Source organism: Pseudomonas sp. GL-B-19 (assembly GCF_019956415.1).
Classification (GTDB): domain Bacteria; phylum Pseudomonadota; class Gammaproteobacteria; order Pseudomonadales; family Pseudomonadaceae; genus Aquipseudomonas.
The window spans coordinates 1-57,671 of the sequence record NZ_JAHBDK010000013.1 but is presented as its reverse complement, the minus strand read 5'-3'; the positions used below and the strand labels follow the sequence as shown (position 1 = coordinate 57,671).

Genomic DNA, 57,671 nt, shown 5'->3' with positions numbered 1-57,671 from the left:
GTCACAGAGCTTTTTGATTTCGGGCATGCTGTGGGAAACCAGCACCACCTTGGATTTCTGCAGGCGTGCTTCAAACACCTCAGCGCACTTGCGCTTGAACTGGGCATCACCCACCGACATCACTTCGTCGATCAGGTAGTAGTCGAAGTCGAAGGCCATGCTCAGGCCAAAGGCCAGGCGCGAGCGCATGCCGGAGGAGTAGGTCTTGACCGGTTCGTCGATCCAGCTGCCGATTTCGGCAAAGTCTTCGACATAGCTGACCTTCTGACGCATGGCATCGCCGACCGCGCCGTAGACCCGGCTGACGAACTTGATGTTTTCCCGGCCGGTCATGCTGCCCTGGAAACCGCCGGACAAGCCCACGGGCCAGGAAACACTTTTATCGGTGACGATGGTGCCGGAGTCCGGCACGTCGGCGCCGCCCAGCAGGCGCATCAAGGTCGACTTGCCTGCGCCGTTGCGGCCGATCAGGCCGATGTTCTTGCCGGCGGGGATCTTCAGTGACAGATCACGAAACACGTGGCGACGACCCTTGGGGGTCAGGTACGACTTGGTGAGATTTCTGAGCTCGAACACGGGAAGCCTGCGGTTAGCCGTTCTTGGTGGAGATCAAATGCAGTCGACGAACCCGATAAGTGCCCAGGGAGACGAACAGCAAGACCAGGGTGAAGGCGATCACGTAGTGCACCGAAACGCCGTCGACTGGAACGTAGTGCGGGAAGATTTCGGCGCGAATCAATTCCAGCAGGTGCAGGAAAGGATTGAGCAGCAGCAGCGGCAGCATGGCGTGCGGCAGGTAGGCGGCGGGGATGAGTACGCCGGATATAAAATACAGCGGGAAAAACAACATCCGCAGAAACAGCGTGCTGCTGGGCATGGCATGGGCGATCAGCGACAACAGCATGCCCAGGCCAAAAGAAAACAATACGCCCAACAGAATGGTCAGCATCCACTCGATGGGCGATTTGATCGACATGTCGAAACCATACCAAGCGAAACCGAACACCAGAATGGCGTACACAGTCGCTGAAATGCTGAATTCCACCAGCACTCGGGCAATAAAAGTGTCGAGTGGCTTGATTTGTTTATAAGCAAATAGCGAGCGGTTTTCCTTGGGACTGTTCATCAGACGCAAGGCGGTGTTGCGGAACAGCAGGAAGGGTGCGAGACCGACTAGTACAAAAACGGGGTAGTCGATGCCGGCCACAGTGCGGCCACGAAGCAGGCCGAACAGCAAACTTAGAATCAACAGGTGACAAATTGGCTCGATCAGCGTCCAGATTGCACCCATACGTCGCTGGCCAAAACGCGAACGCGCTTCACGCAACACCAACGCAAAAATGACGGATTTTTTGATTTGGAGGGGAGAGCGGGGCTTGAGCATGATTTACCGCGCAGCACAACGGCGCGGTAAACGCGTTGCTTCAATTCATTTTTAGAGGACTTATCTGTCGCTGTAGGACAAATCGCTTCCATTCGTGGGGCGGGAGGTTAAACGCTGTGGCTGACAGGAGTCAAGCTGCGTAGTTCCCTACCGATGATCGGCTGATTTTGCCAACGTTGAGGGCATTTTGAAGGTTTTTACCGCTGAGTCAGGCCCTGCGGAGGTGTGCTCCCGTCCTGAATCAGGCGGCCAGCATCGGGTAGGTAAACAGTCCGAAGTGCAACAAATTAATTCCGAAGTGGGTGGCGATGGCCGCCGCCAATCCGCCGTAGCGATAGGCCAGTCCATAACCGGCACCGGCCAGGCTTGCCAGCAATACCCATTCCCAGCCCGCACCCCAATGGGCTAGCCCGAACAGGAGCGCCGCGATCAACAAGGCGAGGTGTTCGCCATAGGCCAGGTGTTGGAAACGCCGGCTCAGGCCTCCTTGCAGGTAGCCGCGAAACAGGGCCTCTTCTACTAATGTCACCAGCAGCAGGTTGTTGTTTATCCACAGCCATGCCTGTTCCGGCCATTTCGGTGACCACTCGACGATCCCCAGCAGCCAGGCTCCACCCAGCGTGGCGAGTGCTATCAGGCTGATGGCCAGCGCGCTGGACTTTAATGTCTGTGTCAACGAGTGGGGGGCGACGATCCACGGGCAGACGAGTAGCAACCAGAAGCCTATCAGTGGTTTGTCCAGGTTGAGGTTCATCGAGAACGGCACGGCGTCCTCGGTAAAGCGCTCGTTGTCGATCATCCTCGCGTTGTAAAACCCTGGCCACCAGTGGAGTGCCAAAGCGAGTGCCAGGAGGATGAACAGGATATGACCGACATAGCGGCCGTAGCGGTAGTGATGTTGTCGGGCGGCAAAACCGGCGAGCAGCAGCAGGATGATCGCAATGCTCGCCTGTGCCGTTAGTTGTCCGTAGGTGAGTGCCAGGACATAGCCGGCAGAGAGGAGGGTCAGGTACGGCCAGGGCAGTACGAGCATGGGGTCATCCTTATTGACTGGCGAGACTACCTTTTGCGGGGCATTTAGGCAGAAATGGCCGTGGATCAGCAATAAAGGAACTGACTTTTTTCCATAACATGCGGTGTGTAGAACTGAACTTGTGAATATTTTTTACAGGTGCCTGACATTCACTTGAATGGCGCTCTGCCGGATTTTCCTGAACCTGGGGATGCGCATGATGAATTGGCCTGTTGTTGGTGTGACGTTGTTGATACTGGCGGCGCTTACGGTTGTTGTGACTTCGATCAATGGTTGGGTTGGGCATTTCAGGATTGTAGGGGATACGGAGTGCTAGTCTCGGTTCTCCGAGCCATTTTGTGGACCATACAAAACCCGTAGGAGCCGGCTTGCCGGCGAAGGCGTCCTCATTGCCGCGGCACGTCGCACGGCCGCCTTCGCTGGCAAGCCAGCGCCTACAAAATCGGTACTCACCTTGATGTTGTGGACCACACAATCCCCGTAGGAGCCGGCTTGCCGGCGAAGGCGTCTTCATTGGCGCGGCACGTCGCACGACCGCCTTCGCTGGCAAGCCAGCTCCTACAAAAATCCGTACTCACCTTGATGTTGTGGACCACACATACCCCGTAGGAGCCGGCTTGCCGGCGAAGGCGTCCTCATTACCGCCGCACGTCGCACGGCCGCCTTCGCTGGCAAGCCAGCTCCTACAAAAATCCGTATTCACCTTGATGTTGTGGACCACACATACCCCGTAGGAGCCGGCTTGCCGGCGAAGGCGTCTTCATTACCGCCGCACGTCGCACGGTCGCCTTCGCTGGCAAGCCAGCTCCTACAAAAATCCGTACTCACCTTGATGTTGTGGACCACACATACCCCGTAGGAGCCGGCTTGCCGGCGAAGGCGTCTTTATTGGCGCCGCACGTCGCACGGCCGCCTTCGCTGGCAAGCCAGCGCCGACAAAAATCCGTACTCACTTTGATTTTGTGGACCACACAAAACCCGTAGGAGCCGGCTTGCCGGCGAAGGCGTCTTCATTACCGCCGCACGTCGCACGACCGCCTTCGCTGGCAAGCCAGCTCCTACAAAAATTCGTATTCACCTTGATGTTGTGGACCACACAAACCCCGTAGGAGCCGGCTTGCCGGCGAAGGCGTCGTCATTACCGCGGCACGTCGCACGGCCGCCTTCGCTGGCAAGCCAGCTCCTACAAAAATCCGTACTCACCTTGATGTTGTGGACCACACAAACCCCGTAGGAGCCGGCTTGCCGGCGAAGGCGTCTTCATTGGCGCGGCACGTCGCACGACCGCCTTCGCTGGCAAGCCAGCTCCTACAAAAATCCGTACTCACCTTGATGTTGTGGACCACACATACCCCGTAGGAGCCGGCTTGCCGGCGAAGGCGTCCTCATTACCGCCGCACGTCGCACGGCCGCCTTCGCTGGCAAGCCAGCTCCTACAAAATCGCCGTACACGCCATCATTTTTCGGACGCCACCAACCCCGTGCACACCCTGATTTTGTGGACGACACAAAACCCGTAGGAGCCGGCTTGCCGGCGAAGGCGTCTTCATTGCCGCCGCACGTCGCACGACCGCCTTCGCTGGCAAGCCAGCTCCTACAAGTTTGCGGTCCTTCAGGACGCGATTAGCTGTCGCAACACGTAATGCAGGATCCCGCCTGACTTGAAGTACTCCACTTCATTGAGCGTGTCGATCCGGCACAGCACTTCAATCTTTTCCTTGCTGCCATCTTCACGGGTGATCGCCAGCGTCAGGTTCATCCTCGGTGTCAGCTCTACGCCGGTCAATCCGAGGATCTCCAGCGTTTCCTTGCCGGTCAGGTTCAGGCTTTTGCGGTTCTGATCCAGTTTGAACTGCAGCGGCAGCACGCCCATGCCGACCAGGTTGGAACGGTGGATGCGTTCGAAGCTTTCGGCGATGACCGCTTTCACGCCCAGCAGATTGGTGCCCTTGGCCGCCCAGTCGCGGCTTGAGCCGGTGCCGTATTCCTGGCCGGCAATCACCACCAGCGGCGTGCCCGAGGCTTGATATCGCATAGCCGCGTCATAGATCGACATTTTCTCCATGGTGGGAATATAGAAGGTGTTGCCGCCTTCCTCGCCGCCGAGCATTTCGTTACGGATACGGATGTTGGCAAAGGTGCCGCGCATCATCACTTCATGGTTGCCGCGACGCGAGCCGTAGGAGTTGAAGTCGCGCGGTTCCACGCCTTTGTCGCGCAAGTACTGGCCGGCGGGGCTGTCGGCCTTGATATTGCCGGCGGGGGAGATGTGGTCGGTGGTCACCGAGTCGCCCAGCAGCGCAAGCACTCTGGCCCCGACGACGTCCTTGACCACGGGCGGTGGGCCGCCGATATCATCGAAGAACGGCGGGTGCTGGATGTAGGTCGAATCATCCTGCCACACGTAGGTCGCCGCTTGCGGTACCTGGATGGCTTGCCATTGCTCGTCGCCGGCAAACACTTCGGCGTATTCCTTGTGGAACATGGCGGTGTTGACCTGATTCACCGAGTCGGCAATTTCTTTGCTGCTCGGCCAGATGTCGCGCAAGTACACCGGGTTGCCATCCTTGTCGTTGCCCAGCGGTTCACTGCTGATGTCGATACGCACCGTGCCGGCCAGCGCGTAGGCGACAACCAAGGGCGGGGAGGCCAGCCAGTTGGTTTTTACCAGCGGATGCACGCGGCCTTCAAAGTTGCGGTTGCCGGACAACACCGAGGCCACAGCGAGATCGGCTTTCTGGATGGCTTTTTCGATCGGTTCAGCTAAAGGTCCGGAGTTACCGATGCAGGTGGTGCAACCGTAGCCGACCAAGGCAAAGCCGAGTTCATCGAGGTACTGAGTCAGGCCGGCCGCCTTGTAATAGTCGGTGACCACTTTCGAGCCGGGCGCCAGGGACGTCTTGACCCACGGTTTGCGTTTCAGGCCTTTCTCCACAGCCTTTTTCGCCACCAGACCTGCCGCCATCATCACGCTCGGGTTGGAGGTGTTGGTGCAGGACGTGATCGCGGCAATCACCACCGCGCCGTTTTTCAGGCGATAGGTCTGACCGCCATGTTCGTAGTCCGCTTCACCGGCCAGATCAGCATTGCCCACGGCGACGCCGCCACCGCCCTCACTTTCCAGGCGGCCTTCTTCCTTGCTGGTGGGTTTGAATTGCAGACCCAGAAAGTCGCTGAACGCCTGCGCGACATTCGGCAACGACACCCGATCTTGTGGGCGCTTGGGTCCGGCAAGGCTGGCTTCGACGCTGGCCATGTCCAGCGCCAGGCTGTCAGTGAACACCGGTTCCTTGCCCGGCAACCGCCACAAGCCCTGGGCTTTGGTATAGGCCTCGACCAGTTTGACCACTTCGACCGGGCGGCCGGACAGGCGCAAATACTCCAGCGTCACGTCGTCCACCGGGAAGAAGCCGCAGGTGGCGCCGTATTCCGGGGCCATGTTGGCGATGGTCGCGCGGTCGGCCAGCGGCAGGTCGGCGAGGCCGTCGCCGTAGAACTCGACGAATTTGCCGACCACGCCTTTCTTGCGCAGCATCTGCGTGACGGTCAGCACCAGGTCGGTGGCGGTGATGCCTTCCTTGAGTTTGCCGGTGAGTTTGAAACCGATCACTTCGGGGATCAGCATCGACACCGGTTGGCCGAGCATCGCCGCTTCCGCTTCGATCCCGCCGACACCCCAGCCGAGGACGCCGAGGCCGTTGATCATGGTGGTGTGGGAATCAGTGCCGACCAGGGTGTCGGGGAAGGCATAGGTGCGGCCGTCCTCGTCCTTGGTCCAGACCGTGCGACCCAGGTATTCGAGGTTGACCTGATGGCAAATCCCGGTGCCCGGCGGCACAACGCTGAAGTTGTGAAAGGCGCTCTGGCCCCAGCGCAAGAACGCGTAACGCTCACCGTTGCGTTGCATTTCGATGTCGACGTTCTGTTCGAAGGCGGTTGAACTGGCAAACTTGTCGACCATCACCGAATGGTCGATCACCAAATCCACCGGTGACAGCGGATTGATGCGCTGCGGGTCGCCGCCGGCCTTGGCCATGGCGGCGCGCATGGCAGCCAGGTCGACCACGGCGGGAACGCCGGTAAAGTCCTGCATTAATACGCGAGCGGGACGGTACTGAATTTCCCGGTCGGAGCGACGCTCCTTGAGCCACGCGGCAATCGCTTTGAGGTCGGCGCCGGTGACGGTTTTTTCGTCCTCCCAGCGCAGCAGGTTTTCCAGCAGCACTTTCAACGACATGGGCAATGGGTCGAGATCACCGAGGCTCTTGGCCGCCTCGGGCAGACTGAAATAGTGGTACGTCTTGTCGTCGACTTGCAGGGTTTTAAGGGTTTTCAGGCTATCGAGGGACGGCATTGAAATGACTCCTTTTGGTCCGCACGGCTACGGACTGACGGGACGAACAGAGCTCTAAACCTAGCCCTGTTTGGACGTTAAGGCTAATAACTGGACTCTATGGTGAAGTCCAAGGTTCCGAACTCGGCTATCATGCGCCGGTTTTCGTGACAGGCTTTGCTACAGGGCAAGTTTGCGCATCGATTCATTGCCGATTGCCCAGGAGATTCAATGAACACCCTCTTTATGCACTGCCGGCCGGGCTTCGAAGGCGAAGTCTGTTCCGAGATAGCCGAACACGCTGCACGCCTGAACGTGGCCGGTTATGCCAAGGCCAAAACCGCCAGCGCCTGCGCCGAGTTTATCTGCACCGAAGAAGACGGCGCCGAGCGCCTGATGCGTGGCCAGCGTTTCGCCGATCTGATCTTCCCGCGCCAATGGGCGCGCGGGATCTTCATCGATCTGCCGGAAACCGATCGCATCAGTGTGATACTCGCGCATATGGCGGACTTTCCGCTGTGCGGCAGCCTGTGGCTGGAAATGGTCGACACCAACGATGGCAAGGAACTGTCGAACTTCTGCAAGAAATTTGAAGGTCACCTGCGCAAGGCACTGATGGCCGCCGGCAAACTGGTGGAAGATGCACACAAACCGCGTCTGCTGCTGACCTTCAAGAGCGGTCGTGAAGTGTTCATGGGCTTGGCCGAGTCGAATAACTCGGCGATGTGGCCGATGGGCATTCCACGCCTGAAGTTCCCGCGTGAGGCGCCAAGCCGCTCGACGCTGAAGCTGGAAGAGGCCTGGCATCACTTCATCCCGCGTGATCAGTGGGATGAGCGTCTGCACAGTGACATGACCGGCGTTGACTTGGGCGCTGCGCCCGGCGGCTGGACCTGGCAATTGGTCAATCGTGGCATGCTGGTGACGGCCATCGACAACGGCCCGATGGCTGAAAGCCTGATGGACACCGGTTTGGTGCAACACTTGATGGCGGACGGTTTTACCTTCAAGCCCCGGCAGCCGGTGGACTGGATGGTCTGCGACATCGTCGAGAAACCGGCGCGTAACGCCGCGATGCTGGAAGAGTGGATTGGCGAGGGCCATTGCCGAGAAGCGGTGGTCAACCTCAAACTGCCGATGAAACAGCGTTACGCCGAAGTGAAACGATTGCTGGAACGCATCGCCGACGGCTTCAAGGAGCGCGGGATTCGGGTCGAGATCGGCTGCAAACAGCTGTATCACGATCGTGAAGAAGTGACGTGCCACCTGCGCCGGCTCGACGTAAAGAAACCCAAATCCCGCTGATTGTGCGTACTGATCGTTCCCACGCTCTGCGTGGGGATGCATCCCGTGACGCTCCGCGTCACATCCAAAGGCGGAACGCGGAGCGTCCCCGGCGGCATTCCCACGCAGAGCGTGGGAACGATCAGCCACAGATGACCGAACACCCGGCAATGCGCGACAATGCCGGCCAGTTTCAGGAGTTAATCATGAGTGAAATGCTTGATACGCCGGTAGACGGCACCCTCGACGCCACGGGCCTCAACTGCCCGGAACCGGTCATGATGCTGCACCAGCACATCCGTGACCTGGTGCCCGGCGGCCTGCTCAAGGTGATCGCGACCGACCCGTCGACCCGTCGCGACATTCCCAAGTTCTGCGTGTTTCTTGACCACGAACTGGTGGCGCAGCACGAAGAGGCGGGCACCTACCTGTACTGGATCCGCAAGAAACTCGCTTAACCCGCCGAATGGCTGATGCGGATCCGCTTGCGTGCACTGCGCGCCAGGCGGATCGACAGCATCAGCGCCGCGCAACTCAAGCCCACGATCAAGCCTTGCCACAGCCCGCTCGGGCCGCTTGGTGCGCCGAACCAATCGGTCAGGCCCAACGCGTAACCCACCGGCAAACCAATCCCCCAGTACGCGAACAGCGTCAGGATCATCGTCACTCGCGTGTCCTGGTAACCGCGCAATGCACCGGCCGCCGTCACCTGAATGGCATCGGAAAACTGGAACAGCGCCGAGTACACAATCAGCATCGCGGCCACTTGAATCACCGTCGGGTCAGCCGTGTAGATCGCTGCAATCGGCTCACGCAACATCAACATCAAGCTCGCGGACAGGCAGGCATAAGCCAGCGCCGTGCCCATGCCGACACCGGCGGCGAATCGTGCCTCGCGTGGCTCCTGACGACCGAGGGCCTGGCCGACCCGCACCGTCACCGCCATGCCGAGGGAGTAAGGGATCATGAACACCAGCGAACTGAAGTTCAGGGCGATCTGGTGCCCGGCCACCACCGTGGCGCCGAGGCTGCCGATCAATAGCGCAATCACCGCAAAAATGCTCGACTCGGCGAACACTGCGATGCCGATCGGCAGACCGATGCCCAGCAAGCGTTTGATCACCGACCATTGTGGCCAGTCAAAACGGCTGAACAACTGACTCGACTGATAAGCCGGCGCCCAGCGTTCCCAGCCGGCCATGCCCAATGCCATCACCCACATCACAATCGCCGTGGCCCAGCCGCAGCCGACACCGCCCATGGCGGGTACGCCGAAGTGGCCATAGATGAAGATGTAATTCAGTGGAATGTTCAGCGCCAGCCCGCACAAGCCAAGCACCATCGCCGGGCGCGTACGGCCCAGGCCATCACTGAAACAGCGCAACACATGGTAGAAGGCGACGGCGGGCAAACCGCTGGCGATGCCGTGCAGGTACTGCATGCACGGGCCGATCAATTCGGGATCAACCTTCATGAAGTGCAGGATTGGCTCAGCGCTAAACAGCATGCCGGTCGCCAGCAAACCCACCACTAAGGCCAGCCACAGTGCCTGACGCACAATCGGGCCGATTTCACTGTGGGTGCCGGCGCCAAAACGCTGGGCAACTTTTGGGGTGGTGGCCAGCAAAGTGCCGGTCATCAGCAGAAACACCGGCACCCAGATTGAGTTGCCCAGCGCTACCGCCGCCAAGTCGCGAGGCCCGACCCGGCCCGCCATCACCGCGTCGACGAAACCCATGGCGGTGGTGGCCAGTTGCGCGATCATGATCGGCAGCGCCAGGGTGAGCAGGTTTTTCAGCTCAAGGCGAACCCGGGCCGGGCGGGTGAGGGCGGTAGCGGCAGGGCGGTCAGTCACGGAATTCAAAGGCGAAACGTCCAAAGGTGTTAATGCGCAAGGCGACGCATTCTACGCGCTGACGCAGTGGTCAGGAAAAGTCCTGTGTTAGGGATTTGTAATCGTATTTCGAACGTTGCGACATCCCTTGTAGCAGCCTGCTGCTACAAGGAAGCGTAATGCTCACTGGCTCACTATAGGCATCTACGCCTACACTGCCGATCCGCCAAAGGAGCCTGCCATGCTGATTGTTGCCGACGAAAATATCCCGCTGCTCGATGCCTTCTTCTCAGGTTTCGGTGAAATCCGCCGGGTACCGGGACGTTCCATCGACCGCGCTACCGTCGAGCACGCCGATGTGCTGCTGGTCCGCTCAGTGACCAACGTCAATCGTGCCTTGCTCGAAGGCAGCAACGTGCGTTTTGTCGGCACTTGCACCATCGGCACCGATCACCTGGACCTGGATTACTTTCAAAAAAATGCAATCACCTGGTCCAGCGCCCCCGGCTGCAATGCCCGGGGCGTTGTCGATTACGTGCTCGGCAGCCTGCTGACCCTGGCTGAAATCGAAGGTGCTGACCTGACTCAACGCACGTATGGCGTGGTCGGTGCCGGCCAAGTCGGTGGTCGTCTCGTCAAGGCCCTGCAAGGCCTGGGCTGGAAGGTGCTGGTGTGCGATCCACCCCGGCAAGCAGCTGAAGGCGGTGACTTTGTCAGCCTCGAACAGATCATTGAGCAATGCGACGTTATCAGTCTGCACACCCCTTTAAAGAAGCACGGCGCGCAGTCGACCTGGCATCTGCTCGATAAAAAACGCTTGAACCAGCTCAAGCCTGGCGCGTGGCTGATCAATGCCAGTCGTGGCCCGGTGGTCGATAACGCCGCCCTGCGTCAGGTGCTGCTTGAGCGCGAAGACCTGCAAGCGGTGCTCGACGTGTGGGAAGGCGAGCCTGAGGTCGACGTGGCGCTGGCTGAGTTGTGTGTGCTGGCGACGCCGCATATTGCCGGGTACAGCCTTGAAGGAAGACAGCGCGGGACGGCGCAAATTTATCAGGCGTATTGCGATTTTCTCGGGCGCCCGGCCGACATCAGCCTCAGCGATTTATTGCCGGCGCCGTGGTTGTCGCACGTGACCCTGCATGCGCAGACTGATCCGGCGTGGGCGTTGGCCATGTTATGCCGTGGGGTGTACGACCCGCGCCGTGACGATGCGGATTTTCGGCGCAGTCTGGTAGGCAATGTGAGCGAGCAGCGTGCGGCGTTTGATGCGCTGCGCAAGCATTATCCGCAGCGACGGGAGATTGATGGGTTGCAGGTGCGGATTGAGGGGGAGTCGGCTGAGTTGCAGCAGATAGTGGCGGCGTTGGGGGCGTCGGCATTATAGAGACCGAGTCGGCCCCAATCGCTGGCAAGCCAGGCTCCTACAGGTAAACGCAAATCCTGTAGGAGCCTGGCTTGCCAGCGATGGCCTCACTGCAATTTCCAGATAAGCACCCATAAAAAACCCGGCCCACCAGGGCCGGGTCAAGAAGACGGTGGCTATATCACTTTTGTTCGGCAGGCTGGACCAATCGCTGTTCCAGTTCGCGGCAAGCGCACTGGATCATTTCTTCAGTGATCGGTACTTCACGCCCATCGGCATCGATAATCGAGCAACCCAGAGACTGGTCGGGCTGTGTGCGGATCACTTGAATCTTGTCTACGCTGCTGTTTTGCAAGGACATGGCCTGTCTCCTCATCAGGTTGTGTGCCTACTTTACAACCGCCAGGTGACCGGGCTATGACAACTCCCTGCGATCTTTCCCAAGCGGTAACGTCAGTCCACCAGAAATTTAAAAACCTTGCCACCCGGACTTTAGACCAATAGCGTCTAGAGACTAGTCATCGCGGTCATAATTAACCTGACTCATTGTGATTTACAGGGTTTTGCGTCTGACAGTGTAGGCTGGCCCTTTCATTGGCGTACCTGGATAACTGCGATGCTCTCTGCCCGTCACCGCCGCGCGATCCGCCTGGCCCTGCGCTTTCTTGCGCCCTATCGCTGGCCAGCCTTTGGCGCCTTGCTCGCGTTGATTGTCACCGCCGGCATTACCTTGTCGATGGGGCAGGGCATTCGCCTGCTGGTAGATCAGGGGTTCATGACCCAGTCACCGCACTTGCTCAATCAGTCTATCGGCTTGTTCATGGTGCTGGTGGTGGGACTGGCGATTGGCACTTTCGCGCGTTTTTATCTGGTGTCGTGGATCGGCGAACGCGTGGTCGCGGACATCCGCCGACAAGTGTTCAACCACCTTGTCTATCTGCATCCGGGCTTCTACGAAAACAATCGCAGCTCCGAGATCCAGTCGCGGCTGACCGCCGATACAACGTTGCTGCAATCGGTGATCGGCTCTTCGTTGTCGCTGTTTTTGCGCAATTTGCTGATGGTCATCGGAGGGATTGTGCTGCTGTTTATCACCAATCCCAAACTCACCAGCATCGTGGTTGTCGCCTTGCCGTTGGTCATCGCCCCGATCCTGATTTTCGGCCGCCGGGTACGCAACCTGTCGCGCCTCAGTCAGGACCGGATCGCTGATATCGGCAGCTACGTCTCCGAAACACTCAGCCAGATCAAGACCGTGCAGGCCTACAACCATCAGGTTCAGGATGAGCAGCGTTTTGCCGTGACGGTGGAAGAAGCGTTCAACACCGCGCGTAAACGCATCTTCCAACGCGCCTGGCTGATCACGCTGGTGATCGTGCTGGTGCTGGGCGCGGTGGGCGTCATGCTGTGGGTCGGTGGCATGGATGTGATTGCGGGTCGGATCTCGGCGGGTGAACTGGCCGCGTTTGTCTTCTACAGCCTGATCGTCGGCAGCGCCTTCGGCACCTTGAGCGAAGTGATCGGCGAGTTGCAGCGAGCGGCGGGAGCGGCCGAGCGGATTGCCGAATTGCTGCGTTCGGAAAACATCATCCAGCCGCCGACCACCGGTCTGGTGACCTTACCGGAGCGGGTGATGGGCGATCTGGTTCTGCAGGACGTACGTTTTTCCTACCCCTCGCGACCGGAAAGCTATGCCGTCGATGGCTTGAGCCTGACCATTAATGCGGGTGAGACTCTCGCGCTGGTAGGGCCCTCCGGGGCCGGAAAATCCACGGTGTATGACCTGCTGCTGCGCTTTTATGATCCGGCCGCCGGACAGATTCTGCTCGATGGCGTGCCGCTGACTCACCTTGATCCACTCGATCTGCGCCGCTGCTTCGCATTGGTCTCGCAAAACCCGGCGCTGTTCTTCGGCAGCATCGAAGAGAACATTCGCTACGGCAACCCGAACGCCACCTTGGCCCAAGTTCAAGAAGCAGCAAAAATCGCCTACGCCCACGACTTCATCGAGCAAATGCCCAACGGTTACCAGACGCATCTGGGCGACGGTGGCCTCGGTCTATCCGGCGGCCAGCGTCAACGCCTGGCCATCGCCCGGGCGTTGTTGGTGGACGCGCCGATCCTGTTGCTCGACGAAGCCACCAGTGCCCTCGATGCTCAAAGCGAACACTTGATCCAGCAGGCCCTGCCAAGCCTGATGAAAAACCGCACCACGCTGGTCATTGCCCACCGTTTGGCCACCGTGAAAAACGCTGACCGGATAGCGGTGATGGATCAGGGAAAGTTGGTGGCGGTGGGGACGCATCAGGCGTTGATTGCGAGCAATGCATTGTATGCAAGGCTGGCGGCGTTGCAGTTTAGTGATGGCAAGGCCGAACTAGGTCTACACCTGTAAACACTGTGTAGGAGCTGTCGAGTGAAACGAGGCTGCGATTTTTTGAATGCGACCTCGTCCGACATCTCCTACACAACATTACCGGTTACTGATCGTCAAAATACCGCTCATGCCAATCCACCAGCGGCTGTGGCGAGTTGAGCTTCTGGCCGTAAATCACCGAATACGACAGCACGTTCTGTACATACTGACGGGTTTCATCGAAGGGGATGCTTTCCACCCAGACGTCGAAGCTCAGGTGGTCTGCGCCACGCAGCCACTGGCGCACGCGGCCGGGGCCGGCGTTGTAGGCAGCGGAGGCGAGGACGCGGTTGCCGTTGAACTGGGCGTGGACCTGACTCAGGTATGCGGCGCCAAGCTGAATGTTTTTATCCGGGTCCAGCACTTGCTGCGGCGAGGCCAGCGGGATGCTGAATTTGCGCGCGGTTTCCTTGGCGGTGGCGGGCATCAGTTGCATCAGGCCGCTGGCGCCGACGCCGGAGCGGGCGTCAGCCATGAAGGCGCTTTCCTGGCGAGTGATGGCGAACACCCAGCTTGGATGCAGGCCGCGGATTTTGGCTTCACGGACCATCGGTTCGCGGTAGGCCATCGGGAAGCGGATGTCCAGATCGTCCCAGTACTGTGCCTGACTGATGGTGCGGATCGCCGGGAAATACCATTTCAGGTCATAGGCCAGTTTTGCCTGGGCGACCATTTCGTCACGGCTGAAGTGTCGGCTGACGTGATACCACTCGCGGCGACCATCGACGATCTGCCCACGTGCGTGGAATTCCAGGGCGCGACGAACGCCCGGCGTGTTGCGCACTTTGTTGATCAGCGCCTGGCTCAATACCAGCGGTTTATTGACCAGCGAATACGGGGATTGCGAACGATCAGCCGCGAGGAAACCATAGAAGTCACGCTCGCGAGCGAGGTTTTTATAAAGTGCTTGCACTTCCGTGCTCTGTGGCTGGGCCAGTTCAAGGCTGCGGGCCTGCCAGTAGCGCCAGCGATTGGTGGTCGCCAGGTCCTGGGGCACGCGCCGGGTCAACTGATTGGCATCGTCCCAACGGCCCAGGCGCAACAGCAACCGCAGACGCCATTCAGACACCGTGTTGTCGCGCAGTTCCGGGTCGTACTTGATCATTACGTCCAGTGCGCGGCTGTCGAAACGTCGTGCGAGGGTCAGTCCGATTTCCCGGGCGATCGCCACTTTTTCATCGCGGGAGAAGTGCATGCTGCTGGCATAACCGTCGAGCAGGGCCATGGCCTTGTCCGGGTCCTGTTTGGCCAGGCGGCGCAGGCCGAGGCTGACCACGTCGGACATCGGTTCGTCAGCCGGAGTGAAGCGCGAAGGCTGGTTGAGCAGTTCGGGTTTTTGCGCCACATCGATCAACAGCCGACCGCGCGGGGCGAGGGTAGTCAGTCCGTTAACGAGGCTGTTGGCCAGCGGATAATTGCGCGCCTGGGCGGCGAGTTTGGCGCGTTCCCAACGTTTTTGCTCGGGCAGTTGACCTTCGGCAGCCCATAGTCCGAACAGCGCGTCGCAAGCTTCCGGTTGGGATTTGCCGGTCAGCCACAGTTTGTTGGCGTTGGCATAACCCTCGGCCTTCTGATTGTGGGTGATCTGGTGCTGCGCATTCAGGCAGTCCAGTTCGGTGAAGTTGAGTTTGGGGTCGTAATACTTGACGAAAGTCGCCCAGTCGCCACGCTCTGCCAGCCAGCGCAACCAGCGCAATTTCATCCAGTTGGCTTGCGGCAGGTCACCGTGTTCGGCGAGGAATTTCTCGATTTCGGCATTGCTGGCGGTTTTCAGGCGAGCGGTCAACTCGTCATAGGCCAGGTACGGCTCCAGTGGGTAATCCCTGAGGGCCTGGCTGTAACGAAAATAAGGACCGGAATCGCCCTTGGCCAAGGCACGCTTGGCTTCATCGTAATACTGACGTTGGGTGGACAGGTCCACTGCCTGGGCTGACTGAAAGGCAGTGGCAGAAAGAAGCAGGCAAGATAAAAGACTGAAAAGGCGACTGCGCATGAGACATCCGGGCAGAGAAATCATGACAAGTGCGGGCATTGCCCGCACTGAATTGTCTGTAGCTTAGCCTTTTGCCAGCAACGGGCGAAAGCTTTGCAGGCCCGTCGGCATAAGTTCGCAACATTTGTTATGCAGAGTGCTTCGAGAGTGAAATTGCCGGCCTTCTGAAGCCTCAAGTCAGGTAGAATGCGCGCCCGGTTTTTGGAGAAGCTCATGACCCTGCTCAAATTCAGCGATGTGTCCCTTGCTTTCGGCGCTATGCCGTTGTTGGACAAGGTGTCCTGGCAGATCGCCCGTGGTGAGCGGGTGTGCATCATCGGCCGCAATGGCACTGGCAAGTCCAGCATGATGAAGCTCGTCAAGGGCGACCAGAAGCCCGATGACGGCTCCGTTTGGCGCGCACCCGGCCTCAAGATTGGCGAATTGCCCCAAGAATTGCCGGTAGCCGACGAGCGGACCGTGTTCGACGTTGTGGCCGAAGGCCTGGACGGTGTGGGCGAGCTGCTTGCGCAATATCACCACCTGAGCCAGAACATCGTCACCGACGCTGATCTGGACAAACTGATGCACGTCCAGCACGACCTCGAAGCCCGCGATGGCTGGCGTTTGCAGCAACTGGTCGACAGCACGTTGAGCCGTCTGCAGTTGCCGGCCGACAAGACCCTCGCCGAATTGTCCGGCGGCTGGCGTCGTCGCGTCCTGCTGGCTCAGGCGCTGGTTTCCGAACCGGACCTGCTGCTGCTCGACGAACCGACCAACCACCTGGACATCGGTGCAATCGCCTGGCTCGAAGAAGCGCTGAAGGATTTCCAGGGCGCCGTGCTGTTCATCACGCACGACCGTTCATTCCTGCAAAACCTCGCGACCCGCATCCTCGAACTGGACCGCGGTGGCCTGATCGACTGGAACGGCGACTACGCCAGTTTCCTTGTGCACAAGGAAGCGTCGCTGGCGGCTGAAGAAACCGCCAATGCGCTGTTCGACAAGAAGCTGGCCCAGGAAGAAGTCTGGATCCGCCAAGGCATCAAGGCACGTCGCACCCGTAACGAAGGCCGCGTCCGCGCATTGAAAGCCTTGCGCGTCGAGCGTAGCGAGCGTCGTGAGCGCACCGGCAAGGCCAATATCCAACTGGATACCGCTGACAAGTCCGGCAAGCAGGTGATGGTCCTCGAGAACGTGAGCTTTGCTCACCCGGGCGGCCCGTTCCTGATCAAGGATTTCTCGATGGTCCTGACGCGCGGCGACCGTATCGGTCTGCTCGGCGCCAACGGTACCGGCAAGACTACGCTGCTGAAGCTGATGCTCAGCGGCCTGCAGCCAACCAGCGGCAAGGTGGAAGAGGGGACGCGCATCGACGTGGCCTACTTCGACCAGTTGCGCCACCAGTTGGACCTGGAAAAGACCGTCATCGACAACGTGGCTGAAGGTCGCGACTTCATCGATATCGATGGTCAGAGCCGTCACGTGCTGAGCTACCTCGGCGACTTCCTGTTCAGCCCGCAGCGTGCCCGCACGCCGGTCAAGGCGCTGTCCGGTGGTGAGCGTGCCCGTCTGTTGCTGGCCAAACTGTTCAGCAAGCCGGCGAACCTGCTGGTCCTCGACGAACCGACCAACGACCTCGACGTTGAGACCCTCGAACTGCTGGAAGAGGTGCTGCTGACCTTCAACGGCACCGTGCTGATGGTCAGTCACGACCGGGCATTCCTCGACAACGTGGTCACCAGCACCCTGGTCTTCGAAGGTGAAGGCAAGGTTCGTGAATACGTCGGTGGTTATCAGGACTGGCTGCGTCAGGGCGGCTCGCCGCGCCTGCTGGGCGTGACCGAGAGCAAGTCCGGCAAAGCCGACCTGACCTCCGCAGTTGTGACAGCTGAAGCTGCGCCCGTCGTTGCGGCTGTTGAAGCGCCAGTGGCAAAGAAGAAGCTCAGCTACAAGTTGCAGCGTGAGCTGGAAATGTTGCCGGGTCAGATCGAAGCCATGGAACAGCAAATTGCTGTGGTTGAAGCGCAAATGGCTGATGCCGGTTTCTATCAGCGACCTGCTACCGAGTCGGCTGCTGTGATTGCTCAGTTGGAGCAGTTGCAGGCCGAACTCGACGTGATGGTTGAGCGTTGGGCCGAGCTGGATGCCTGATTGATCCAGTAACAAAAAAGCCCGGCGTTCAGTGATGAACGCCGGGCTTTTCGTATGGAATACGATCTACTGGCTGCTGTAGATCCAATGTGGGAGCGAGCCTGCTCGCGATGAGGTCCTATCAGTCGACATCAATGCTGACTGGCAGGCCGCCATCGCGAGCAGGCTTGCTCCCACAGGGGTTTAGCTTTTGATCAGGCGTACCGCCAGCACGTCGCAAGGAGCGCCGTGCAACACGTCGTTGGCGGTCGACCCCAGTAGCAATGCCAGGCCGTGTCGACCATGGCTGCCCACCACGATCAGGTCGCAATTATTCTCTTTGGCAAAGAGGTGGATCTCCTGGCGGGGCTGGCCATAGGTCAGGTGGCAGTTGGCGCTTTCGAGTTCCGTGTATTTGCGTTTCAGTTGCTCGAGACGCTCCTTGGCCTGATCGAACTGCTGTTGTTGCAGTTGTGACAGGTCCATGGGGACGTCGCCGCCGAAGGCCATGGCCATTGGCTCGACAATGTGCACCAGGGACAACGTCGCCCCGTTGCTCACCGACAGTTCGCGAGCGCGGTGGATTACAGGGTCGCACTCTTCGGTTAGATCTACAGCGACCAGGATATGGTTGTAGGGCATGAGGTGCTCCTTCTGAGGATTGCAATATTGGTAAGTATGGCTGGTTTCAGCGCATTGGTTTCAAAGTGACCCAAAGCGCCCATCAAGAATCGGGAGTACAGATATGACGGTCTGGATAGTGGTGTCAATCCTGCTAGTGGTGCTGAGCCCGCTGGCATGGTTGCGGCCGTCTCGTGGTCAGAGCGGGCGAATGGCCCTGCGCATGGAGGCGCGACGTATCGGCCTGGCCATGCAGTTAGCGCCCCAAGAGTGGCCGCATTGGCTGAGTCAGGAGCCACCGAGCCCTTGCGCGCAGTACCATCGGCCGCGCCGTGGCAATCAGCCTGCGTGCTGGAGTTACTGGCAAAAATCGCCGGGTGTGTGGGTGAATCAGTGGCAGGAGGTTTGCGAGGATCGAGCGCTACTCAATCATTTCGAAAAGTTGCCAGCCAACGTCTACAAGGTCGAGGCGGACAAGCAGATGATCACCCTGTATTGGGGCGAGAAGGGCGAGGCTACGGTGTTGCAAGACATTGACGCAGTGCTGAAAGCGCTGGCGTAAGCCGAGGATATTTCGCGCTGCAATGGCACGAAATGGCGCAGACAGACAATAAAAAGCCCGACATCATCATCGGGTTGGAGTTGGCCAGGCAGGCCGGTAATTCGCTGTAGGGCTGTTCTTACGCTGGGCATTCGCCCAAAACGTTCACATTTTTTCTTCGGGTTCGTGCCAGCGTAGCTTGTTAAACGCGGGCTGCAGCGAATTAGGGCGAATTTTCTAACTATTGATTCTATGAATGATCTCGCATCCATTCGTGTGTTGTAGATCTTCGCAGTACGGAAGTGACCGCAAAGTCGCGTTTCAACCCGTATTTTGGGCGATTGACAATTGTCGGAAATTCCGTGAAGGTGGCGTACCCAAATCAAACGGGCGTATGAATTGAGCGTTTGTATTTCAGACCGCTCCTACAGAATCCCGACTATCGCGTTGGCGGGTGTGCCGGGTGGATTGGCGTAGCATTGACGTTTAACGTCCTGCCGAGCCATTCGCCTGCGTCCGACGTGTACTGTTCAGCTTCCATATCGTGGAGATCAGTTGATGATTTACGAAGGTAAAGCCATCACGGTTAAGGCTCTTGAAAGTGGCATCGTCGAATTGAAATTCGACCTCAAGGGTGAGTCCGTCAACAAGTTCAACCGTCTAACCCTGAACGAACTGCGTCAGGCTGTAGACACCATCAAGGCAGATGCTTCGATCAAGGGCGTGATCGTCAGCAGTGGCAAGGACGTGTTCATCGTCGGCGCCGACATCACCGAATTTGTTGAAAACTTCAAGCTGCCTGATGCCGAGCTCGTTGCTGGCAATCTGGAAGCCAACAAGATTTTCAGCGATTTCGAAGACCTCAACGTCCCGACTGTCGCGGCAATCAACGGCATCGCCTTGGGTGGCGGTCTGGAAATGTGCCTGGCAGCGGACTACCGCGTCATGTCCACCAATGCCAAGATTGGTCTGCCGGAAGTCAAACTGGGCATCTACCCAGGCTTCGGCGGTACTGTGCGTCTGCCGCGCCTCATCGGTGCCGACAACGCCATCGAGTGGATTGCCGCCGGCAAGGAAAATCGTCCTGAAGACGCGCTGAAAGTCGGCGCTGTGGACGCAGTGGTTGCTCCTGAGAAGCTGCAAGAAGCAGCTCTGGAGCTGATCAAGGGTGCCATTTCCGGCGAATTTGATTACAAGGCCAAGCGTCAGCCGAAGCTGGAAAAGCTGAAGCTGAACGCCATTGAACAAATGATGGCTTTCGAAACCGCCAAAGGTTTCGTAGCAGGTCAGGCTGGCCCGAACTACCCGGCGCCGGTTGAAGCGATCAAGACCATCCAGAAAGCCGCGAACTTCGGTCGCGACAAAGCGCTGGAAGTCGAAGCCGCCGGTTTCGCGAAGTTGGCCAAGACCTCTGCCGCGCAGAGCTTGATCGGTCTGTTCCTGAACGATCAGGAACTGAAGAAAAAGGCCAAGGCCTACGACGAAATCGCTAAAGACGTGAAGCAGGCTGCTGTATTGGGCGCCGGCATCATGGGTGGCGGTATCGCTTATCAGTCGGCCTCCAAAGGTACGCCGATCCTGATGAAGGACATCAACGAGCACGGCATCGAGCAAGGCCTGGCTGAAGCCGCCAAGCTGCTGGTCGGTCGCGTTGATAAAGGTCGCATGACCGCGGCAAAAATGGCTGAAGTGCTCAACGGCATCCGTCCGACCCTGTCCTACGGTGATTTCGGTCACGTGGATCTGGTGGTTGAAGCCGTCGTCGAGAACCCTAAGGTCAAGCAAGCCGTTCTGGCAGAAGTGGAAGACAAGGTCAAAGAGGACACCATCCTCGCGTCCAACACCTCGACCATTTCCATCACCTTGCTGGCCAAAGCCCTCAAGCGTCCGGAAAACTTCGTCGGCATGCACTTCTTCAACCCGGTGCACATGATGCCGCTGGTTGAAGTGATTCGTGGCGAGAAGTCCAGCGAAGTGGCCGTTGCCACCACCGTTGCCTACGCCAAGAAAATGGGCAAGAACCCGATCGTCGTCAACGACTGCCCGGGCTTCCTGGTCAACCGCGTACTGTTCCCGTACTTCGGCGGTTTCGCCAAGCTGGTCAGCGCCGGTGTGGACTTCGTCCGCATCGACAAGATCATGGAAAAATTCGGCTGGCCGATGGGCCCGGCGTACCTGATGGACGTGGTCGGCATCGACACCGGTCACCACGGTCGTGACGTCATGGCTGAAGGCTTCCCGGATCGCATGAAAGACGACCGCCGTTCGGCTGTCGACGTGCTCTACGAAGCCAAGCGCCTGGGCCAGAAAAATGGCAAGGGCTTCTACGCCTACGAGACCGACAAGCGCGGCAAGCAGAAGAAAGTCGCCGATCCTTCGGTACTGGAAGTGCTCAAGCCGATCGTTTACGAGCAGCGCGAAGTCACCGACGAAGACATCATCAACTGGATGATGATCCCGCTGTGCCTGGAAACCGTGCGTTGCCTGGAAGACGGTATTGTTGAAACCGCTGCCGAAGCCGACATGGGTCTGGTCTACGGTATTGGTTTCCCTCCATTCCGTGGCGGTGCGCTGCGCTACATCGATTCGATCGGTGTTGCCGAGTTCGTTGCCCTGGCTGACCAGTACGCTGATTTGGGCGCGCTGTACCACCCGACCGAGAAGCTGCGCGAAATGGCCAAAAACGGCCAGAGCTTCTTCGGTTAAGCGCCCCCAACTAGAGTGAGAGTGAACTTATGAGCTTGAATCCTAGAGACGTCGTGATTGTCGACTTCGGTCGTACTCCGATGGGCCGCTCCAAGGGCGGCATGCACCGCAACACCCGCGCCGAAGACATGTCGGCGCACCTGATCAGCAAATTGCTGGAACGCAACGTCAAGGTCGACCCGAGCGAAGTCGAAGACGTGATCTGGGGCTGTGTAAACCAGACCCTGGAGCAGGGCTGGAACATCGCTCGCATGGCGTCCCTGATGACTCAGATCCCGCACACCGCTGCCGGTCAGACCGTCAGCCGTCTGTGTGGCTCGTCGATGAGCGCACTGCACACTGCCGCGCAAGCGATCATGACTGGCAACGGTGACGTGTTCGTCGTCGGCGGCGTCGAGCACATGGGCCACGTGAGCATGATGCACGGTGTCGATCCGAACCCGCACATGTCCCTGTACGCGGCGAAAGCCTCGGGCATGATGGGCCTGACCGCTGAAATGCTGGGCAAAATGCACGGTATCACTCGCGAACAACAGGACGCTTTCGGCGTGCGCTCCCACCAGCTCGCTCATAAAGCGACGCTGGAGGGCAAGTTCAAAGACGAAATCATCCCGATGCAGGGCTACGATGAGAATGGTTTCCTGAAACTGTTCGACTACGACGAGACCATTCGTCCGGAAACCACCCTGGAAAGCCTGGCGGCTCTTAAGCCAGCATTTAACCCGAAAGGCGGCACCGTGACAGCCGGTACCTCGTCGCAGATCACCGACGGTGCTTCGTGCATGATCGTGATGTCGGCGCAGCGTGCACAGGACCTGGGCATCCAGCCTATGGCCGTGATTCGTTCGATGGCAGTGGCAGGTGTGGATCCGGCAATCATGGGCTATGGTCCAGTACCGGCTACACAAAAAGCACTGAAGCGCGCGGGCCTTGGTATTAACGATATCGACTTCTTTGAGCTCAACGAAGCTTTCGCCGCACAGGCCCTGCCAGTGCTGAAAGATCTGAAAGTGCTCGACAAGATGAACGAGAAGGTTAACCTGCACGGCGGCGCGATCGCCCTGGGTCATCCATTCGGTTGCTCCGGTGCACGTATCTCCGGCACGCTGTTGAACGTGATGAAGCAAAATGGCGGCACCTTCGGGGTGGCTACCATGTGCATTGGTCTCGGCCAAGGCATCTCCACCGTCTTCGAACGCGTTTAAGCGTTCCGTTGACGGAAGCCGGGGCCAAGTGCCCCGGTTTTTGTTTTTCTGAATTTATTTTTGTTTTTATTTTAAAAAGATTTGAGTGAGGGCCAAAGCATGCCGATACAACCTGGGCTCTATGAACATTACAAAGGTCCGCAGTACCGCGTATTCGCTGTTGCGCGGCATTCGGAAACCGAAGAGGAAGTGGTCTTCTATCAAGCCCTGTATGGCGATTACGGCTTTTGGGTGCGTCCCTTGAGCATGTTCCTGGAGTCGGTCGAAGTTGACGGTGAACAGGTGCCACGCTTTGCTTTGGTGCAAGCCGAACCGAGCGTTTTTCCGAAGTCATAAGGGGAGTGCGCGCAGAACCCTGCGCTTGACCTCACCTTGTAGCCACTATATATAGCGGTGCCGCGTCAGGCGCCAACCGCCTTTCACTTCTAGAATTCAGGAATTTTCTGATCCATGGGCAAATCGCTGGTCATTGTGGAATCCCCGGCTAAGGCCAAGACCATCAACAAGTATCTGGGTAACCAATACGTGGTGAAGTCGAGTATCGGCCATATCCGAGACCTGCCCACCAGCGGTTCGGCTAGCGCCAGCAAAGAGCCAGCCGCCAAGCGCGGCAAGGCCGCCGCGGGTGAAGGTCCGGTGCTCACACCGAAAGAGAAAGCGCGCAAGCAGCTGGTCTCGCGCATGGGCGTCGATCCCGATCATGGCTGGAAAGCCAAGTACGAGATCCTCCCGGGCAAGGAAAAAGTCATCGAAGAGCTGCGCCGGCTCGCCAAAGATGCTGACACCATCTATCTCGCAACCGACTTGGATCGCGAGGGGGAAGCCATTGCCTGGCACCTGCGCGAAGCCATCGGTGGTGACGACAGCCGCTACAAGCGCGTGGTGTTCAACGAAATCACCAAGAAGGCGATTCAGGAAGCCTTCTCCAAGCCGGGCGAGCTGGATATCGACCGTGTAAACGCCCAACAGGCGCGTCGTTTCCTCGACCGCGTTGTGGGTTACATGGTTTCGCCGTTGCTGTGGGCCAAGATCGCCCGTGGCCTGTCCGCCGGTCGTGTGCAGTCGGTGGCGGTAAAACTGGTTGTTGAGCGCGAACGTGAAATCCGTGCGTTCAACCCGGAAGAATACTGGGAAGTCCACGCTGACCTCGGCACCGCCAAGGGCGCGACTGTGCGCTTTGACGTGGCTCGCGAGAAAGGCGAAGCCTTCAAGCCGCTCAACGAAACCCAGGCCATGGCCGCGCTGGAAAAGCTCAAGGCTTCCAACTACAGCATCGTCAAGCGTGAAGACAAGCCGACCAGCAGCAAGCCGTCGGCCCCGTTCATCACCTCCACGTTGCAACAGGCTGCGAGCAATCGCCTGGGCTTCGGCGTGAAGAAAACCATGATGATGGCCCAGCGTCTGTACGAAGCCGGCTACATCACGTACATGCGTACTGACTCCACCAACCTCTCGGCCGATGCCGTGACGATGGCGCGCACTTATATTGAAGGCGAATTCGGCAAGAAGTACCTGCCGGAAACCCCGAACGTCTACAGCAGCAAGGAAGGCGCACAAGAGGCTCACGAAGCGATTCGTCCCTCCGATGCCAACACCGAGCCGAGCAAGCTGTCGGGCATGGAGCGTGATGCTGAGCGGCTCTACGAGCTGATCTGGCGTCAGTTCCTCGCTTGCCAGATGCTGCCGGCGCAATACCTGTCGACCACCGTCACCGTCGGTGCTGGCGATTTCGAGCTGCGTGCCAAGGGCCGCATCCTCAAGTTCGATGGTTACACCCGCGTCATGCCGCAAATTGCCAAGCCGGGCGACGACGATGTGCTGCCGGACATGGCTCAGGGCGACGCGATGAAGCTGATCAAGCTTGATCCGACCCAGCACTTCACCAAGCCGCCTGCGCGCTACTCGGAAGCGAGCCTGGTTAAAGAAATGGAAAAACGCGGTATCGGTCGTCCTTCGACCTACGCGGCGATCATTTCGACCATCCAGGACCGTGGCTATGTCGCGCTGCATAACCGTCGTTTCTATTCGGAAAAGATGGGCGACATCGTCACCGAGCGTCTGTCCGAGAGTTTCTCCAATCTCATGGACTACGGCTTCACCGCCGGCATGGAAGAGCACCTCGATGACGTGGCCCAAGGTGAGCGCGACTGGAAAAACGTGTTGGACGAGTTCTACGGCGACTTCAAGAAGAAGCTCGAAGTAGCCGAAAGCCCGGAAAGCGGCATGCGTGCCAACCAGCCGGTCATGACCGACATTCCGTGCCTGACCTGTGGCCGCCCAATGCAGATTCGTACGGCCTCGACGGGCGTGTTCCTCGGCTGCTCGGGCTACAGCCTGCCGCCGAAAGAGCGCTGCAAGGCCACCGTCAATCTGGTGCCGGGTGATGAAATCGCCGCGGACGACGAAGGTGAATCCGAGTCGCTGGTTCTGCGTGGCAAGCATCGCTGCCCGATCTGCAGCACGGCGATGGACGCGTACCTGCTCGACGAGAAGCGCAAGCTGCACATCTGCGGTAACAACCCGGATTGCTCTGGTTACGAAATCGAAGAGGGCACCTATCGCATTAAAGGCTATGAAGGTCCGAGCCTGGAATGTGACAAGTGCGGCAGCGAGATGCAGCTCAAGACCGGCCGTTTCGGCAAGTTCTTCGGTTGCACCAACGCGACGTGCAAGAACACCCGCAAGCTGCTGAAGAGTGGTGACGCGGCGCCGCCGAAAATGGACCCGGTGAAGATGCCTGAGCTGAAATGCGAAAAGGTCAACGACACCTACATCCTGCGCGACGGTGCTTCCGGCCTGTTCCTGGCGGCCAGCCAATTCCCGAAAAACCGCGAGACCCGTGCTCCGCTGGTCATGGAAATTGTTCCGCACAAGGACGAGATCGATCCGAAGTATCACTTCCTCTGCGAAGCACCGAAGAAAGATCCGGACGGTCTCCCTGCGGTGATCCGTTATAGCCGCAAGACCAAAGAGCAGTATGTGCAGACAGAAGTCGACGGTAAGCCGACTGGCTGGAAGGCGTACTACGACGGCGGCAAGTGGAAGGTTGAAGACAAGCGTCCTGCAGCCAAAGCTTAAAGCGCTGTACACAAAAGGCCGCATGACAACCCTCGGGTTTTCATGCGGCCTTTTTGTTTTGTGCTTGCGGGAGGCCGAGGAGATCCACGACACTGTCTGACCTGCGTGAAGCAATTATTTCGTTGTGGAGGCTGCCGTCATGGCCCACGAACTCTATACCCGTACCAATCAGAAGATTTATTTCGCCGGCCTGTCGCTGGAAGCGCTCGCCAGGGCCGAAGAGGGGCGGGCAATGAACTCTCTGGCGCTGATCCAGGCGGGTCGCGAATCGGCGTTGTTTCACCTGTACGGTGCCCTACTGGGGCTGTGTCATGAAATCGCCGGGTTCTATCGACTACCGCAGGCCAATGCACCTCGGGCTGAGTTGTTGCTGACTCGTGAAGTGCTCGAAACCATTGCCATTCCTGAAATGGCTGAGATGGTCGAGCTCGCGCAAAACCCTGAAACCTGGCTGGCCAAGCTGTTGGCGGCCCATGCGGCGCTGTTTCAACCTCCTCGCGTCCCGCACAAACCTAAAGGCGACGTGACTCAGCCGCTGATCCTGGCCGTTAACCTGGATGAAGAAGAGGCGCCTAAAGAGTTAAGCCGGGAAGAGCTGGAAAGCTGGCGTCAGAACCTCAAGGGGCTGGCTATCCGGTTTCGCGAAGGGTTAAACGAGTGCTGAAGGATTAAGTGGTAAGACGGATGCCCCGGTGGGGTGTCCGCTCAGGGACGAGTGCAAAAAGTTATTTCCTCGCCATGACATCTGGTCAAGTTGCCGAGCGAAGCCTGACCGATGCCTATATAATCCCCGCCTTTCGTGGAGAACAAACCTTTATGCCAACGTCCTTTCTAGAAATTGTCGAGTTACCAGACGGCCGTATCGAGCTGCGCAGGGCCGAGGACGAGGGTTCTCTGGTTACTTTGGATTTCTCCGAGGATGCCAAAGCGTTCCTGCAAGGTCAGTACGTGGAAGTCGCCAAGGCGATGTTGAGCGTCGGCGTTCAGATGGCAGGACGCCTGGTTGAAGGCGAATTTGATAAAGATCAGGGTTCTCGCGTCCTTCACTGATCCCGCCCGTCGGATTACGGGAATCGCTACAAGTCGGCTTCTCTATCCTTGGAGAAGCCCCGCGCAGTTCAATGCGCGCATTGTTTCTCGGTTAGCCCAATCGAATATTCAAGCTCTGTGCGTCCCCGGTTCGGGCGGCGCTGATCAGCTGTTGCCGTGAAGTCGTGTTCAATGGGTTCAGCCAGCTGACCACCGTGTGGCTGCGGCCCAGGCGCAAGGCTTCGCAAGTCAACTGTTGGGCGCTCTGAGTGCCGCGAGGTTGCAGCAGCAAAATGCGTTCGCGGTTAAGACCGGCGTCCCGCAGCCAGGCCTGGGTCAGGCTTGCTGGCGGGGCAATCAATGTTAGCCAGCGTGCGTCCTGGTCCTGACTCAGTTCCCTGAGAATCGGTGCCAGAAGGTTCAGGCAGTTCCCGGCTGCACCACGTAGCGACAGCTCACTGAAGACTTCGGGCTCGGCGCTCCACGGCGACTCGACCACTTCTTTCAGAATCGGCGCCAATGGCTGCGCCATGAACGCCTCGAACAGCGGCAGTTGGGCTTGCTGTGGTGTGTGTGGGAACTGCATAAAGCCTCCTTTAGCGGCGAATCACGCCGACGCTCAAGCCTTCGATCACCAGTTCCTGATCTTTCAGGTTCACTTCGATAGGGGCAAATTCAGGGTTTTCGGCAAGCAACCAGACCTTGCTGCCATCACGCTTGAAGCGCTTGACCGTCACTTCGTCGCCGATTCGCGCAACCACGATCTGGCCGTTACGGGCTTCACGCGTGGTGTGCACGGCCAGAAGGTCTCCGTCGAAAATACCGACGTCCTTCATGCTCATGCCATGAACACGCAGTAAATAGTCGGCGCGCGGATGGAAGAAAGCAGGGTTGATGTTGCAGGACTCTTCGATGTGCTGCTGGGCCAGAATGGGAGCGCCGGCGGCCACTCGACCAATGATCGGCAGGGTGGACTCGTCGTTCTTGGCTTCGAAACCTGGAATGCGAATGCCGCGGGAAGCGCCCGGGGTCATCTCGATGGCGCCTTTGCGGGCCAGCGCCTTCAGGTGTTCTTCTGCCGCGTTGGGCGACTTGAAACCCAGTTCCTGAGCGATTTCCGCGCGGGTCGGCGGGTAGCCGTTGTCTTCGAGGCAGCGTTTGATGAAGGCCAGAATCTCTGCTTGGCGTGGCGTCAGCTTTAGCATTTTGTTCGCTCTGTCTTTTTATACAGTGACTGTGATTATATACAGTGAAAGCATCTTGGCAATGCCCCTTTTTTTGCAGGCCGCCGGACGGTCGATCTGTCCGCCGCTTGAAGCTTTGCCGTTGTGTGGTTAAATAGCTGACCGACCATTCCCAAAACGAACGGCCAAGCTTGACAATACACAGGCTGAAACGTATGTTTCAAACAAGTGTTTGTCAGGCGGAGTAGCCATGGCCCAGTCGGAAACCGTTGAACGCATTCTCGATGCTGCCGAGCAGTTGTTCGCGGAAAAAGGTTTCGCTGAAACCTCGTTGCGTCTGATCACCAGCAAGGCCGGTGTGAATCTGGCGGCGGTGAACTATCACTTCGGCTCCAAGAAGGCATTGATTCAAGCCGTTTTTTCCCGCTTCCTCGGGCCGTTCTGCATTAGCCTCGATAAAGAGCTGGAGCGGCGTCAGGCCAAGCCTGAAAACAAGCCGACACTTGAAGAGCTGCTGGAAATCCTCGTCGAGCAAGCTCTTGTCGTGCAGCCGCGTAGCGGTAACGACCTTTCCATCTTTATGCGTCTGCTGGGTCTGGCGTTCAGTCAGAGCCAGGGCCACTTGCGTCGTTATCTGGAAGACATGTACGGCAAAGTGTTCCGCCGGTACATGATGCTGGTCAACGAAGCCGCGCCACGTATCCCTCCGATCGAGTTGTTCTGGCGTGTGCACTTCATGCTGGGTGCTGCGGCGTTCAGCATGTCGGGGATCAAGGCTCTGCGCGCGATTGCCGAGACCGATTTCGGCGTCAACACCTCCATTGAGCAGGTGATGCGCTTGATGGTGCCGTTCCTGGCCGCGGGCATGCGTGCTGAAACCGGCGTGACCGACACGACCATGGCCGCCGCACAGCTGCGTCCACGTAGCAAGTCCGCCTCGGCTGCCGCCAAGGTTTAACCGCGCACGGGTGGGCGCGGCAGCTGACATCCGCTAAGCTAGCCGCCCATGCCGACTCTCGTTCTGAACCCGTCCCCCATTTGTATCGCCGACCTGCCGGGCATTGCCCAAGGTGGTGCATGTGCGCGGGCCGGGTTTCTCGTTCTCAAGGAATCTCTATGACTGCTGGCCTGCAAGGCTCGTTGATGGTGGACGTCGCCGGTACCTGGCTGACGGCTGAAGATCGCCAATTGTTGCGTCAGCCTGAAGTGGGCGGCTTGATCATTTTTGCCCGCAACATCGAAAACCCGCGTCAGGTGCGCGAGTTGAGCGCGGCGATTCGCGCCATTCGTCCTGATCTGTTGCTTGCGGTGGACCAGGAAGGCGGCCGCGTTCAGCGTTTGCGCCAAGGCTTCGTGCGACTGCCAGCCATGCGCGCCATCGCCGACAATCCGAACGCCGAATACCTGGCTGAGCAGTGTGGCTGGATCATGGCCACCGAAGTGCTCGCCGTCGGTCTCGACCTCAGTTTCGCTCCGGTGCTGGATCTGGATTACCAGCGCAGCGCTGTTGTCGGGACCCGTTCGTTCGAGGGTGATCCGGAGCGCGCAGCGCTGCTGGCCGGTGCATTCATCCGTGGCATGAACAGTGCCGGTATGGCCGCCACTGGCAAACATTTCCCCGGTCATGGCTGGGCTGAGGCGGATTCCCACGTCGCCATCCCGAATGACGAGCGCAGCCTCGACGAGATCCGCGCCAATGACCTGGTGCCGTTCGCCAAACTGAGCAAACAACTGGCCGCCGTCATGCCGGCCCACGTTATTTACCCGCAAGTCGACGCCCAGCCTGCCGGCTTCTCCCGCCGCTGGTTGCAGGACATCCTTCGCGGCGAGCTGCAATTCGATGGCGTGATCTTCAGCGATGACCTGTCGATGGCCGGTGCCCACGTGGTCGGCGATGCCGCCAGCCGTATCGAAGCCGCGCTGACCGCCGGCTGTGACATGGGCCTGGTGTGCAACGATCGCGCCGCTGCGGAACTGGCGCTGAGCGCCGCCCAGCGCCTGAAGGTCAAGCCGTCCGAGCGTATTGCGCGGATGCGCGGCCAGTCATACGCCAATATCGAATACCGTCAAAACCCACGCTGGCTGGCGGCTGTCGGCGCGCTCAAAGAGGCTCAACTGATCGAATAAGGGCGTGGTGTTATGACGGTTTACGCGATTATCGGTGGCACTGGCCTGACTCAACTCGAAGGCCTGAGCATTCGCCAGTCACTGGTTGTGGACACGCCTTACGGCGCACCCTCGGCTGAAGTGCAGATCGGTGAATACGTCGGCAAGGACGTGCTGTTTCTCGCGCGTCACGGTCATCCGCACCGTTTTCCGCCGCATCAGGTGAACTACCGCGCCAACCTTTGGGCATTGAAGCAGGCCGGCGCGGAAGCGATCCTCGCGGTCAACGCCGTGGGTGGAATTCATACGGCGATGGGCACCGGGCATTTCTGCGTGCCACATCAACTGATCGATTACACCAGCGGTCGCGAACACACCTATTTCGCCGATGACCTGGAACACGTCACCCATATCGACTTCAGCTATCCCTACAGTGAGCCGCTGCGTCAGGAGCTGATCGCGGCGCTGGCGGCTGAAGGCGTGGCTTACAGCAGTCATGGCGTGTACGCCTGCACCCAGGGCCCTCGGCTGGAAACCGTCGCTGAAATCGCGCGCCTTGAGCGTGACGGCTGCGACATCGTGGGCATGACCGGCATGCCGGAAGCGGCGCTGGCGCGTGAACTGGCACTGGACTATGCGTGTCTGGCGCTGGTAGTGAACCCGGCGGCGGGCAAGTCGACGGCGGTGATTACCATGGCCGAGATAGAGCAGGCGTTGCACGACGGGATGGGGAAGGTGAAGTCGACGTTGGCGCGGGTATTGAAGGGGTAAGACAGGTTTTACACCGAGTTGACTCTATCGCGGGCAAGCCACGCTCCCACCGGTTCAGTGATTTCCTGTAGGAGCGTGGCTTGCCCGCGATAGCAATCTGTCTGGCACCATAGATCTCAGCGCTTTTCGAGTTTGTCCGGCAACGGCGCAAACAGCGCTTCAATATCATCACTCTGCAACTTCCAGTCCCCTGTCTTGCGTCCATCCAGAACGCCGGCGGCGAGGTCGGATTTTTCTTTCTGCAGATGCTGAATCTTCTCCTCGACGGTCCCCCGGGCAATCATCTTGTAGACGAATACCGGCTTCTCCTGACCGATACGGTATGCCCGGTCAGTTGCCTGATTCTCCGTCGCCGGGTTCCACCATGGATCGTAGTGAATGACCGTATCCGCTTCGGTCAGGTTCAAACCAACACCACCGGCCTTCAAACTGATGAGAAAAATCTGACGCTTGCCGCTCTGAAAGTCTTTCACCGGTGCGCGTCGGTCGCGTGTCTGCCCGGTCAGTAGTGCGTACTCAACGCCACGTTTCGTTAGCTCGACCTCGATGAGCGCCAACATCGACGTGAACTGCGAGAACAACAGAATCCGCCGACCCTCCTCGAACAACTCCTCAAGCATTTCCATCAAGCTGTCGAGCTTGCCCGATGTGCTGCCGCGAGTCGGCAGGACGGCATCGTTAACCAGGCGCAAATCACAGCACACCTGACGCAGTTTCAATAGCGCCTCAAGAATGATGATCTGGCTGCGCGCCACGCCTTTGCGGGTGATCTCGTCGCGGACTTTCTTGTCCATTGCCAGGCGCATGGTTTCGTATACGTCGCGCTGCGCTTCGTTGAGTTCGACCCAGTGAATGATTTCAGTCTTCGGCGGCAATTCCGTCGCGACCTGTTCCTTGGTCCTACGCAGCAGAAACGGTTTGATCCGACCGTTGAGGTGTTGAAGTCTGACTTCACTGGCGCGCTTTTCAATCGGCACACGGTAATCGCGGTTGAAGCTTTTCACATCGCCAAGCCAGCCCGGCAGCAGGAAGTGAAACAGCGACCACAACTCACCCAGGTGGTTTTCCAGCGGCGTACCACTGAGGCACAAACGTTGACGCGCATTCAGTTCGCGCGCCGCCTGCGCCGCCTTGCTGTTGGGGTTTTTGATGTACTGCGCTTCATCCAGCACCAGCACATGCAAAGGCTGCGCGGCGAGGCGTTCGACGTCCTTGGGCAGCAGCGCATAGGTGGTCAGGATCAGGTCGTAGTCGGCCATATTATCGAAGTGTTTTTTGCGACTGGCGCCGTACAGCGCCAGCACTTTGAGTTGCGGCGTGAAGTGCGCTGCTTCGTCGAGCCAGTTCGGAATCAGGCTGGTGGGCATCACCACCATGCACGGCCGATCGAGGCGTCCAGCCGCTTTCTCAGTGAGAACATGCGCCAGGGTTTGTAGGGTTTTACCCAGGCCCATGTCGTCCGCGAGAATCCCGCCGACCTCCAGTTGCCGCAGTGATTGCATCCAGCTCAAGCCTTCGAGCTGATAGGGGCGAAGGGTTGCGTTCAAGCCTTCAGGTGCGGTTGCGGTGTGGTCCTTGATGTCGCGTAAACGCTGGGCAAAGGTGCGGATCTGTTCGCCACCTTCCCAGAGCAGCGGCAAGTCTTCCAGCGGATTCAGGCGCGTCGCGTCGGCCTTGCTCAGCCGTAGCGTGGTTTCGCCAGGTTCCTGCAGATAGAACTCGCCGAGCGTCGCCAGCACCGGCTTCAAGCGGCCGAAGGGCAGGGCGACTTGCAGCGGGCCGTACTCGGAGTTCGGGCGATTGGGGATGTTCACCAGGATCAGCTCATCGTCGCGACGTCGGGCGAGGCGTTCCGGATTGAGAATTTCAGTGTGCGAGCGCATCAGGTTCAACAGGATCGGCAGCAAACTCAGGCGCTCGCCGTTGACGATGATCCCCAGTTCCAGATCAAACCAGTCGCGCTCCGGCACCTGCTCGACGGTGGCGTACCAGTCGTCCACGGCGGTCAGGTCGAAACCGAAGTCTTCGTCGATTTGCAGCTCCCAGCCCTGGGTGCGCAGCTTGGGTATTTCATTGAGGGTGAACGTCAGCCAGGCGCTGTCGTTGACCATCTCGTAGAGTTCGCCGGCACTTTCCGGCAAGGCTTTGCTTTGTCGGGTGGCAATCTTGAAGCCGAGGATTCGTAACTGTTCCCTGTAGGTCTGTTCGACATCCGGGTGACGTTTTATCCGCAGCGTCTGGGTTTCCTGGCGAATCAGAATGTCGGCGTTCTTTTGTCCGCAAACGTATTCATCCAGATAGCTAAAAGACAATGCCGCACGATGCTGAATGTAGCGCTGCATCTTGCCGTTGCGCGGTTCGAAGGCGCTGAACTCGATGCTCGCCAGCCACAAGCGCGGCACCGGTTGAACGTTATCCACAAGCACTTGCGGCGGTGCTTTAGGGCCGCGGTTTTCCAGTACGGCCTGAAGTTTTTCCAGCAGATCGGCATCTTGCGCAGCCGCGGGGTAGGCCAGTGTTTCTTGCACCTTTAGCAACACCGCTGCGCAATGTTTGCAGTTGCTGTGAACCGGGCAGGTGCAGGTCGCGTCAACCATCAGCAAGGTGGCTTTGGCTGACTCACGCAGGCGAATGGTCTGACGGTAAACATTACCGCCCGAGCCTTCGCACGCAGCGGTGATCGTAGCGTCACCGACCTCGACGATCCTGACGCGGTTCTCCAGCGCGTAGCGACGGCCACGCTCCAGGCTTTGTTCCTTGAATCGGCTGACCCAGGAAGGTGCCAGGGGTTTGCTCAGGGGCGAGGGCATAGCAATCAGTCCGGAATTTCTTCGGGGACTGGCCGAGGAGCAGGGGCGGTGAGCGAGGTGATCTTGATCAACAGGCCGAGGTGGCCGTTGTCGAGGAAGTTCAGCTCGCCGTTCTTGGTATGGCTTTCTTGCTTGAGGCGTTCGCTGGCGGTGACTGTGCCGTTGCCATCGATCTGGTTGACCCAGAAATCGGCGTCGACGTCGGTGAAGCGCCCCAGCTTCAGGTTCAAGGTGCCCTCAATCGGGAACTGACCGTATTGTTCCTTGCCGTCGCTGATCGCGATTTTGCTGTCTTGTTCGCCGAGGGTTTGTTGCCAGGCCTTGTGCAGTAACACAGTGTAGTCAGCGCTGGCGGTGAGTTTTTCCACTTCGCCATTCAGGCTCGGCGTGCGCAGGCTGTCTTTGCTGATGGGCTGCGCGCCGGCGGCCCAGTCTTCCGGTGCCGCGCGGCTGACGATGGCGGGCACGGCGTTTTGCCGGACCAGAATCATTTCAATCTGATACAGATCATCGGCAAACGCCGTGGGTGCGATCAGCGTTAACAGCAGGGGCAATGAGCGAAACAGGCGCATGCGGCGTCCTTCAAGCAGTTTTCGGGATAAGGAGCTCAAGCAGCGCCTCTACAGTATTAAAGCGTTCTTCCGAACGCTCCATCGGCACCATGAATTTAAACATCGTGGCGCCTTCGAATTTATAGCGTTTGGGCTGGCCCTGAATCAGTTTGATCAGTGTCAGCGGGTCGACCGGCGTCTGTGCCGCAAACTCGATGCGGCCACCTTGCGGGCCGCCGTCGACTTTCTTGATGCCCAGCAATTCAGCCTGCAACTTCAGCGCCGTGATGCGGATCAGGTTCTTGGTCGGCTCTGGTAGCAGGCCGAAACGGTCGATCATTTCTACTTGCAGGTCTTTGAGGCCGTCTTCATCGGTGGCCGAAGCGATGCGTTTGTAGAGAATCAATCGAGCGTGAACGTCTGGCAAATAGTCTTCGGGAATCAACGCCGGTACGCGCAGGTTGACTTCCGGACCACCGCCCAGCGGCTGATCAAGGTTCGGCTGCTCGCCCTTGCGGATCGACTTCACCGCGCGCTCGAGCATTTCCATGTACAGCGTAAAGCCAACCGCCTGGATCTGCCCACTCTGACCATCGCCCAACAGCTCGCCGGCGCCACGGATTTCCAGGTCGTTGGTCGCCAGTACGAAGCCTGCACCGAGGTCCTGGGTGTTGGCGATCGCTTCCAGGCGCTTTTCCGCATCCGGGGTGATTTGCTGGCGCGGCGGTGTCAGCAGGTACGCATAAGCCTGGTGGTGACTGCGACCGACACGGCCGCGCAACTGGTGTAGCTGCGCCAGGCCGAACTTGTCGGCACGCTCGATGATGATGGTGTTGGCGCTCGGCACGTCGATGCCGGTCTCGATGATGGTCGAGGCGATCAGCACGTTGAAGCGCTTGTGGTAGAAGTCGCTCATCACCTGTTCGAGTTCACGCTCGCGCATCTGCCCGTGGCCAATGCCGATCCGTGCTTCCGGCACCAGTTCGGCGAGGTCGGCGGCGCATTTCTCGATGGTCTTCACGTCGTTGTGCAGGTAGTAAACCTGGCCACCACGCAGCAACTCACGCAGCAGGGCCTCTTTAACCGTGCTCTTGTTCTGCTCCATGACGAAGGTCCGCACCGACAGGCGACGGGCCGGCGGGGTGGCGATAATCGACAAGTCGCGCATGCCCGACACTGCCATGTTCAGCGTGCGCGGAATTGGCGTGGCAGTCAGGGTGAGAATGTCGACTTCACTGCGCAGCGCCTTGAGCTGTTCCTTCTGACGGACACCAAAACGGTGCTCTTCGTCGATGATCACCAGCCCGAGGTTTTTGATCTTCACGTCGTCTTGCAGCAACTTGTGCGTGCCGATCACGATGTCGATCTTGCCTTCGGCCAGGTCCGCGACGGCGGCGTTCACTTCCTTGGTCGACTTGAAGCGGCTCATCACTTCCACGGACACCGGCCAGTCGGCAAAGCGGTCGCGGAAGCTGTTGTAGTGTTGCTGGGCGAGCAGGGTGGTTGGCACCAGAATTGCCACCTGCCGACCGCCATGTACTGCGATGAAGGCTGCGCGCATTGCTACTTCGGTCTTGCCGAAACCGACGTCGCCGCAGACCAGTCGGTCCATCGGCTTCGGCGCGAGCATGTCGGCGCGTACCGCATCGATGGTGGTTTGCTGGTCCGGAGTTTCTTCGAACGGGAAACCGGCGCTGAACGTCGCGTAGTCAGCTTTCGGATCTTCGAAGGCATAGCCTTCGCGGGCGGCACGACGGGCATAAATGTCGAGCAATTCGGCGGCGACGTCACGCACCTGTTCGGCGGCTTTGCGTTTGGCTTTTTGCCAGGTTTCGGAACCGAGACGGTGCAGCGGGGCCAAGGCATCGTCGCTGCCGGTGTAGCGCGCGATCAGGTGCAGGTTGGCCACCGGCACGTACAGCTTGGCGCCTTCGGCGTATTGCAGTGTGAGGAATTCGGCGGCCTGATCGTCGATTTCCAGTGTCGCCAGCCCGAGGTAGCGACCGACGCCGTGATCGATGTGCACCACCGGCGCGCCTTCGCGCAATTCGGTGAGGTTCTTGATGACTGCATCGTTGTTGGCGTCGGCGCGTTTTTCGCGGCGACGACGCTGCATCACGCGTTGACCAAACAACGGGCTTTCGGCCACCAGCGCCAAGGCCGGATTATCGAGTACCAGGCCTTCATCGAGCGGGGCGATGGTGATCGCCAGACGCTCCTTGCTCGCGACGAAGTCTGGCCAGCTGTCGACTGTTTTCGGTCGCAGCTTCAGGCGTTCGAGCAATTCCAGCAGCACTTCGCGACGACCCGCTGACTCGGCGGTAAACAGCACGCGACCGGGGAATTCGTCGAGGAAGCCCGCCAGCGCTGCCAGCGGCTGAGTGGCCTTGGCTTCGATGGCCAGGTTCGGCAATTCCCGCGCAGGGAAACGTTCGCGGCCGACGCCGGTTTCCACGTCCTGTTGGCTGGCAACCACACGCGGCCAGCTTTTCAGGCGGGCAAAGCAATCCTCCACGGGCAGGAACAACTCGGCCGGCGGCAATAAAGGACGGGACGGGTCGACGCGGCGTTCTTCATAACGATTGCGCACGTCATTCCAGAAATTTTCCGCCGCCTGCTCGATGCCCGGCAAGGAAAACACTTGCGTGTCCTGCGGCAGGTAATCGAACAGCGTGGAGGTTTCGTCGAAGAACAGCGGCAGGTAGTACTCGATACCGGCCGGTGTAATCCCGCTGCTCAAATCCTGAAAGATCGGGCAGCGGCGGAAGTCGACATCAAAGCGCTCACGGAAGCGTGCCTTGAAGCGGGTGACCGCATCTTTTTGCAGCGGAAACTCACGCGCAGGCAATAGTCGGACGGTGTCGACCTTGTCGATGGAGCGCTGGTTTTCCGGATCGAATGTACGCAGCGTCTCGATTTCGTCATCGAACAGGTCGATCCGGAAGGGTAGTTTGCTGCCCATCGGGAACAGATCGATCAGCGAGCCGCGCACAGTGAACTCGCCATGCTCGTACACCGTGTCGACGTAGCGATAGCCGCTGGCCTCAAGCCGGGTGCGCATTTGTTCGACGTCGAGCTTCTGGCCAACATCCAGCACCAGGCTGCTGCCCAGCAGGAACTTGGTCGGGGCCAGGCGATGCAGGGCCGTGGTGATCGGCACCACCAGAACGCCATGACTCAGCTCCGGCAACCTGTAAAGGGCTGCGATGCGCTGGGAAATAATGTCCTGGTGCGGCGAAAACAGATCGTAGGGCAGGGTTTCCCAGTCCGGGAAGTGCAACACGGGCAAATCCGGGGCGAAGAAACTCAGCTCCTGCTCAAGCCGTTCGGCACTTTGGCTGTCGGCGGTCAGCAGCAGGGTAAAGCGCTTGGCAGCGCTGGCAGCCTCGGCGATGGCCAGGCTGAGGGCGGCACCGGGCAGGTTGCCCCAGTGCTGTTTACCTGCCGCGGCAGGGAGAAGCGGTAGACGCAGAACGGGCACGGAAGGTTGAGCTCCAAGCGTTGCGACAAAGTCGGTAATTGTAGCGGTCCCGGGTGCCGCCTGTCAGTTGCAGACTGTGTCTATTACGTAGGGTTGGCGAAATGTAGTGGTAAAGACAAAATCTGCCGGTTTTTTACTGAAAATTGCTGAATATGTAGTGGCAAAACCACTCGGTGTTACGGAGGGTTACGGACAAGGTTGCGTTGTCTCCAAAAAATTGACTGCGCTGCAAGGCCCGGTTTTATTGGGCTTTAGCGGGGCGTAATTTTTTTGAACAGGAAATTGTTACGGATCGCACGACAAGCGCGCATTGCTACGGGAGGGAGTCGGCGGCATAATGTAGCCCCTTTTTTCTGCCCCTACATGTGGAAGGTTCCCGTGACTCAGAAGCCCGACCAGTGTCTTGGTGAATGGATCGACCGTGAAGCACTCGCAGAAGCGATGATTCCGCTTATCGGTCAGCTCTACCGCAATAACAACGTGGTGAGCTCGATCTATGGCCGCAGCCTGATCAACCGTTCAGTCATTGCGATTCTCAAAGCTCACCGCTTTGCTCGTCATCGTCAGTCCGATGACAGCGAATTGTCCGTCCACGAAACATTCCCGCTGCTCAAGGCGATGAGCGAGCTCAAGCTCGGCGCCGCTTCGGTAGACCTGGGCAAGCTTGCGGTCAAGTTCAAGGCCGAAGGCAAAGGTCGTACTGCCGAGCAGTTCGTCCGTGAAGAACTGGCTGACGTGGTTGGTCAGCAGAACGTTGCCGCTCGTAAAGGCACCGACGTTGTCTTGTACGGCTTCGGTCGTATCGGCCGTCTGCTGGCGCGCATCCTGATCGAGAAAACCGGTGGTGGCGATGGCCTGCGTCTGCGCGCCATCGTTGTCCGCAAGGGCGCCGAGAACGATCTGGTCAAGCGTGCAAGCCTGCTGCGTCGTGACTCGGTTCATGGTCCGTTCGATGGCACCATCACCATTGATGAAGCCAACAGCACCATCACCGCCAACGGCAACCTGATCCAGGTTATCTACGCGAAAAACCCGACTGAGGTGGATTACACCCAGTACGGCATCAAAGACGCGCTGCTGGTGGACAACACCGGTGTATGGCGTGACGCCGATGGCCTGGGCCAACACCTGGCTTGCCCGGGTATCGACCGCGTTGTTCTGACCGCGCCGGGTAAAGGCAAGCTGAAGAACATCGTTCACGGCATCAACCACGGTGAAATCACCGCTGACGACAAGATCGTTTCCGCCGCTTCCTGCACCACCAACGCCATCGTGCCGGTGCTGAAAGCTGTGAACGACAAGTTCGGCATCATTAATGGTCACGTTGAAACCGTTCACTCGTACACCAACGACCAGAACCTGATCGACAACTTCCACAAAGGCGATCGCCGTGGCCGTAGCGCCGCGCTGAACATGGTAATCACCGAGACCGGTGCTGCCACTGCTGCTGCCAAGGCATTGCCTGAGCTGGCTGGCAAGTTGACCGGTAACGCGATCCGCGTTCCGACGCCAAACGTGTCGATGGCCATTCTCAACCTGAACCTTGAGAAAGCCGCCACCCGCGAAGAGATGAACGAGTACCTGCGCTACATGGCGCTGCACTCCGATCTGCATAAGCAAATCGACTACGTCAACTCGCAGGAAGTGGTTTCCACCGACTTCGTTGGCTCGCGCCACGCAGGCGTTGTGGACGCTGAAGCGACCATCAGCCAAGACAACCGCGTTGTTCTGTACGTTTGGTACGACAACGAATTCGGTTACAGCTGCCAGGTGGTACGCGTGATGGAAGACATGGCCGGTGTAAACCCGCCAGCATTCCCGCGCTAAGCGTTAGCTACACATGAAAACGCCCCGACTTTGGTCGGGGCGTTTTTTTTTGTGCATGATTTCGGGTTGCTCCAGCCGGCCTCATCGCGAGCAGGCTCGCTCCCACAATGGTTTGTGTGAACTCTATCAAAACCTGTGGGAGCGAGCCTGCTCGCGAAGGCGTCAGAAAACATAGCATTGAAGCTGGCTGTCACACCCGGCTCTTCCCGGATTTCTATCGCATAATGGCTGGCCTGGCGTTGTGTCAGGAATTAGCTTGGGGAGCGTAGGAATTGTTGGAAAGGTGGCAGGGTGTTTTCTTTGTGCTGTTCGGAGCCTTGGCCGGCTGCGGCAACAGCGACTCCATGGAAAGCTTCAGCGGCCCCACCATGGGCAGCACTTATTCGATCAAATATGTGCGCCACGCAGGCCTTCCCGCCTCGAAAGACGTCCGGGCCGAGGTCGAAAAAATTCTCGCCGGCGTCGATCAACAAATGTCGACCTACCGCAGTGACTCGGACATCGAACGCTTCAATGATCTCCCTGCCAATCACTGTCAGAAAATGCCCGAACCGGTCCTCGGATTGATCCGCGTTGGTGAACAGCTTTCAGAGCAAAGCGAAGGGTCCTACGACCTGACGGTAGAACCTCTACTCAACCTGTGGGGGTTCGGCCCGCAGGCGCGTGAGGAAAAAGTCCCGACTGCTGAAGCGCTAGCCGAAGTGCGGCAGCGAGTCGGTTACCAGCATCTGAGCATCGACCACGATCAGTTGTGCAAGGATGCCGCCGTCGAAGTCGACTTCAATAGCATCGCCGCCGGTTATGCAGTCGACACCATTGCCGCAAAACTCGACGCCATGGGCATTCACAATTACCTCGCCGAAGCCACGGGAGAGCTCAAGGCCGCAGGCAAAAAACTTGACGGTTCACCTTGGCGTATTGCCCTCGAAGAACCCCGGGATGATCAGCAAGTTGCGCAAAAAGTTATCGCGGTCGACGGCTATGGCGTTTCCACCTCCGGCGACTATCGTAACTATTTTCAGCAGGACGGAAGGCGTTATTCCCACACCTTCGATGCCCGCACCGGTGCGCCGGTCCTACACACCCTGGCGTCAGTCACGGTGATTCATCCTTCAGCGCTGATGGCCGATGGACTATCGACGCTGTTGCTGATTCTCGGCCCTGAACGGGGTTGGGACTATGCCCAGGCGCATGACATCGGTGCATTCTTTGTGATTCGTGCCGATACAGGTTTCGTCACACGAACCAATCAGGCTTTTGAACGCCTCAGTGGCGGTAAAACCGAGTGATGACAGCGATTCAAGCGTTAAAGACTGGCGTTGTAGTGCAGGCAAAACTAGCCTACGACGCGACCAAGGGTTAATGTGCGCGGCGTTGACGCTTCTATAGACTGTGTCCGGGCTCTGCATTGGCCCCAAATTGTTCCTTCACGCCACAGATCGGCGTGATTTAGCCGCAGGGTGCCGATGGCGCCGCGGCCTGTTCTGAGGAGTACGCATGGCTGTCTACAACTACGACGTGGTGGTGCTGGGTTCCGGCCCGGCGGGAGAAGGTGCGGCAATGAACGCCGCCAAAGCAGGGCGCAAGGTGGCGATGGTCGATAGCCGTCGCCAGGTCGGCGGCAACTGCACTCACTTGGGTACCATCCCGTCCAAGGCACTGCGTCACTCGGTCCGGCAGATCATGCAGTTCAACACCAACCCGATGTTCCGGGCCATTGGTGAGCCGCGCTGGTTCTCGTTCCCGGACGTACTGAAAAGCGCCGAGAAAGTCATTTCCAAACAAGTCGCTTCGCGCACTGGCTACTACGCCCGTAACCGTGTCGACGTGTTCTTCGGCACCGGCAGCTTCGCCGACGAGCAAACCATCGAAGTGGTCTGCGCCAACGGTGTGGTTGAAAAGCTTGTCGCCAAGCACATCATCATCGCCACCGGCTCGCGTCCTTATCGCCCGGCGGACATCGATTTCCACCACCCGCGTATCTACGATAGCGACACCATTCTCAGCCTCGGCCACACCCCGCGCAAACTCATCGTTTACGGCGCTGGCGTGATCGGTTGCGAGTACGCCTCGATCTTCAGTGGTCTGGGTGTTCTGGTTGAGCTGGTGGATAACCGCGGTCAGTTGCTGAGCTTCCTCGACTCGGAAATTTCCCAGGCGTTGAGCTACCACTTCAGCAACAACAACATCACGGTCCGCCACAACGAAGACTACGACCGTGTCGAAGGCGTGGACAACGGTGTGATCCTGCACCTCAAGTCTGGCAAGAAGATCAAGGCCGACGCCTTGCTCTGGTGCAACGGTCGTACCGGTAACACCGATCAGTTGGGTCTGGAAAACATCGGCGTGAAGGTCAACAGCCGTGGTCAGATCGAAGTGGACGAAGCCTACCGCACCTGCGTACCGAACATTTACGGCGCCGGTGACGTGATTGGCTGGCCGAGCCTGGCGAGTGCCGCACATGACCAGGGTCGTTCGGCCGCTGGCAGTATCATCGAAAACGGTAGCTGGCGTTTTGTGAATGACGTTCCGACTGGTATCTACACCATTCCGGAGATCAGCTCGATCGGCAAGAACGAGCAGGAGCTGACTCAGGCCAAGGTGCCGTACGAAGTGGGCAAGGCGTTCTTCAAGGGCATGGCGCGCGCGCAGATTGCCGGCGAGCCGCAAGGCATGCTGAAGATCCTGTTCCACCGCGAAACCCTGGAAGTGCTGGGCGTTCACTGCTTCGGTTATCAGGCGTCGGAGATCGTGCACATCGGTCAGGCGATCATGAACCAGCCGGGCGAACTGAACACGCTGAAGTATTTCGTCAACACGACGTTCAACTACCCGACCATGGCCGAAGCCTATCGGGTAGCAGCGTACGATGGCCTCAACCGGCTTTTTTGAGCGGCTCCGGCCGGTGGCCTGAGCCGGCCGGGGAGACCGATTTCAGCAACTCTCGAGCGTGGCGCTGGCCAAACCGGGAAAGTCTGTAATCAGGCTGTCAACGCCGAAGTCGGCGAGTCTGCGCATTAGCGCGGGCTCGTTGACTGTCCACACCGACACATGCAGCCCTTGACGCTGCGCCTTCTGCAGGCGTTCCGGCGTACACAGGGTCCAGTTCAGCGCCAGAATCTCACAGCCATAGCTTTGCGCGACCTTCAGCGGGTCAAGCCAGGCGTACTCGGCCACCAATCCGCGAGACACGTCCGGCACCAGGTCCAGTGCGGCTTTGAGCACTTCGCGTGAACTTGAGGTGATCGTGACCTTGTCGAGCAGGCCGAAATGCTGAGCCATTTCACGAATCGCCAGCACGGTCGTGGCAGCGCGGGTGCGTGAGGCGCTTTTGACTTCCAGTTGCCAGTGATCGAAGTCGCACTTCTCGAACAATTCTTCCAGCGTCGGGATCGGGCAGGGTTTGATCCAGCCTGGGCCGCCGTTGCGCGCGTCATAAGTCACCAGTTCCGCCGCCGTATGCTCGACGACCTTGCCACGCCGGTCGGTGGTGCGCTTGAGTGTCGTGTCGTGGATGACCATCAACTCGTTGTCCATGGACAGGTGCAGGTCCAGCTCGCAACGGCGAATACCGTGCTTGAGGCATTGCTGAAAGCTGGTCAGGGTGTTTTCCGGTGCTTCGCCCTTGGCGCCGCGATGGCCGTAGATGAGGGTCACGGTTCTTCCTTAAATTAAATGCTTGATTCGTTTTCACGGGCCAGTCGTCGTTCCTGGGCCTGCTTCTGCAAAATGTAACGGGCCAGCAACTGCCGCTGAGCATCGGTCGGGCGTTCGAACTCGGTGCCGACATCAAAGCTGCCAGCCTTGCGGTCGCAATGGATGACACGGGCTCGCAGCAACAGGCCGAGGGCTTGCGGCATCAGCACCAGCTTGACCGACAGGTGCGTGCCCACGGCGATAGGCGTCGGATGAAGGAACTCAATGCCGCCTTCGGAAATAACCACCGGCTGAGGCTCGCCGATCTGCCCAAGCACAGTGATTGCGATCACCTGGCTCAGTAAATCGATGCGTTTGTTCTGGGATTTCAAGAACGCCGCGAGGTTGCGGTCGCGCTCACTGATCTGGCGTAACAGGTGTTGCGACTCGAATTCGCTCAGGTGCAGCTCGCTAAGCAAATTGAACAATGGAGAAGCATCCTGCAACACTTCCTGGCCAGCGGCCTCGGGAGCTGACAGGGTCCGAATTTCCAGTGCGATCGTGTCCTCGATACGGTAGTATTCGCGGCGATCTTCTTCATCTAATGTCGACATGGCGAACCCATGGTAGCGGCGGTGGTCTGAGTGTAAAGCTGGTTATCGACCCCCGCCACAAGGACGTTCCTTTTCCCTCCGAACAAGCCCCGACATGTTCAGACCTCTCTTCGTATTTATTGGCACGCGTTATACCCGTGCAAAGCGTCGCAATCATTTTGTGTCGTTCATTTCCCTGACCTCGATGATCGGACTCGCCCTTGGCGTGGTGGTGATGATTGTCGTGCTGTCGGTCATGAACGGCTTCGATCATGAGATGCGCACCCGCGTGCTGGGCATGGTGCCCCACGCGACCATCGAGTCCGGTGAGCCGATCAGTGACTGGCAAAGCCTGGCCGCGAAGGTCAAGAAGAACTCGCAAGTGACGGCCGTAGCGCCGTTCACTCAGATGCAGGGTTTGCTGACCAACAACGGCAAAGTCTCCAAAGTCCTGCTCAATGCCATCGATCCTGCGCTGGAGCGTAACGTCTCGATCATTGATAACTTCATGCAGCAGGGCAAACTCGACGATCTGGTCCCGGGTGAGTTCGGCATCGTCATCGGCGACAAGGCCGCGGCCAAGCTCGGCGCCGCCATCGGCGACAAGCTGACGTTTGTTGCGCCTGAAGTCACCGTGACCCCGGCCGGCATGTTCCCGCGTATGAAACGCTTTACCGTGGTCGGCATCTTCCATGTCGGCGCCGGTGAGCTGGACGGTTATCTGGGCATCACCAACTTGCAGGATCTGGCCAGGCTGCACCGCTGGAAACCGGATCAGGTGCAGGGCATTCGCCTGAAGTTCGACGACCTGTTCCAGGCGCCGCGCACCGCGTGGAGCATCGCCCAGCAGCTCGGTGAAGACCATTTCTATGCCCGCGACTGGACGCGCACCCATGGCAATCTGTATCAGGCGATCCGCATGGAAAAAGCCATGATCGGTCTGCTGTTGTTGCTGATCGTCGCCGTTGCCGCGTTCAACATCATTTCCACACTGGTGATGGTGGTGAACGACAAGAAGGGCGACATCGCGATATTGCGCACATTGGGCGCCACGCCGCGCACGATCATGGCGATCTTCATGGTGCAGGGCACCGTCATCGGGGTGGTCGGGACGCTGATTGGCGCCGTGGTCGGGATCTTCGCCGCGTTGAACGTCAGCGCCGCGATCTCGGCCCTCGAAGGCCTGATCGGCCACAAATTCCTCAATGCGGATGTGTACTTCATCGATTACCTGCCGTCGCAAGTGCAGAGCCAGGACGTCTTGATGGTCTGCGGCGCCGCGTTGGTCCTGAGTTTCCTCGCCACCCTGTATCCAGCCTGGCGTGCCGCACGCACCCAGCCGGCGGAGGCGCTACGTTATGAGTGAGTCGGGCATGAGTGATAAAGCAATCTTGAGCTGCCGCAACCTGGGCAAATCCTACGAGGAAGGCCCTGAGTCGGTGGAGGTCCTGGTCGGTCTGCAACTGGAACTGCATCCGGGTGAGCGCGTGGCGATTGTCGGCAAGTCGGGTTCCGGCAAAAGCACCTTGCTCAATATGCTGGGCGGGCTTGATACACCGACCAAGGGCAGCGTCTGGCTCGACGGTGAAGAACTCTCGGCGTTGAGCGAGAAAAATCGCGGCCTGCTGCGTAACCGCGCCCTCGGGTTCGTGTACCAGTTCCACCACTTGCTGCCGGAATTCACCGCGCTGGAAAACGTCTGCATGCCGCTGCTGATTGGCAAAACTGCGATCCCGCAAGCGCGTCAGCGTGCGACGGCGTTGCTGGAGCGGGTAGGGCTGGGGCATCGTCTGGAACACAAGCCGGCGGAATTGTCCGGTGGTGAACGCCAGCGTGTGGCTATCGCTCGTGCCCTGGTGAACAATCCAGGGCTGGTGATGCTCGATGAGCCGACCGGCAACCTCGACTCCCACACCGCCCAAGGCATTCAGGATTTGATGCTGGAACTCAGCACGTCGATGCGCACCGCGTTCCTGGTGGTGACCCACGACATGAACCTGGCCCGCCAGATGGACCGCGTCCTGCATTTGCAGGAAGGTTGCCTGACACCCATCTGATTGAGCAAAACCCGACGTACCAGACGGTACGCCGGGTCTTTTATTTTTATACGGTGCCCCAGCGAATGTTCAGACCGTTATCGATCTTCATCGGCGCGCGTTATACCCGCGCCAAGCGCCGCAATCGCTTTGTATCCTTCATCTCGATGACTTCGATGATCGGCCTCGCCCTCGGCGTGCTGGCGATGATTGTGGTGTTGTCGGTCATGAACGGTTTTCAGCGCGAAATGAGCTCGCGCATCCTCGGCATGGTGCCGCACGCCACCATCGTCGGCGTGAACCCGATCGACGATTGGCAGCCTGTCGCCGCTGCCGCGATGAAAAATCCGCAAGTGACGGCGGCCGTGCCGTTCACCGAGATGGAAGGCATGCTGTCCTACAAGGGCACGATGCAGCCGATCCAGGTCAGTGGCGTCGATCCAGCGCAGGAAGGCAAGGTGTCGATCGTTGCCCAGCACATTGTTCAGGGGCGTCTTGATGCCTTGAAACCGGGTGAATTCGGTGTGGTGATCGGCGAGATCACGGCGCGTCGTTTCCGTTTGAACGTCGGCGACAAGCTCACCCTGATCGTGCCGGAAGTCAGCACCGCACCGGGCGGGATTACCCCGCGCATGCAGCGCCTGAACGTGGTCGGTGTGTTCAAGGTCGGTGCTGAGCTGGACGGTTCGATGGCTTTGATCCACGTCGCCGATGCCGCGCAGATGCAGCATTGGGAACCGAATCAGGTGCAGAGCGTGCGTCTGGCGGTGAAGGATTTGTACGCCGCGCCTCAAGTATCGAGCGACATCGCCAGCAGTTTGGGTGCCGCATACAAGGCTGACGACTGGACCCACACCCAGGGCAGCCTGTTCAGCGCGATGAAAATGGAAAAGACCATGATTGGCCTGCTGTTGCTGATGATTGTCGCGGTGGCGGCGTTCAACATCATCGCGACCTTGATCATGGTGGTGAACGACAAGGGCGCGGACATCGCGATCCTGCGCACCATCGGCGCCACGCCGGGGCAGATCATGGCGATCTTCATGGTCCAGGGGACGGTAATCGGAGTTGTCGGGACCTTGATCGGCGGCGTGCTTGGGGTCATTGCGGCGTTGAATGTCAGTGAACTGGTGGGCTGGATCGAGCGGGTGAGTGGGCAGCACATCTTCAGTTCGGATGTGTATTTTGTCAGCAACCTGCCTTCGGAATTGCAGGGCGCGGATGTGCTGTTGATTTGCTCGGCAGGGTTCATCTTGAGCTTCCTTGCCACCGTGTATCCGGCGTGGCGTGCGGCGAAGATCGAGCCGGCTCACGCGTTGCGGTATTCGTAACTCCTGAAGTCGCCATCGCGAGCAGGCTCGCTCCCACAGGGTTTGGAGTCGATCACAAAATGTGTGATTCAACTCGGACATTGTGGGAGCGAGCCTGCTCGCGAAGGGGCCAGACCTGCTGGCCTCAATCTCCTTTGGGCAGCTCAATCACAAACCGCGTCCACCCATTCTCCGATTCGCAACGAATCTGCCCACCATGGGCACGAATGATCGACTGAGTAATCGCCAGTCCCAACCCCGCATGTTCACTGCTGCCCTCCTGGCGCGCCGGATCGGCTCGATAAAACCGGTCAAACAATCGCGGCAGCAACGCCCCGTCAATGCCGTCGCCGCTGTTCTCAACCGTCAGACTCAACCCTTTAACCTGATCAACAATCCGCACCCGAACCTCGCCCTCGGCCGGCGTAAACCGCAACGCGTTGTCCAGCAAATTGGAAAGCGCCCGCCGCAACATGCTGCGGTCACCCTCCATCCGTGCACTACCTTCACGACTCAGCGCCACCTTGGCGTCTTCAGCCAGCGGCGCAAAAAACTCCAGCAACACATCCGCTTCTGCCGCGAGCTCCAGCGGTTCACGCTTGGGCGTCAGCAACCCGTGATCCGCCTTGGCCAGGTACAACATGTCGTTGACCAGTTGCGCCATCCATTGCAGCTCTTCGAGGTTACTGTGCAGCGCCTCGCGGTAATCCTCGATGGGTCGGGGGCGGGTGAGGGTGACCTGCGTGTGGGTCAGCAGATTGGACAGCGGCGTGCGCAGTTCATGGGCGATGTCAGCGGAGAACGCCGAGAGCCGTTGAAAAGAGTCGTCTAGGCGTCCGAGCATGGCGTTGAAGCTGTGGGCCATTTCTGCGAGTTCGGGCGGCATGTTCTCTTCGGGCAGACGCGCATTCAGTGATTGCGCCGAAACACCGCGGGCGACCGCACTCATGCGTCGTAACGGGCGCAATCCACTGCGCGCCGCCCAAGCCCCGAGCAGGGCCGTGGCCAAGGCTGACAAGCCAACCGTCAGCCAGATCAGATGCTGCATGCGTTGCAGAAAGTGCTGGTGATGGGTGATGTCCAGTAACAAGGTCAGTTGTGGGGAGTCAGGTTTGTCGACGAACAACGGCGCATTCAACACTCGGTAGTCGGTGCCGTCGTCGTTCAGGGTCGATAAACCCGGTTTTTGCGGGAGCTTGTCCGGCAGCTGCGCCGAACTGTCATACCAGCGTTGGCCATCACTGCCGGTAATGCGCAGCGAAAAATCGGCCTGCCGGCTCAATTCATCCGCGAGTCTGATTTGGTTGTCGCTGGATTGAATATCGTGAAGTGCCCGGCGTAAACCAATCAACTTGCCGTCCAGCAACTGCTGATCGAGTTCGACGAAGTGCGCTTCACTGGCGCGGCTGAACAACACCCCGGCGAACAGCGAAACCACCGCCGTGCAGGCCGCAAACAGCAACGCCAGACGGCTGCTTAACGAAAAATGCCGCATCAGGCTGAACGCTCTTCAAGGACGTAACCCATGCCGCGCACGGTGTGGATCAGTTTGTTGGGGAATTCATCGTCGATTTTCAGGCGCAAACGACGGATGGCGACCTCGATCACATTGGTGTCGCTGTCGAAATTCATGTCCCAGACCTGAGAGGCGATCAGCGATTTGGGCAGGACTTCGCCCTGACGACGCAGGAGCATCTCCAGCAGGGCGAATTCCTTGGCCGTCAGGTCGATGCGCTGACCGCTGCGCTCAACGCGGCGACGGATCAAGTCCAGGCGCAAATCAGCCAGTTGCAAACTGGTTTCCTGTGGCGAGGCGCTGCCACGACGCAACAGGCTGCGAACCCGGGCCAGCAGTTCGGAGAAGGCGAACGGTTTGACCAGGTAATCGTCGGCACCGAGTTCAAGACCGTGGACTCTGTCTTCCACCGCGTCACGGGCGGTCAGAAAAAGTACCGGCGTGTCCAAGCCAGCACCGCGCACCGCTTGCAGAATCTGCCAGCCATCGCGACCGGGCAACATCACGTCGAGAATCAACAACGCGTAGTCACCGCTCAACGCCAGTTGTTGCCCGGTGCTGCCGTCGGCTACCAGTTCGGCGTTGAAACCGGCCTCGCTCAGGCCCTGACGCAGGTATTGGCCGGTTTTCGGTTGGTCTTCGACGATCAGCAGTTTCATGGGCGACTCTGGGTAAATGGAACGAACGCTTTATACCGTGGGCAGCGTGGATACAGATCAACCTGACAAAGTTGTAATCTGGCTGTCAGGTTGCGGGCAGTGGCAGCAGTTTAGAGTTTTCCACAGGCTGAACCTTATCTTGTTGGAGTACGACGATGTTTTTGCACAAATCTTTGCTGCGGGTGGCGTGTTTGTTGGCATTGAGTTCGCCGGTGTGGGCTGCCCCGGCGCATACCTACGACTTCGGCCAGCCCGCTGCGGCGGCCAAGGCGACTCGCAGTATTGAAGTGGTGATGGGCGATATGTCGTTTACTCCCAAGGCCATCGAGATCAAGGCCGGTGAGACGGTTCGCTTTGTGCTGGTGAATAAAGGCCAGTTGCTGCACGAGTTCAACCTGGGGGACGCGGCGATGCATGCCAAACACCAGCAGGAAATGTTGCAGATGCAGCAGAGCGGCATGCTGACGCCTACAGGCATGAAGGAAATGGACCACGGTTCGATGGCTGGCATGGATCATGGATCGATGAAACACGACGGCCCGAACAGCGTCCTCGTCGAGCCGGGCAAAACGGCGGAACTGACCTGGACCTTCACCAAGGCCACCAGCCTGGAATTTGCCTGCAACATCCCCGGCCATTATCAGGCTGGTATGGTCGGCAAGTTGACTGTCAGTCAGTAAGCACTCAATGGCGGGCGCAAAGGCTGGTAGAATCCGCTGATTCTTCAGTCAGGTTTCCGCCATGCATCCCGCAGCCGAACACTCGCCGCTGGGCAAATCCAGCGAATACATCGCCACTTACACGCCGTCCTTGCTGTTCCCGATTCCGCGCACTGCGAAATGGGCCGAGCTGGGCCTGACGGCTGAAACCCTGCCATACAAGGGCGTGGATTTCTGGAACTGCTTCGAGCTGTCGTGGCTGTTGCCGTCCGGCAAGCCCGTGGTGGCGATTGGCGAGTTCAGCATCCCGGCGGATTCGCCGAACATCATCGAATCGAAGTCGTTCAAGCTGTACCTGAACTCGTTGAATCAGACGCCGTTTGCCGACACCGCGAACCTTGAAGCGACGTTGGCGAAAGACCTGTCGGCCGCCGCCGGCAAGCCGGTTGGCGTGCGCATTCGCAGCCTCAAAGACGTGGAAGCCGAAGGCGTTGTCGCGTTGCCGGGCGTATGCATCGATGATCTGGACATCAGCGTCAGCAACTACGAGCATCCACGTCCGGAACTGTTGCGTTGCGATGAGTCGCGTATTGTCGAAGAGAGCGTGCACAGCCATTTGCTCAAATCCAACTGCCCGGTCACCAGTCAGCCGGACTGGGGCAGCGTGGCGGTGGAATACCGTGGCGCGGCACTGGATCACGCGAGTTTGCTGGAATACATCGTGAGCTTCCGTCAGCACTCGGACTTCCATGAACAGTGCGTGGAGCGGATTTTTCTCGACCTGCAGCGGTTGTTGAAACCGGAGAAATTGACGGTATATGCGCGGTATGTACGCCGTGGGGGATTGGATATCAACCCGTATCGCAGCACCGAAACGGTTCAACTGCCGAACCGCCGCCTGGTCCGTCAGTGAAGATCTAATGTGGGAGCGGGCTTGCTCGCGAAAGCTGTGAATCATTCAACATTGATGTCGTCTGACACTCAGCTATCGTGAGCAGGCTCGCTCCCACAGGGGGATTGCATACAAATCCCGGATATGAAAAAGCCCCGCTAGCGAAAGCGGGGCTTTTTTGCATCTGGCGGGTTCAGATGCCCATATTGCCCAAGGCTTGCGCAATGTTGCGCAGGGTGCCGGCCAGGGTTGGGTGTTCGAGTTCGAAGCGTTCGACGGCCAGATTAACGCCGTCGGCGAGGCTGGCGTCCTGGGTCTTGGTTTCGAGCTCAAGCTTGAGTTCGATCTGTTGCATCAGTTCATGCAGGTTTTCACGTTCGGATTCGGACAGTGGAGGATTCTGTTCCAATTGCTCGCGCAGGGCATTGAGCTGTTCTTGCAGTTCGCGGGCAGGCATGGCGTTCTTCCTTCTATCAATAGGCACTGGCATAGACCGCAGCCTCGTGCCAAAGGTCTATGGCTGACCTTTAGATTAATCCACTTGCGCGCAACCTGCATGATCTCGGTCAGGGCTTTTCGCCCTTGAGCCGGCGCAGGCCGATATCGGCCAGGCAGGTATCGAGTTCGCCCAGATGATCGATCACTGAATGCACGCCCAAGTTGAATAACTGCATCGTCGCCTTGCCGCGTAAATGCTCGCGTTCCTTTTGACTTAACGCATGCCATTCGCTGGGCGCGAGGCCGCAGAGCGAGCCGCAGGACGCGAGGCCAATCGTCCATAACCCGGCATTCAAACCCGATTGCAGCAATCGCGGTTCGCCGCTGACCAGCACACAGCCATCCAGGCGTTCGACATTCAACGCCATCAGGGCTTGCCAGCAAGCGTTCGGAGCGGGCCATGGGTTGATTGTTGCAGGGTGTTGCGAAGAGCTGATCCAGGAAGGCAGGGTCACGGCCAGAGAATGACTGAGGGCAGGGGGTAGTTCATCGAGCCAGGCGCAGGGAATTTGCTTGCGCTGCAAACTGCGCAGGCTGTCCAGCGCACCGGGAGTGGCCTCGGCGTGCTCCGCAGAATAAACCCCGTGTTGGCGCGTCCGGGCGCCGAAATCCACCAGGCAACCGCTGAGGCCGAACAAGACGGCGGTCAAGCTGGGTGCTGCAATGGGCAAGGTTTCAGCGTTTGGCATATCAACGTCCCTGAAATAGTGACAAGGCTATGCGGCGTCAGTGACAGTTGAGTGACATTGGTGTGAAACGCTCCCAATCAGGGCGATTCATCTGTAGGCGAATGTGCACGATGCTGCATAAACCAGCTTTTCCGACTTATACTAACTAGCTTAACGCCCGGGCCGAGTGCCCGCGCCAGTAATAATCCAAGGAGTTTTTCTATGCGCTGGAGCAAACATTTCGCTCAGCTTTGTGTGTGTGCCAGCGTGTTGCTGGTTCCGTTTGCGGCTCAGGCTGCTTCGGAAGACGACCCTTGGGAAAGCGTTAACCGTCCGATCTTCAAGTTCAACGATGTGATCGACACTTATGCACTCAAGCCTGTTGCTCAGGGTTATGAGTTCATAACGCCGCAGTTTCTGGAAGACGGCATCCACAACATGTTCCGCAACGTCGGTGATGTCACCAACCTGGTGAACAACATTTTGCAGGTTAAACCGACTGCCGCAGGTACTGATACAGCACGCATCATCTTCAACACCACGTTCGGCCTGCTGGGCTTTTTCGATGTGGGTACCAAGATGGGCCTGCACCGCAACGACGAAGACTTCGGTCAAACCCTCGGCTATTGGGGTGTCGGTAGCGGTCCTTACGTGGTGCTGCCATTGCTGGGCCCTAGCACCGTGCGTGATGCGCCTTCCAAGGTCGTCGACAGCTACACTGGCCCGTACCCGTACATCAACGATGTGCCGGTGCGTAACTCGGTCTTCGGCCTGAACGTCGTCGACACGCGCGCCAGCTTGCTGTCGAGCGAGAAACTGATCACCGGTGACAAGTACACCTTTATTCGTAATGCGTACTTGCAGAACCGCGAATTCAAAGTCAAAGACGGCCAGGTCGAAGACGATTTTTAATCTCGATCCGTAAGACGAAGAAGGCGGCCATTGGGCCGCCTTCTGTCGTTTGGATCCGGCTTATTTTCTCTTCAAGATTGTAAGCCCGAGTTTCTGTCCATCTCCGTCCACTGACTTCACCCACACCCCCTAGGTGTCGGCCTCAAGGTCTTTTAATGCGGCGTGATCGGAGCCGATGCGCACGTTTAGCCGGTCGCCGACGTTGAATCCACGCTTCGCTTCAACCTGCATGCCACTGCTGGAAAGGTCGATGCAGACGGCTGAAGCCTCATCGCCTTCATGAATCAACGACACCTCGGCATCGACTCGTATGCGGATGAAACCGCGCTTTTCGCTGTAGTCCCGACTGGTTTGACTCATGGGCTCGATCCTTCCATTGGGTTACGGATTTGTCTGTTCTTATAACTCTCAGTGATTTGACAAATAAAGACGCCAAGCGACCATCGGCGTGAGCTTGAAACGCCCCGCGGATGGGAGTACCGTCTGCGCCTTAGAAGGGCACCTCTGGTGTACGTGTGATTAGGGCAAGCGCTCGAAAACGGTGCAGCAGAGAGGCTAGAAAGCGAATCCAGTAGTGTGAGCCGGGCTAAAACCCCTGCCTGCTACGCCAACCTAATTCTGGCGCCGTTTGCCCACATGCCAAAAACCAGTGCCACGCTGCTGATAATCGATGATGACGAAGTAGTGCGCGCGAGTCTCGCGGCCTATTTGGAAGACAGTGGTTTCAGTGTCCTGCAGGCCAGCAACGGCCAGCAGGGTCTTCAGGTATTCGAGAAAGACAAGCCCGACTTGGTCATCTGCGATCTGCGCATGCCGCAGATGGGCGGACTCGAACTTATCCGCCAGGTCACTGAGCGGTCTCCGCAAACCCCTGTGATTGTGGTCTCGGGTGCCGGCGTGATGAACGACGCGGTCGAGGCGCTGCGCCTGGGCGCTGCGGATTACCTGATCAAGCCTCTCGAAGATCTGGCTGTGCTCGAGCATTCTGTGCGCCGAGCCCTGGATCGCGCGCGCCTGCTGCTGGAAAACCAGCGCTACCGCGAGAAGCTGGAAAAGGCCAACCGCGAACTCGCCGCCAGCCTGAACCTGCTCCAGGAAGACCAGAACGCCGGTCGCCAGGTGCAGATGAACATGCTGCCGGTCAGCCCCTGGACCATCGACGAGTTCCAGTTTGCGCACCAGATCATCCCGTCGCTGTACCTGTCGGGTGATTTTGTTGACTACTTTCGGGTCGACGAGCGTCGGGTAGCGTTCTACCTGGCAGACGTTTCCGGGCATGGCGCCTCTTCAGCCTTCGTTACCGTGCTGCTGAAGTTCATGACCACGCGCTTGCTGTTCGAATCCAAGCGAAGCGGCACATTGCCGGAATTCAAGCCTTCAGAGGTCCTTGGTCATATCAACCGAGGCCTGATCAGTTGTAAGCTGGGAAAACACGTCACAATGGTCGGTGGAGTCATCGACGAGGAGACAGGTTTGTTGACCTATAGCATCGGTGGTCATTTGCCGTTGCCTGTGTTGTACACGCCAGACAGTGTTCGTTATCTGGAAGGGCGCGGTCTGCCGGTGGGCCTCTTTAATGAAGCCACCTACGAAGACCACGTGCTGGAGCTGCCGCCGACGTTCAGTCTGACGCTGATGTCTGATGGCATTCTGGACCTTTTGCCAGAACCCACACTCAAAGAAAAAGAAGCGGCGTTGCCCCAACGGGTCAAGGCTGCGGGCGGCACCCTGGATGGGCTGCGGCAGGTTTTTGGATTGGCCACGCTTGGGGAGATGCCGGATGATATCGCCCTGTTGGTGTTGAGCAGGAATCTTTAATGAGTACCGGTAGAATCCAGTTCGCCGAGCAGGATGGCACTTTCGTCCTGAAATTCGTCGGTGAAGTTCGCCTGACCCTGTGTTCGGCGTTGGATGCGACTATTGATCGGATCTTCACCGCGTTGAACTTCAACGCGATCGTGATCGACCTGACCGAAACCCGCAGCATTGACAGCACCACCCTTGGCCTGCTGGCCAAGCTGTCGATCCTGTCGCGGCAGAAGGTCGGCCTCCTGCCGACCGTCGTCACCACCCACGAAGACATCACCCGTCTGCTGGAATCCATGGGTTTCGAGCAAGTGTTCAACATTGTTGACCAGCCCGTGCCTTGCCCGGAATGCCTGGACGACCTGCCAGACCAGGACCAGTCCGAAGAAGTGGTGCGTATCAAAGTCCTCGAAGCACACAAAATCCTCATGGGCCTCAATGACCACAATCGCGAAGCGTTCCATGACCTGGTGAATGCGCTCGAGCGTCACTGATTAGGCTTAAAGTGATGTGGGCCTGTCTGGCCCCATCGCGAGCAGGCTCGCTCGCACATTGAGTTTCCTTCGGATACACAATCTCAGATCCCCACAAATCCCCTGTGGGAGCGAGCCTGCTCGCGATAGCGTCATACCTGTCACCATTCATCAGGCGCGAAGCCAAACCACCCAAGCATAAAAAAGGGCGAACCTACCAAGGTTCGCCCTTTTTGCTTCCAGCTACCTCAAATCACAGCTTGGCCTGCAGCAGCGCCTCAAGCTTCTCCTGATCCCGAGCAAACTGACGAATACCCTCAGCCAGTTTCTCAGTCGCCATCGCGTCCTCGTTGGACAACCAACGGAACTGCGCTTCATTCAAGCTCAGGCGCGCTTCACCGGCATGCCCAGGTGCCAGCTTGCGTTCCAGCTTGCCAGTATCTGCCGCCAGCTTCTCCAGCAGGTCCGGGCTGATTGTCAGGCGATCACAACCCGCCAACTGCTCGATCTGGCCCAGGTTACGGAAGCTCGCGCCCATCACCACAGTCTTGTAGTCATTGGCCTTGTAGTAGTTGTAAATCCGCGTCACCGACTGCACGCCCGGATCATCCGCGCCGATGTAGTCGTTGCCGTTGGTTTTTTTGTACCAGTCGTAAATCCGGCCCACGAACGGCGAAATCAGGAACACACCCGCATCGGCACACGCCGCCGCCTGAGCAAAGGAGAACAACAGCGTCAGGTTGGTCTGGATGCCTTCTTTTTCCAGCGTCTGCGCCGCGCGGATGCCTTCCCAGGTGGAGGCGATCTTGATCAGCACGCGGTCACGGCCAATGCCGGCCTTGTCGTACAACTCGATCAGACGGTGCGCACGCTTCAATACGGCGTCAGTGTCGAACGACAGGCGCGCATCCACTTCGGTGGAAATACGGCCCGGTACAACCTTCAGAATCTCTTGCCCGACCGCAACACCGAAACGGTCGCTGGCCAGGCCCACATCGCCTTTGCAGTCGTGAACGCAAGCATTCAGCAACTCGGCATACGCAGGGATAGCCGCGGCTTTGAGCAGCAGGGAAGGGTTGGTGGTAGCGTCCACCGGTTTAACGCGAGCGATCGCTTCGAAGTCGCCAGTATCGGCAACTACGGTGGTCATTTGTTTAAGTTGTTCCAGCTTGGAAGTCATGGGCGTGCTCTGTCCTGTGGGTCTAATGACATTACCCGAGCGCTGACAGCCACTCAAGGGCGCATGTACGTATCGATGGCCCCAGCGGCAACAACCTGAAAACGGCTGTTTGAATGGCGGGGCGCGGTATCGATAAATACGATGCCAAATCAGCGCACAGGTTCAACCCGGGCGACTATTAGCGCCCCTCCAACAACTCCGCCGCCTGATCCAGCAACACCAAAGGCTCCTTGGCCTTATGAATATCCACCGACAACAACTGCCGAAACTTGCGCGCCCCCGGGAATCCGGTGCCCAGTCCCAGTACATGCCGGGTGATATGGTGCATCGAACCACCCGCATCGATGTGCGCGGCGATATAAGGCCGCAACTGCGCCAGCGCCTCGGCCCGAGTGATCACCGGTGCCGTGCTGCCGAACAGCTGCTGGTCCACCTCAGCCATCACATAAGGATTGTGGTACGCCTCACGGCCCAGCATCACACCGTCGAACGTCTGCAAATGCTCGTGACAAGCCTCAAGCGTCTTGATCCCGCCGTTGAGAATAATCTCCAGGTCCGGAAAATCCGTCTTCAACTGCGCCGCCACGTCATAACGCAGGGGCGGAATGTCGCGGTTCTCCTTCGGAGACAACCCCTCCAGAATCGCAATCCGCGCATGCACCGTAAAACTCGTACACCCGGCATCCCGAACCGTACCGACGAAATCACACAACTGCTCGTAACTGTCCCGCCCATTAATCCCGATGCGGTGCTTCACCGTCACCGGAATCGACACCGCATCACGCATCGCCTTCACACAATCAGCCACCAACTGCGGATGCCCCATCAGGCACGCGCCAATCATATTGTTCTGCACCCGATCACTCGGGCAGCCGACGTTTAAATTCACCTCGTCGTAGCCATGTTCCTGAGCCATGCGGGCGCAGGCGGCCAGGTCCAGCGGAACACTACCGCCGAGTTGCAGGGCGAGCGGGTGTTCGGCTTCGTTGTGACGCAGGAAACGGTCGTGATCGCCGTTTAGGAGCGCGCCGGTGGTGACCATTTCGGTGTAGAGGAGGGCGTTTTTCGACAATAGACGTAGGAAAAAACGGCAGTGACGATCGGTCCAATCCATCATCGGTGCGACGGAGAAGCGGCGGGAGAGCGGGGCGGGTGTGGCGGTGATTGGGGG

Annotated in this window: 47 protein-coding genes and 1 pseudogene (1 of these 48 running past the window's edge); 26 read left to right on the top strand and 22 right to left on the bottom strand. The window is 58.8% G+C overall.

The features are described 5' to 3' along the window. The 4 genes from KGB06_RS02715 to acnA all read right to left on the bottom strand — a co-directional run. A protein-coding gene (locus tag KGB06_RS02715; protein ID WP_223511700.1) for an ABC transporter ATP-binding protein crosses the window boundary here: on the bottom strand, window positions 1-576 show its 5' portion. Its footprint begins 78 nt before the window's first position; 576 of the gene's 654 nt are visible here — the first part of the coding sequence; it begins with the start codon at window positions 574-576; its stop codon lies beyond the left edge, outside the window. Window positions 577-589: 13 nt separating this feature from the next. Beyond that, complete coding sequence (locus tag KGB06_RS02710; RefSeq protein ID WP_223511698.1) at window positions 590-1,384, bottom strand: ABC transporter permease; 795 nt, start codon at window positions 1,382-1,384, stop codon at window positions 590-592. A gap of 241 nt (window positions 1,385-1,625) precedes the next feature. Then, window positions 1,626-2,417, bottom strand: a complete 792-nt coding sequence (locus KGB06_RS02705; RefSeq protein ID WP_223511697.1) for a CPBP family intramembrane glutamic endopeptidase — start codon at window positions 2,415-2,417, stop codon at window positions 1,626-1,628. A gap of 1,612 nt (window positions 2,418-4,029) precedes the next feature. After that, a complete protein-coding gene (acnA, locus tag KGB06_RS02700; RefSeq protein ID WP_223511696.1) occupies window positions 4,030-6,771 on the bottom strand; it encodes an aconitate hydratase AcnA in 2,742 nt (913 codons plus the stop codon). A gap of 210 nt (window positions 6,772-6,981) precedes the next feature. Here acnA and rlmM point away from each other — a divergent pair, with 210 nt between their 5' ends. Further along, window positions 6,982-8,055, top strand: coding sequence for a 23S rRNA (cytidine(2498)-2'-O)-methyltransferase RlmM (rlmM, locus tag KGB06_RS02695; RefSeq protein WP_223511694.1), 1,074 nt, complete (start codon window positions 6,982-6,984; stop codon window positions 8,053-8,055). Between the two features lie 185 nt (window positions 8,056-8,240). Then, the gene (gene tusA / locus KGB06_RS02690) at window positions 8,241-8,492 is read left to right on the top strand and encodes a sulfurtransferase TusA (RefSeq protein WP_007945068.1); all 252 of its coding nucleotides are present in this window, start codon (window positions 8,241-8,243) and stop codon (window positions 8,490-8,492) included. Here the strand turns inward: tusA and KGB06_RS02685 are convergent. Beyond that, window positions 8,489-9,898 (bottom strand): MATE family efflux transporter, encoded by a 1,410-nt coding sequence (locus KGB06_RS02685; protein WP_223511692.1) that lies wholly within the window; start codon window positions 9,896-9,898, stop codon window positions 8,489-8,491. The two genes, tusA and KGB06_RS02685, sit on opposite strands and share 4 nt — an antisense overlap. Window positions 9,899-10,109: 211 nt before the next feature. On the opposite strand from KGB06_RS02685, the gene pdxB reads away from it, so the two are divergent. After that, the gene (pdxB, locus tag KGB06_RS02680) at window positions 10,110-11,252 is read left to right on the top strand and encodes a 4-phosphoerythronate dehydrogenase PdxB (protein ID WP_223511691.1); all 1,143 of its coding nucleotides are present in this window, start codon (window positions 10,110-10,112) and stop codon (window positions 11,250-11,252) included. Window positions 11,253-11,412: 160 nt separating this feature from the next. Here the strand turns inward: pdxB and KGB06_RS02675 are convergent, their stop codons facing one another. Continuing rightward, window positions 11,413-11,592 carry a PA1571 family protein gene (locus KGB06_RS02675; protein ID WP_223511690.1) on the bottom strand — a complete coding sequence of 60 codons (180 nt, stop codon included), beginning with the start codon at window positions 11,590-11,592 and terminating at the stop codon, window positions 11,413-11,415. 246 nt (window positions 11,593-11,838) lie between these two features. On the opposite strand from KGB06_RS02675, the gene KGB06_RS02670 reads away from it, so the two are divergent. Next, window positions 11,839-13,626 carry an ABC transporter transmembrane domain-containing protein gene (locus KGB06_RS02670; protein WP_223511775.1) on the top strand — a complete coding sequence of 596 codons (1,788 nt, stop codon included), beginning with the start codon at window positions 11,839-11,841 and terminating at the stop codon, window positions 13,624-13,626. 85 nt (window positions 13,627-13,711) lie between these two features. Here KGB06_RS02670 and KGB06_RS02665 read toward each other — a convergent pair whose 3' ends face one another. Beyond that, window positions 13,712-15,640 (bottom strand): transglycosylase SLT domain-containing protein, encoded by a 1,929-nt coding sequence (locus KGB06_RS02665; protein WP_223511689.1) that lies wholly within the window; start codon window positions 15,638-15,640, stop codon window positions 13,712-13,714. 213 nt (window positions 15,641-15,853) lie between these two features. On the opposite strand from KGB06_RS02665, the gene KGB06_RS02660 reads away from it, so the two are divergent. Further along, entirely contained in the window at window positions 15,854-17,773 is a 1,920-nt protein-coding gene (locus tag KGB06_RS02660) for an ATP-binding cassette domain-containing protein (RefSeq protein WP_223511688.1), read from the top strand. Between the two features lie 183 nt (window positions 17,774-17,956). Here KGB06_RS02660 and KGB06_RS02655 read toward each other — a convergent pair whose 3' ends face one another. Then, entirely contained in the window at window positions 17,957-18,394 is a 438-nt protein-coding gene (locus tag KGB06_RS02655) for a universal stress protein (protein WP_223511687.1), read from the bottom strand. 103 nt (window positions 18,395-18,497) lie between these two features. Between KGB06_RS02655 and KGB06_RS02650 the strand changes: the two genes are divergently transcribed. From KGB06_RS02650 to KGB06_RS02620, 7 genes are all read left to right on the top strand, one after another. Continuing rightward, window positions 18,498-18,935 carry a hypothetical protein gene (locus KGB06_RS02650; RefSeq protein WP_223511686.1) on the top strand — a complete coding sequence of 146 codons (438 nt, stop codon included), beginning with the start codon at window positions 18,498-18,500 and terminating at the stop codon, window positions 18,933-18,935. 537 nt (window positions 18,936-19,472) lie between these two features. Then, a complete protein-coding gene (gene fadB, locus KGB06_RS02645; protein WP_223511684.1) occupies window positions 19,473-21,620 on the top strand; it encodes a fatty acid oxidation complex subunit alpha FadB in 2,148 nt (715 codons plus the stop codon). A gap of 29 nt (window positions 21,621-21,649) precedes the next feature. Beyond that, the gene (gene fadA / locus KGB06_RS02640) at window positions 21,650-22,825 is read left to right on the top strand and encodes an acetyl-CoA C-acyltransferase FadA (RefSeq protein ID WP_008007076.1); all 1,176 of its coding nucleotides are present in this window, start codon (window positions 21,650-21,652) and stop codon (window positions 22,823-22,825) included. A gap of 99 nt (window positions 22,826-22,924) precedes the next feature. After that, a complete protein-coding gene (locus KGB06_RS02635) occupies window positions 22,925-23,161 on the top strand; it encodes a DUF1653 domain-containing protein (RefSeq protein WP_223511682.1) in 237 nt (78 codons plus the stop codon). 114 nt (window positions 23,162-23,275) lie between these two features. Further along, complete coding sequence (topA, locus tag KGB06_RS02630) at window positions 23,276-25,903, top strand: type I DNA topoisomerase (RefSeq protein ID WP_223511680.1); 2,628 nt, start codon at window positions 23,276-23,278, stop codon at window positions 25,901-25,903. 139 nt (window positions 25,904-26,042) lie between these two features. Further along, window positions 26,043-26,567 (top strand): DUF6586 family protein, encoded by a 525-nt coding sequence (locus KGB06_RS02625; protein WP_223511678.1) that lies wholly within the window; start codon window positions 26,043-26,045, stop codon window positions 26,565-26,567. Window positions 26,568-26,719: 152 nt separating this feature from the next. Continuing rightward, on the top strand, window positions 26,720-26,953 hold the full coding sequence (locus KGB06_RS02620; protein ID WP_007944145.1) for a hypothetical protein: 234 nt from the start codon (window positions 26,720-26,722) through the stop codon (window positions 26,951-26,953). 91 nt (window positions 26,954-27,044) lie between these two features. Here KGB06_RS02620 and sulA read toward each other — a convergent pair whose 3' ends face one another. Then, on the bottom strand, window positions 27,045-27,518 hold the full coding sequence (gene sulA, locus KGB06_RS02615; RefSeq protein ID WP_223511676.1) for an SOS-induced cell division inhibitor SulA: 474 nt from the start codon (window positions 27,516-27,518) through the stop codon (window positions 27,045-27,047). A gap of 10 nt (window positions 27,519-27,528) precedes the next feature. Beyond that, window positions 27,529-28,137, bottom strand: coding sequence for a transcriptional repressor LexA (gene lexA, locus KGB06_RS02610; protein ID WP_223511674.1), 609 nt, complete (start codon window positions 28,135-28,137; stop codon window positions 27,529-27,531). A 229-nt stretch (window positions 28,138-28,366) separates the two neighbouring features. Here lexA and KGB06_RS02605 point away from each other — a divergent pair, with 229 nt between their 5' ends. The 3 genes from KGB06_RS02605 to KGB06_RS02595 all read left to right on the top strand — a co-directional run bounded on the left by KGB06_RS02605 (window position 28,367) and on the right by KGB06_RS02595 (window position 30,993). Beyond that, window positions 28,367-29,074, top strand: coding sequence for a TetR/AcrR family transcriptional regulator (locus tag KGB06_RS02605; RefSeq protein ID WP_223511672.1), 708 nt, complete (start codon window positions 28,367-28,369; stop codon window positions 29,072-29,074). A 158-nt stretch (window positions 29,075-29,232) separates the two neighbouring features. Next, window positions 29,233-30,243, top strand: a complete 1,011-nt coding sequence (nagZ, locus tag KGB06_RS02600; RefSeq protein ID WP_223511670.1) for a beta-N-acetylhexosaminidase — start codon at window positions 29,233-29,235, stop codon at window positions 30,241-30,243. Between the two features lie 12 nt (window positions 30,244-30,255). Continuing rightward, window positions 30,256-30,993 (top strand): S-methyl-5'-thioinosine phosphorylase, encoded by a 738-nt coding sequence (locus tag KGB06_RS02595; RefSeq protein WP_223511669.1) that lies wholly within the window; start codon window positions 30,256-30,258, stop codon window positions 30,991-30,993. A gap of 116 nt (window positions 30,994-31,109) precedes the next feature. Here KGB06_RS02595 and KGB06_RS02590 read toward each other — a convergent pair whose 3' ends face one another. Genes KGB06_RS02590 through mfd form a run of 3 tightly spaced genes read right to left on the bottom strand, consistent with a single transcriptional unit; the run spans window position 31,110 to window position 37,835 of the window. Continuing rightward, complete coding sequence (locus tag KGB06_RS02590) at window positions 31,110-33,803, bottom strand: DEAD/DEAH box helicase (RefSeq protein ID WP_223511668.1); 2,694 nt, start codon at window positions 33,801-33,803, stop codon at window positions 31,110-31,112. A 5-nt stretch (window positions 33,804-33,808) separates the two neighbouring features. Further along, window positions 33,809-34,375 carry a CsiV family protein gene (locus tag KGB06_RS02585; RefSeq protein ID WP_223511667.1) on the bottom strand — a complete coding sequence of 189 codons (567 nt, stop codon included), beginning with the start codon at window positions 34,373-34,375 and terminating at the stop codon, window positions 33,809-33,811. A 10-nt stretch (window positions 34,376-34,385) separates the two neighbouring features. Next, window positions 34,386-37,835: a transcription-repair coupling factor gene (gene mfd / locus KGB06_RS02580; protein ID WP_223511666.1), complete on the bottom strand. Its 3,450-nt coding sequence runs from the start codon at window positions 37,833-37,835 to the stop codon at window positions 34,386-34,388. A 363-nt stretch (window positions 37,836-38,198) separates the two neighbouring features. On the opposite strand from mfd, the gene KGB06_RS02575 reads away from it, so the two are divergent. The 3 genes from KGB06_RS02575 (at window position 38,199) to sthA (ending at window position 42,554) form a co-directional block, all read left to right on the top strand. After that, window positions 38,199-39,662 carry a glyceraldehyde-3-phosphate dehydrogenase gene (locus tag KGB06_RS02575; RefSeq protein ID WP_223511665.1) on the top strand — a complete coding sequence of 488 codons (1,464 nt, stop codon included), beginning with the start codon at window positions 38,199-38,201 and terminating at the stop codon, window positions 39,660-39,662. A 272-nt stretch (window positions 39,663-39,934) separates the two neighbouring features. Next, complete coding sequence (locus tag KGB06_RS02570; protein WP_223511664.1) at window positions 39,935-40,951, top strand: FAD:protein FMN transferase; 1,017 nt, start codon at window positions 39,935-39,937, stop codon at window positions 40,949-40,951. Window positions 40,952-41,159: 208 nt separating this feature from the next. Further along, window positions 41,160-42,554, top strand: a complete 1,395-nt coding sequence (sthA, locus tag KGB06_RS02565) for a Si-specific NAD(P)(+) transhydrogenase (RefSeq protein ID WP_223511662.1) — start codon at window positions 41,160-41,162, stop codon at window positions 42,552-42,554. Window positions 42,555-42,596: 42 nt separating this feature from the next. Here the strand turns inward: sthA and KGB06_RS02560 are convergent, their stop codons facing one another. Both KGB06_RS02560 and KGB06_RS02555 read right to left on the bottom strand, forming a co-directional pair. Continuing rightward, window positions 42,597-43,319 carry a glycerophosphodiester phosphodiesterase gene (locus tag KGB06_RS02560; RefSeq protein WP_223511661.1) on the bottom strand — a complete coding sequence of 241 codons (723 nt, stop codon included), beginning with the start codon at window positions 43,317-43,319 and terminating at the stop codon, window positions 42,597-42,599. A gap of 14 nt (window positions 43,320-43,333) precedes the next feature. Continuing rightward, window positions 43,334-43,912 carry a PilZ domain-containing protein gene (locus tag KGB06_RS02555; RefSeq protein ID WP_223511660.1) on the bottom strand — a complete coding sequence of 193 codons (579 nt, stop codon included), beginning with the start codon at window positions 43,910-43,912 and terminating at the stop codon, window positions 43,334-43,336. Between the two features lie 94 nt (window positions 43,913-44,006). Between KGB06_RS02555 and KGB06_RS02550 the strand changes: the two genes are divergently transcribed. The 3 genes from KGB06_RS02550 (at window position 44,007) to KGB06_RS02540 (ending at window position 47,258) form a co-directional block, all read left to right on the top strand. After that, entirely contained in the window at window positions 44,007-45,257 is a 1,251-nt protein-coding gene (locus KGB06_RS02550; RefSeq protein WP_223511659.1) for a lipoprotein-releasing ABC transporter permease subunit, read from the top strand. Between the two features lie 7 nt (window positions 45,258-45,264). After that, entirely contained in the window at window positions 45,265-45,948 is a 684-nt protein-coding gene (gene lolD / locus KGB06_RS02545) for a lipoprotein-releasing ABC transporter ATP-binding protein LolD (RefSeq protein ID WP_223511658.1), read from the top strand. Between the two features lie 65 nt (window positions 45,949-46,013). Beyond that, a complete protein-coding gene (locus KGB06_RS02540; protein ID WP_223511657.1) occupies window positions 46,014-47,258 on the top strand; it encodes a lipoprotein-releasing ABC transporter permease subunit in 1,245 nt (414 codons plus the stop codon). A gap of 124 nt (window positions 47,259-47,382) precedes the next feature. Here KGB06_RS02540 and KGB06_RS02535 read toward each other — a convergent pair whose 3' ends face one another. Together KGB06_RS02535 and KGB06_RS02530 are read right to left on the bottom strand one after the other, a co-directional pair. Continuing rightward, window positions 47,383-48,732 carry a heavy metal sensor histidine kinase gene (locus tag KGB06_RS02535; protein ID WP_223511656.1) on the bottom strand — a complete coding sequence of 450 codons (1,350 nt, stop codon included), beginning with the start codon at window positions 48,730-48,732 and terminating at the stop codon, window positions 47,383-47,385. Continuing rightward, window positions 48,732-49,412, bottom strand: coding sequence for a heavy metal response regulator transcription factor (locus KGB06_RS02530; protein WP_223511655.1), 681 nt, complete (start codon window positions 49,410-49,412; stop codon window positions 48,732-48,734). Before KGB06_RS02530 ends, KGB06_RS02535 begins: the two co-directional genes overlap by 1 nt. Before the next feature lie 155 nt (window positions 49,413-49,567). On the opposite strand from KGB06_RS02530, the gene KGB06_RS02525 reads away from it, so the two are divergent. Both KGB06_RS02525 and queF read left to right on the top strand, forming a co-directional pair. Next, on the top strand, window positions 49,568-50,092 hold the full coding sequence (locus KGB06_RS02525; RefSeq protein ID WP_223511653.1) for a plastocyanin/azurin family copper-binding protein: 525 nt from the start codon (window positions 49,568-49,570) through the stop codon (window positions 50,090-50,092). A 61-nt stretch (window positions 50,093-50,153) separates the two neighbouring features. Next, window positions 50,154-50,984 (top strand): NADPH-dependent 7-cyano-7-deazaguanine reductase QueF, encoded by an 831-nt coding sequence (queF, locus tag KGB06_RS02520; protein ID WP_223511652.1) that lies wholly within the window; start codon window positions 50,154-50,156, stop codon window positions 50,982-50,984. Window positions 50,985-51,156: 172 nt separating this feature from the next. Here queF and KGB06_RS02515 read toward each other — a convergent pair whose 3' ends face one another. After that, on the bottom strand, window positions 51,157-51,420 hold the full coding sequence (locus KGB06_RS02515; protein ID WP_109785926.1) for a DUF4404 family protein: 264 nt from the start codon (window positions 51,418-51,420) through the stop codon (window positions 51,157-51,159). Between the two features lie 109 nt (window positions 51,421-51,529). Then, the gene (locus KGB06_RS02510) at window positions 51,530-52,150 is read right to left on the bottom strand and encodes an HAD family phosphatase (RefSeq protein ID WP_223511651.1); all 621 of its coding nucleotides are present in this window, start codon (window positions 52,148-52,150) and stop codon (window positions 51,530-51,532) included. 201 nt (window positions 52,151-52,351) lie between these two features. On the opposite strand from KGB06_RS02510, the gene KGB06_RS02505 reads away from it, so the two are divergent. Then, a complete protein-coding gene (locus KGB06_RS02505) occupies window positions 52,352-53,041 on the top strand; it encodes a VacJ family lipoprotein (RefSeq protein WP_223511650.1) in 690 nt (229 codons plus the stop codon). Window positions 53,042-53,101: 60 nt separating this feature from the next. Here the strand turns inward: KGB06_RS02505 and KGB06_RS02500 are convergent. After that, window positions 53,102-53,401 (bottom strand): annotated as a pseudogene (locus tag KGB06_RS02500) (PilZ domain-containing protein). Between the two features lie 276 nt (window positions 53,402-53,677). Between KGB06_RS02500 and rssB the strand changes: the two are divergent. Beyond that, entirely contained in the window at window positions 53,678-54,859 is a 1,182-nt protein-coding gene (gene rssB, locus KGB06_RS02495) for a two-component system response regulator RssB (RefSeq protein ID WP_223511648.1), read from the top strand. Next, the gene (rssC, locus tag KGB06_RS02490; protein WP_007943680.1) at window positions 54,859-55,341 is read left to right on the top strand and encodes an anti-sigma factor antagonist RssC; all 483 of its coding nucleotides are present in this window, start codon (window positions 54,859-54,861) and stop codon (window positions 55,339-55,341) included. The genes rssB and rssC overlap by 1 nt, the downstream gene beginning before the upstream one ends. 232 nt (window positions 55,342-55,573) lie before the next feature. Here rssC and tal read toward each other — a convergent pair whose 3' ends face one another. Together tal and dusA are read right to left on the bottom strand one after the other, a co-directional pair. Further along, the gene (gene tal, locus KGB06_RS02485) at window positions 55,574-56,500 is read right to left on the bottom strand and encodes a transaldolase (RefSeq protein ID WP_223511646.1); all 927 of its coding nucleotides are present in this window, start codon (window positions 56,498-56,500) and stop codon (window positions 55,574-55,576) included. A gap of 178 nt (window positions 56,501-56,678) precedes the next feature. Beyond that, the coding region (gene dusA, locus KGB06_RS02480) for a tRNA dihydrouridine(20/20a) synthase DusA (RefSeq protein ID WP_263288139.1) at window positions 56,679-57,671 on the bottom strand (993 nt) is incomplete at its 5' end.

Excerpts from the sequence above, each read along its gene's own strand:
- KGB06_RS02710 (WP_223511698.1), bottom strand. The coding sequence starts at position 1,384 with ATGCTCAAGCCCCGCTCTCCCCTCCAAATCAAAAAATCCGTCATTTTT.
- KGB06_RS02705 (WP_223511697.1), bottom strand. The coding sequence starts at position 2,417 with ATGCTCGTACTGCCCTGGCCGTACCTGACCCTCCTCTCTGCCGGCTAT.
- acnA (WP_223511696.1), bottom strand. The coding sequence starts at position 6,771 with ATGCCGTCCCTCGATAGCCTGAAAACCCTTAAAACCCTGCAAGTCGAC.
- rlmM (WP_223511694.1), top strand. The coding sequence starts at position 6,982 with ATGAACACCCTCTTTATGCACTGCCGGCCGGGCTTCGAAGGCGAAGTC.
- tusA (WP_007945068.1), top strand. The coding sequence starts at position 8,241 with ATGAGTGAAATGCTTGATACGCCGGTAGACGGCACCCTCGACGCCACG.
- pdxB (WP_223511691.1), top strand. The coding sequence starts at position 10,110 with ATGCTGATTGTTGCCGACGAAAATATCCCGCTGCTCGATGCCTTCTTC.
- KGB06_RS02675 (WP_223511690.1), bottom strand. The coding sequence starts at position 11,592 with ATGTCCTTGCAAAACAGCAGCGTAGACAAGATTCAAGTGATCCGCACA.
- KGB06_RS02665 (WP_223511689.1), bottom strand. The coding sequence starts at position 15,640 with ATGCGCAGTCGCCTTTTCAGTCTTTTATCTTGCCTGCTTCTTTCTGCC.
- KGB06_RS02660 (WP_223511688.1), top strand. The coding sequence starts at position 15,854 with ATGACCCTGCTCAAATTCAGCGATGTGTCCCTTGCTTTCGGCGCTATG.
- KGB06_RS02655 (WP_223511687.1), bottom strand. The coding sequence starts at position 18,394 with ATGCCCTACAACCATATCCTGGTCGCTGTAGATCTAACCGAAGAGTGC.
- KGB06_RS02650 (WP_223511686.1), top strand. The coding sequence starts at position 18,498 with ATGACGGTCTGGATAGTGGTGTCAATCCTGCTAGTGGTGCTGAGCCCG.
- fadB (WP_223511684.1), top strand. The coding sequence starts at position 19,473 with ATGATTTACGAAGGTAAAGCCATCACGGTTAAGGCTCTTGAAAGTGGC.
- fadA (WP_008007076.1), top strand. The coding sequence starts at position 21,650 with ATGAGCTTGAATCCTAGAGACGTCGTGATTGTCGACTTCGGTCGTACT.
- KGB06_RS02635 (WP_223511682.1), top strand. The coding sequence starts at position 22,925 with ATGCCGATACAACCTGGGCTCTATGAACATTACAAAGGTCCGCAGTAC.
- topA (WP_223511680.1), top strand. The coding sequence starts at position 23,276 with ATGGGCAAATCGCTGGTCATTGTGGAATCCCCGGCTAAGGCCAAGACC.
- KGB06_RS02625 (WP_223511678.1), top strand. The coding sequence starts at position 26,043 with ATGGCCCACGAACTCTATACCCGTACCAATCAGAAGATTTATTTCGCC.
- KGB06_RS02620 (WP_007944145.1), top strand. The coding sequence starts at position 26,720 with ATGCCAACGTCCTTTCTAGAAATTGTCGAGTTACCAGACGGCCGTATC.
- sulA (WP_223511676.1), bottom strand. The coding sequence starts at position 27,518 with ATGCAGTTCCCACACACACCACAGCAAGCCCAACTGCCGCTGTTCGAG.
- lexA (WP_223511674.1), bottom strand. The coding sequence starts at position 28,137 with ATGCTAAAGCTGACGCCACGCCAAGCAGAGATTCTGGCCTTCATCAAA.
- KGB06_RS02605 (WP_223511672.1), top strand. The coding sequence starts at position 28,367 with ATGGCCCAGTCGGAAACCGTTGAACGCATTCTCGATGCTGCCGAGCAG.
- nagZ (WP_223511670.1), top strand. The coding sequence starts at position 29,233 with ATGACTGCTGGCCTGCAAGGCTCGTTGATGGTGGACGTCGCCGGTACC.
- KGB06_RS02595 (WP_223511669.1), top strand. The coding sequence starts at position 30,256 with ATGACGGTTTACGCGATTATCGGTGGCACTGGCCTGACTCAACTCGAA.
- KGB06_RS02590 (WP_223511668.1), bottom strand. The coding sequence starts at position 33,803 with ATGCCCTCGCCCCTGAGCAAACCCCTGGCACCTTCCTGGGTCAGCCGA.
- KGB06_RS02585 (WP_223511667.1), bottom strand. The coding sequence starts at position 34,375 with ATGCGCCTGTTTCGCTCATTGCCCCTGCTGTTAACGCTGATCGCACCC.
- KGB06_RS02575 (WP_223511665.1), top strand. The coding sequence starts at position 38,199 with ATGTGGAAGGTTCCCGTGACTCAGAAGCCCGACCAGTGTCTTGGTGAA.
- sthA (WP_223511662.1), top strand. The coding sequence starts at position 41,160 with ATGGCTGTCTACAACTACGACGTGGTGGTGCTGGGTTCCGGCCCGGCG.
- KGB06_RS02555 (WP_223511660.1), bottom strand. The coding sequence starts at position 43,912 with ATGTCGACATTAGATGAAGAAGATCGCCGCGAATACTACCGTATCGAG.
- KGB06_RS02550 (WP_223511659.1), top strand. The coding sequence starts at position 44,007 with ATGTTCAGACCTCTCTTCGTATTTATTGGCACGCGTTATACCCGTGCA.
- lolD (WP_223511658.1), top strand. The coding sequence starts at position 45,265 with ATGAGTGATAAAGCAATCTTGAGCTGCCGCAACCTGGGCAAATCCTAC.
- KGB06_RS02540 (WP_223511657.1), top strand. The coding sequence starts at position 46,014 with ATGTTCAGACCGTTATCGATCTTCATCGGCGCGCGTTATACCCGCGCC.
- KGB06_RS02535 (WP_223511656.1), bottom strand. The coding sequence starts at position 48,732 with ATGCGGCATTTTTCGTTAAGCAGCCGTCTGGCGTTGCTGTTTGCGGCC.
- KGB06_RS02530 (WP_223511655.1), bottom strand. The coding sequence starts at position 49,412 with ATGAAACTGCTGATCGTCGAAGACCAACCGAAAACCGGCCAATACCTG.
- KGB06_RS02525 (WP_223511653.1), top strand. The coding sequence starts at position 49,568 with ATGTTTTTGCACAAATCTTTGCTGCGGGTGGCGTGTTTGTTGGCATTG.
- queF (WP_223511652.1), top strand. The coding sequence starts at position 50,154 with ATGCATCCCGCAGCCGAACACTCGCCGCTGGGCAAATCCAGCGAATAC.
- KGB06_RS02515 (WP_109785926.1), bottom strand. The coding sequence starts at position 51,420 with ATGCCTGCCCGCGAACTGCAAGAACAGCTCAATGCCCTGCGCGAGCAA.
- KGB06_RS02510 (WP_223511651.1), bottom strand. The coding sequence starts at position 52,150 with ATGCCAAACGCTGAAACCTTGCCCATTGCAGCACCCAGCTTGACCGCC.
- KGB06_RS02505 (WP_223511650.1), top strand. The coding sequence starts at position 52,352 with ATGCGCTGGAGCAAACATTTCGCTCAGCTTTGTGTGTGTGCCAGCGTG.
- rssB (WP_223511648.1), top strand. The coding sequence starts at position 53,678 with ATGCCAAAAACCAGTGCCACGCTGCTGATAATCGATGATGACGAAGTA.
- rssC (WP_007943680.1), top strand. The coding sequence starts at position 54,859 with ATGAGTACCGGTAGAATCCAGTTCGCCGAGCAGGATGGCACTTTCGTC.
- tal (WP_223511646.1), bottom strand. The coding sequence starts at position 56,500 with ATGACTTCCAAGCTGGAACAACTTAAACAAATGACCACCGTAGTTGCC.